Source organism: Acinetobacter sp. V89_4, from assembly GCF_029967875.1.
GTDB classification, from domain to species: Bacteria; Pseudomonadota; Gammaproteobacteria; order Pseudomonadales; family Moraxellaceae; genus Acinetobacter; species Acinetobacter oleivorans.
In genome coordinates this window covers 57,672-115,342 of sequence record NZ_JASCAI010000016.1, presented here as the reverse complement: position 1 = coordinate 115,342, position 57,671 = coordinate 57,672, and the positions used below count along the sequence as shown (strand labels likewise).

Genomic DNA, 57,671 nt, shown 5'->3' with positions numbered 1-57,671 from the left:
TTATATTGTTTGGGTGTCAAAATATGGTGATGAGGCCAAAACTTTAAATATCTTAAAAGATGTTTTAAATGAACAAACTCCATCACCTACACAATTTTCAACGTCTGTTCATAATGCAATTTCTGGGCTTTATTCTATTTTATGTCAGGATGATACTCCCTCTACAAGCTTAAGCTGTTCATGGACTGAAAGTTTGATTGAGGCGTATGCACTTTTAAAGTCAATGACTGATATCAAACGGGTCTTAGTCGTTGCTTATGATGAGCCATTACCTAATATTTATGCTGAGGCAGTCGATTTTCCTGCCTATGCAATGGCTGCTGTCGTTACTTTAGAGCAACCTAATTTACAAATTACTGCGTGGATGCATACAGATGAAGCAGATGCTCCTGCTTTTGCTCATTTTTGGCAGGATGCTGACCAGTTAACATCTGCATTTGGGTGGAACAAATGCTAAATCTTAAGAACCTCAAGCAAAAAAGTAATTATTGCTGGCGTGTGGCTGCTACTGGTTTTAGTTTTGCCAGTTTTGGGCTGGGTGGTATGGCAATTGCCTCAGTGATTGCACCAGTACTAAATGCGACAACCTCTGACTCTGAAAAGCGTCAGCAGCGCGCACAAAATGTGATTAAACATAGTTTTAAAGGCTTTACCGAAATGATGGTCAAACTTGGCATCATGACTTATTCGGTAGAGGGCTTGGAAAAGCTACAAAATAGTCGTCAAGAGTTGGTGATTGCCAATCATCCGACTTTGATTGATGTTGTAGTACTAATTGGTATGATGCAGCAGGCTAATTGTGTTGTGAAGCAGTCTCTTTGGTCGAACCCATTTACCAAAGGACCCGTACAAAGCGCAGGCTATATTTTAAATGCAGGTTCTCAGCAGTTTGTTGAAGACTGTGTAAAGCGTCTAAAAGAAAACAATGCGGCTTCTCTTTTAATTTTTCCGGAAGGAACGCGCACTGAAAAAGGGATGACCCTAAATGAGTTTCAGCGGGGCGCAGCCAATATTGCCATTCGCGCAAATGTACCAATTCGTCCAGTAATTATTACCTGCACACCATCTACATTAACCAAGAATGAAAAATGGTACCACGTACCATCTCAACCATTTCATATCGAGGTCAAGGTTTTAGATGCAGTGCAAGTATCAGATTTGTTAGACGATTTAACAGTAGGACCTAAACAAGTTCGTCAGTTAAGTCGTAGTTTTTATAAAATTTTTGATGAAGAGTTATCTTGAAATGAGCAATCTTGCTGATGAACTAAAGCAAATGATTATTGATGTTTTGGCACTTGAAGATATCACTATTGCGGATATTGATACAGAAGCGCCACTATTTGGAGAAGGTTTAGGATTAGACTCGATTGATGCACTTGAGTTGGGACTAGCTTTGAAAAAGCGTTACAACATTCATTTAAATGCAGAGTCGGATGAAACCAAACAGCATTTTAAATCAATCCAGAGTTTGGTTGCTTTAGTTGAAGCACAACAGAAGTCATAAGGAGCGTGATGATGTTATCTCAAGAGCAAGTATTAACTAAACTCCGTGAATGGATGGAAGATTTGTTTGAAATTGAACCGGAGTCTGTTCAACTCGATTCGAACCTTTATTCAGACCTTGATGTCGACAGTATTGATGCGGTTGACTTAGTTGTAAAAATTAAAGAGTTAACAGGTAAGCAAGTAAAGCCTGAAGACTTTAAAAATGTGAGAACCGTACTGGATGTTGTGACGGTTATTCAGAACATGACTGCTGAATGAAGTTTATTCTTAAAGGGATAATAACAGCACTTTTTGTGCTGTATCCCTTTATTGTGGGTTGGAGTTTGACACACGGTCAATTCATTTGGGTAAGCCTATTACTCATCGGGTTGGGTGTCGTCAGACTTTTTGGTAAAGGTAACTCATTATTATGGCCTTTAACCGGTTTTGCTATTGTTTGTGGCAGTCTGAGCTTATTGTCACATAATCATGCGTGGTTAAAGTTATATCCAGTTGGTATGAGTTTAGGCGCATTAATTATTTTTTCGCTGACACTCATCAAGCCGCCGTCTATGATTGAGCGCTTTGCCCGACTCGTTGAACCTAATTTACCTGATTCTGGGGTGCAGTGGACCAGACAGGTGACTAAAGTTTGGTGTGTTTTCTTTTTTTGTAATGCACTGATTGCGTTAAGCACTGTGCTTTTTACCTCAACTCAGGTTTGGGTCATTTATAATGGCTTTATTTCTTATGTGCTGATGGGCATTTTGTTCTTTGGTGAATTTATTTTGCGTAAGCGACATCAGCGTTTACATTCTTCAAATCATTAATTAAAAACTATGTATTGCCATTTTCAGAAATTCATCGATTCAGCTCAGCCACTTTGTATAGACGATGCTCTGCACTCGACCAGTTTTAATTACTTTTGGCAGGATGTGGCCTTACAAGCTACTGCAATTGCTCAAATGGAAAATCTAACTTGGGCTTTATGGGAAGCAGATAGCTATGAATTTCTGGTTTTATTCTTTGCTGCTTTGCTAGCGAAAAAACAAGTACTTTTACCACCCAATAGAGTGCGTGAATTAGAACAGGATTTTGCAGCACAGCAGGTTTATTTTTTAAAGCGCCAAAATACTGAAAAAGTTGTTCCTTCATCTTTAACCTTAGACGATGCTTTTTTAGAGCAGGCGCAACTCTATTTTTATACATCAGGTTCAACTGGTGAACCTAAAAAAATTCCAAGGACACTCAAACAATTACTCAACGAAGTCCAAGGGTTAAGTCAAAGCTTTAGTTTTGATGAACATGCGATCGGGATTGCAACGGTCAGTCATCAACATATTTATGGATTACTGTTTAAATTACTGCTACCACTTGCTACTGGTCGAAGTTTTTATGTGCCTCAAATGGCATTCCCAGAAGATGTGGTACAAGCTCAAAAACAATTAGAAACGTTGGGATTAAGCAATTATTTGATCTCAAGTCCTGCATTATTAAAACGTTGGACAACCGATGTCATTTTACAACACTGCCAAATGGTCTTTAGTTCTGGTGGCAAGCTAGAAAGTGGTGTTCGCCCTTTCTTAAATCGTCCGATTATTGAAGTTTTGGGAAGTTCGGAAACTGGTGGTATTGCCCATCGTGCTAAAGATGAAGATGCTTGGATTGCATTTAGTAATGTGGCTATTCGGATTGAAGAGCAACAGCTTATGGTCAAGAGTAATCACGCCTTTGAGAATGATTGGATTGCCACAGGTGATGGCGCTGTATGGACAGATGCAACATGTCAGACCTTTAAGTTGATGGGGCGTACAGATCGAATTGTAAAACTTGAAGAAAAGCGCTTGAGTCTAGATGCGATTGAGCAAAGTATTCAGGCTCTAGATGTCGTAAAACACTGTCATGTATTGGTACTTGAACATGAGCAACGTCAAATATTGGGTTGTATTGTTGTTCTGAAAGAACAAGCTCGTGAGCAATTACAACAGCAAGGTAAGTCCGCTTTTGTCAGCCATTTAAAACAACAATTAAAAGACAGCTTGGAAACGATCGCGATTCCTCGTCAATGGCGTTTCCTCAGTCAGCTACCACAAAACACTCAGTCCAAACTCAATAAAAATTATTTGAAAACTCTATTTAAGCCTATGTTACAACCCGTGGTGCTGTCACAGTCTCAAAATTCAGATGACTACATTTGGGAGTTGGAATTTCCACCCGAGTTAGTTTGTTTTAAAGGGCATTTCCCAACACAACCGATTTATCCTGGGGTTGGGCAAATTGGCTTTTTACAACATTTTGCTAAATCAATTTGGTCTGATTTGAGCTGGTGTCAGGGATATGAGCAGTTAAAATTTCAAAACCTGATTCGTCCGTATGCCGTGGTACAACTCAAGCTTGCTCGAAAAGATCACAAGGTGAGTTTTGAACTACGCGATTCAGAACAGATTCTGGCTTCAGGGCGACTATTATTTGCTTTGCAAACGGAAGTAGGGGGTTAAAAATGCAGACCAATTACGGTTTTGTTGTTCCGGTTTATAACCATCCACATTATTTAGCAGATTTGATTTCTTATCTGGACAGTTTTGATCTACCGATTGTGTTGGTCAATGATGGAAGTGATGATGCTTGTAGCCAAATTTTAAAAGGATTGGCAGAGCAATATTCTCAAATTCATCTTATTGAACATGAGGTGAATAAGGGTAAGGGACAAGCCGTAATGACTGGTTTACGTGCAGCCTATGAGCTTGGTTTAAGCCATGCATTACAACTCGATTCAGATGGTCAACACTGCTGGGATGACATTCTAAAATTTATTGAGCAGTCTCGACAACATCCAGATGCAATGGTAATTGGTCAGCCATACTTTGATGCCTCTATTCCTAAAAAGCGCTTATATGGCCGTTACATTACTCATTTTTGGGTCTGGTTAAATAGTTTGTCTTTTGAAATTAAAGACAGCATGTGTGGGTTTCGCGTGTATCCGCTTGAGAGCACAATAAATGTTTTAAATAGTGCTAAATTTCAGCCACGTATGGGTTTTGATAGTGAAATTTTAGTGCGTTTAAAATGGGAAAATACTCCTTTTATTAATGTACCAACACCTGTGGTTTATCCAGAGCAGGGTATTTCTCATTTTCATGCTTGGCGAGATAACTTAGGGTTAAGCAAAGCGCATGCAACTTTGTTTATGGGCATGCTGATTCGCTTACCGAAGCTATTAAAACAAAAGCTGCAAGGTTAATTATGACAGATTCAGCTTCACCAAAATGGAACGACATTAAAGAGCGAGGCGGTATGTTGCCCCTTATGCTCGTGTTGTGGTTTTACCGTTTTGGTGGACGTTGGTTATGCAAGTTGGTGATGTACTTCGTTATTATGTGGTACTGGTTATTTGCTGCCACTGCACGACAGGCTTCCTTACTTTATTTACAAAAACTGCATCATTTTGCTGGATCACAGTCGCCTTTTAGCCACCAACCAAATTGGACAAATAGCTATGCGCATTTCATGCAATTTGGCGAATGTATTTTAGATAAGATTGAGGGTTGGCTAGGCCATATCTCCGAGCAAAATCTAGAAGTTTTTGGACATGAAAACTTCTCGCAGCATTATCAAAAAGGCGCTCTTATTGTTGTCTCTCACTTTGGCAATATTGAATTGCTTCGAGCTATTAAGTCAGAGCATCCGCAGAAAATTAATGTGCTGGTTTATCAAAAGCACGCGACAAAATTTAATGAGTTTTTGAAAAAACTAAATGATAAGGCGGATGTCTGTCTTTTATCAGTTGATGAGTTAGGTATTGAAACCGCGATGTTGCTGCAAGATAAAATGCAGCAAGGTGAGTGGGTCATTGTGGCGGCAGATCGAGTTCCTGTGCATTCAGATCGTGTACAGCATGTTGATTTTTTAGGGGAATCAGCAGCTTTCCCACAAGGTGCATGGATTTTAGCAAATTTACTCAAAGTGCCTGTTATTGCGGTGTTTTGCTATCGAGTGCAACAGCAGTTTCAAGTTCATATTCATTCAATTGCTGAACAGATCAATTTACCCCGTGCTCACCGTATTGAAAGTATGCAAACCATCACTAAAACGTACGTTGCCGTACTAGAACAGCATTGTCTGCGTGCCCCTTATCAATGGTTTAATTTTTATAATTTTTGGACGAAATAACATGCGTGTGTTAACCGTAGGTGAACAACCTCTGAGTATTGAAGATGTCGTTTCCGTAGCCAGAGGCGAATGTCAGGTTGCTTTACCAGAAACGTCTGAGTGGCGTGAACTGATTCAAAAAGGTGCTGATTTTCTCGATCAGCTCCTTGAAGAAGAAGGGGTTATCTACGGTGTGACCACGGGTTATGGTGACTCATGTTTGGTTGAAGTACCATTACATCAGGTTAATGAACTACCGCTGCATCTTTCACGCTTTCATGGTTGTGGTTTAGGCGAAAATTTAGATGTCATCACTGCACGTGCAGTAGTCGTGACACGTTTATGTTCATTGGCTCGCGGTTATTCAGGCGTGTCGATCGCTTTGCTGGAACGCTTAGTTTGGTTGCTGAATGAAAATGTAATTCCAGTCATTCCATCTGAAGGTTCAGTCGGGGCAAGCGGAGACTTAACGCCGTTATCTTACATTGCGGGAACTTTAGTCGGTGAACGTGACGTCTATGTCGATGGGCAAATTGTTCCTATTGCTCAAGTCTATGCTGAAAAAAATATGTTGCCTTTAACGCTTAGACCTAAAGAAGGTTTGGCGCTCATGAACGGCACAGCGGTGATGACGGCGATTGCTTGTTTGAACTATAAAAAAGCAGAGCAAATTGCACTTGCAGGTACTTTAATTACTGCTCTAAATGTATTGGCTTTGGAAGGTAATCCTAGTCATTTTGATGAAGTACTATTTGCACAAAAGCCCCATCCGGGGCAGCAGCAAATTGCCAAGCAATTACGTGACTGGCTGAACAGTGAAGTACAAACAGCACATCAAAGTCCACGCTTGCAAGACCGTTATTCGTTGCGCTGTGCACCACACATCATTGGTGTTTTTGAAGACTCAAAAGTATGGTTACGTCAGTTTATTGAAAATGAACTGAATTCAAGTAACGACAATCCATTGATTGATCCAGTCGGTATGCGTGTGTTGCATGGCGGTCATTTTTACGGTGGACACATTGCACAAGCAATGGATAGCTTAAAAATTATGATTGCCAATATTGCTGACTTGATGGATAGACAGATTGCACAACTAGTCGATCATAAAATGAATCATGGTTTACCACGTAATTTAACGGGTGCAACGGCTGAACGTTTGCCACTGAATCATGGTTTTAAAGCGGTACAAATCGGAGTATCGGCGTGGACGGCTGAAGCCTTAAAAAACACTTTGGCAGCTTCAATTTTTTCACGTTCAACCGAATGTCATAACCAAGACAAAGTTAGCATGGGAACTATTGCTGCGCGTGATGCGAGCCGAGTAATTACCTTAACACAGCAAGTCATTGCAGCGCTGTGCTGTGCAAGTGTGCAGGCGATTCACTTGAAAGGCCTCACCACACAGTTAAGTCCAACATTGCAGGCATTTATGCAATGGACCTTACAAAGCTTTGCATTTGTCGAAGAAGACCGACCATTACAAACCGAATTACAACAGATTGTTGATCGTTTAGACCAACTTGAACTGTTTAATCAACCAGAATTTATGGGATAAGGTGAGCCAATGCATGCAGATGTAATCATTGAAATTCCATTTCATGATGTCGATACCATGAATGTGGTTTGGCATGGACACTATTTAAAATATTTTGAGATTGCGCGCTGTAAATTGCTCGATCAATTTCATTACAACTATATGCAGATGAAAGAATCAGGCTATGCATGGCCTGTGATTGAAAGCCATGTTCGCTATGCATACGGTATTGAGTTTGAACAAAAGATTCGGGTTCGGGCCATTTTAAAAGAATGGGAAAATCGTTTGAAAATTGATTATTTGATTTTTGATGCTGAGTCAGGAAAACGTTTAACCAAGGGTTATACCACACAGGTAGCGGTGAATATTGAAGCTCGTGAAATGTGTTTTCAATCGCCACAGGTTTTGTTTGATCGCTTGAATGCATGGTCTGAGTTTCAACCGAAGAGGAATACGTGATGTCTCAATTCATCAAAACTTTAGGTTTAGGTGCTGCTGTTTGGATGAGCAGTTTAAGTGCGGTCTATGCAGCGCCAACACAGATCACTCAAATTTTTCAGCAATTGTCACAGTCTCCTACGGTTCGTGCTGATTTTGAACAGCAAAAAAAATTGCCATCGTTGAATAAAACTTTTATATCGAACGGCTCTTTGTTGTTCTCAAAATCTTATGGTGTAGCCTGGCAAATCAAACGACCTGTACAAGCAGATTTGATTGTTACCCCAACCAAATTGGTACAGAAAACTCAGCGTACATTTAGCCAAATACAAGTTGATCAATCGCCATATAGTTCGGTCGCGACTTTATTCTTACAGCTTATGTCTGGTAATGAACAGGCCCTAGCAAAGAATTTTAATGTGGTAAGTGCGAATTATAGTCCAGCGGGTTGGAGCATGAGCTTAACTCCAAAAAGTAGCTTGTTTAAAAAGTTATTTGTGCGTGTTGATGCTCAAGGGCAACAGTACGTCAACCAAATCGTAATTACCGAGAAAGCGAATAATTTAACGACTATCCGCTTTAGTCACCAGACTTCTCAACCGACGACTCTAACGGCTGCTGAGCATGCGATTTTCCAACTGGCAAAATAAGTTCACCGCGCTTTGGTTAATTGCTCTGCTACTGATCGCGGTGGGGCTTGGCGTGACGTGGCTGAATAAAGATATTCATATTCAAACTAATATTTTTGCGTTATTACCTAAAGTTCAGCAAGACCCAGAACTTGCACGTACCCAGCAGTACATGAATGAGCAACTCAACAATAAAGTATTTGTGGTGGTAGATGCCAAAGATGAAGCTGAGATACAACAAGCGACTCATTTCTTAACAGCACAGGCCAAGCAAAGTCAGTTGTGGCAACCGTTGAAGCCACAACTTGATTTTGATCAATTTGCAAAACAGTTGTATCAACATCGCGCAGGCTTGTTGAGTTCTCAAGATCAAGCCTTATTGCAAAAAAAGGACTATGCTGCGCTGACTGAACAAAGTTTGATGCAGATGATGAGTCCAGGCATGCCTGTCACTGCTGAGTCACTTAAGCAAGACCCGCTATTATTGTTCCCTCGTTATGCCATGCAGTTGGCAACCCCGTCGCAACAAGATATTGAAATGGAGCAGGGTTTTGCCACAATTCATCATGAGCAAGGTATCTCTCGGCTTTTCGTATTACAGTTGACGCAAAGCCCATACAATATTGATTACCAAGAACAGACCTCTACTTGGATTGAGCAAACTAAGCAAAAGTTAGCTGCAATGGGATTAAAATCTCATTGGACTGGAACTATTTTATTTTCAAATTTTGGGACGCAATCCGCTAAACAGGAAATATCAACTATTGGTGTTGGCTCGACACTGGGCTTAATTTTTCTGGTTTGGTTCGGCTTTCACTCACTACGACCTTTGGCGACCGAGTTTATTGCAGTTTCGACTGGAAGCTTTGTGGCGTTTGCGGTCACACATTGGGTGTTTAGTGAAATTCACCTGATGACATTGGTCTTTGGTGCAAGTCTGATTGGTGTCTGTGTCGACTTTTCATTTTATTTTATGGCGATGCAATCGCAGCATAGAAAGCTTGGTGGTTTTCAAATTTTAAAACCACTATTACCAAGTTTGTTTATGGGCTTAATGACCACATTGGTTGCTTACATCTTTTTGAGTTTTACTCCGTTTCCTGGGTTCAAGCAGATTGCAGTCTTTTCAATTGTAGGATTAACTGCGGCGTGGATCAGTAGTGTTTTACTATTACCAAGATTACCTGCACTCAATGCCCAGCCAGCAATAAAAGCATTATCGTGGATTGGACACGCACGGTTATGGTTTCAGCAACGAACCACAGTCCGTTATAGCTTGATTGCAATCATTTTAGCAGTAGGTACGGCGAGTCTTTTCTATCTTAAAAGTAACGATGATATTCGTAATTTACAAGGTATGGACGCGAGCTTAAAACAGCAAGACCAAGCGGTTCGTGAGCAATTTGGCCAGCAACAAAGTAGTGATTATTTTGTGGTGCGTGCAGCATCGGCAAATGAAATGCAGCAACAAGAGCAGCGACTGATTGGACATTTGCAACAGTTACAGTCACAAGGGGAAATCAGTGCATTTCAAGCTTTGGGACAATGGATTCCACCATTGGCAGAGCAGCAAAATAATCTACAACTATTAAGAAATATTCCTAAAGAGACTTTGCTGCAATATGCACAAAGCATGGGGCTAAATGTTAATGATGTTTTACAATGGCAACAGCAACTGGCGACACAACCGTTATTAGATTTTTCGGTATTTAAAGATCACCCTTTAGCTTTTTTACAACCTCAAGCCAATGAACGATTAGTGATGGTGACAGGGGCAAAACAGCCTGAAGTGTTAAAGCAGCTTCAGAATGAGCATATACATTTCCAACAACCGATTACCGAAATGTCGCAAATGTTTGCTGAACATCGAGTGCAGGCTCAACATCTTCTGATTTATGCCTTAATTGGTCTGGCAGTTGGTTTGGCGCTTATTTATGGATTAAGTTCGATTGTGCCTTTGGTCCTGCCAGTCAGCTTGGCATTACTGAGTACTTTTGCTATTCAGGCATGGTTAGGTGTGGAGATTAACCTGTTTAGTATTATGGCGACTTTCCTGATTATTGGGATTGGTGTCGACTATGCAATTTTCTACCGACATGGACATGATCACCCACAAGTAGTTGGAATGGCATTATTTTTATGTATGATGTCGACCTTACTTGGCTTTGGATTACTTTCATTTAGCCATACTTATGCAATTCATTGTTTTGGTTTAACGGTTTTATTGGGGGTTATTTTCTCATTTATCTATGCGACTTTGTTAACCCCCGCAGATGAAAAACATATTGTAAATTTACAAGACCATTCATAATTTGAATAAATTAAAAAGGAAGTTGTGCTATGAGCACTATAGAAAAAATTGACGTCGTGATTATTGGGGCTGGGCCATCAGGTAGTTCTGCTGCTGCACTTCTTCGAAAAAAGGGCTATACCGTTACGGTCATTGAAAAACAGCATTTCCCTCGTTTTTCGATAGGTGAGTCATTGCTACCACAGTCTATGGCATTTTTAGAAGAGGCTGGCTTATTGGAAACAGTCCGTGAACATGTTGAGCAATACGCTTTTCAATTTAAAAATGGCGCGGCTTTTTTACGCGGCAAACAGCGTAGCTTCTATGACTTTACAGAAAAATTTACCGATGGTCCGGGCACAACTTGGCAAGTTCGCCGTGCAGATTTTGACAACTTACTAGCAAAACAGGCTCAAGCTTATGGGGCGGATATTCGCTTTGGGCATGAGGTTTTAGATGTTGATGTTGCATCTGAACAGCCTGTACTTACAGTAATTGATGAAGAACAACAGCGTTATCAGATTCAAACTAAATTCTTGTTAGATGCGAGTGGCTTTGGACGAATTTTGCCAAAGTTATTAGATCTAGAAAGTCCATCAAATTTTCCGGTACGACGTGCGCTGTTTACCCATATTGAAGATGGAGTTACAGATGATCCAGAGTTTGATCGTAATAAAATTTTAATTACTGTCCATGAAAAAGATCACCGTGCATGGTATTGGCTGATTCCATTTGGAGATGGACGGGCTTCTTTCGGGGTTGTTGCAGAACAAGATTTTTTTGATAAATACACGGTCGAAAATGCTGAAGATAATGAGCCTGAGGCAATGTTTAAGCGTATTTTGGCTGATGAGCCAAGCTTGTCACATGTATTGCGCCATGCAAAGTTTGATACACCAGTGCGGACCTTGGTGGGCTACTCAGCGAATGTAAAACACTTGGCAGACCGCAATTATGCGCTATTAGGTAATGCGGGTGAGTTTCTTGATCCAGTCTTTTCATCAGGTGTGACAATTGCTCTTAAATCTTCAAGTTTGGCGGTTCCTTTGGTTGAACGAGTTTTGCAAGGTCAGCAAGTCGACTGGTTAGAAGAATATGAAAAACCATTACGCCGCGGCATTCAGGTATTTCGTGCCTATGTTGAGTCATGGTACGAAGGCGAGTTCCAAGATGTGGTGTTCTCGAAAAATCAGAATGAAGGTATTCGCCGTATGATTTCTTCATTATTGGCTGGTTATGCGTGGGATGAAAAAAATCCAATCCATAAAAATGCTAAACGTAGGCTCAGCACCTTGGCAGAATATTGTCGTGAAGGCTTGGCGCAAGAACAGGTACTTGAGGGATAACCATGCAACGCAAATGGGCAACGATATTACTCAGTAGTTTGATATTTTTAAATGGTTGTCAGGTCATGCCACATGCCAAAGGGCTGCAAAGTCCTCTATGGCAGGCTCAGACTTATCAAAGACAAGATCAGGTTGAAGTCCAGTGGAAGCAGCAAAGTTTTAGCTTCTTGTTATATCAACAGCAAAAGGGCGCTGTACTGGATATGGTCGCTTTGAGCCTAACAGGCCAGCAATTATTTAAGTTACAGTTTGATGGGCATCGGGTTCATGTTGAACAGCGTATTGATCAAATGCGTTTATTGCCTTTTGAGTTTGTGGTGCGTGACCTTTTGTTTGCAACATACCCTCAGTTTTCGCATTTAGGGCAGCAAGCTGTAGAGATGAAACAACAAGCAGACAAGCAGGTTGTTTATATTGAAAAGCAGCCTGTGTTGCAGGTTAAACAAGGGCAAGGAAGCATTGAATTGATTAATGAACAAGTCCCTTATACCATGACGCTGAGTTCGATTGAGAACACTTTACAGACAGAAGAAAGTCCTACGCCATGAAACATCTACCTTCAGCAAATGCAGCTCCAATGGCAGTAGGCATAAAATTTAGTGTTGGTTTATCTGCATTAGGCTGTGAACTTAATCAAATTAAACAGGTATTACAACAGCCGCAGCAAACCTTGAGTTTGCGAGATGATTTAATCGTTGATCGTGATGTTTGGGTGGGACAATATACGCATCCATTATGTTCGAGCGTACCCGATACTTTACAGTCTGTAGATTCACGTAATCTACGTTTTGCCTTAACCGCATTATCTGAAATCGAAATAGAGTTAAAAGCTTATACAGCATCCTTTGAAAATAAACGTTTGGCCATTGTGGTGGGCACATCGACTTCTGGTATTGCAGATAATGAATTATTGCTTAAGCAATATTTTCAAGGGCAAACCGATCTATCGATATCTCATTATCCCCAAGAAATGAGTTGTTTAGCGAAAGCATTGCAGCAGTACTTAGGATGGGAAGGGCCAGCCTATACGATTTCAACAGCTTGTTCTTCAAGCGCTAAAGCATTAGCCGCAGGGCAGAGATTACTTCACGCAGATTTAGCCGATGTTGTGCTAGTCGGTGGCGTCGATACCTTGTGTAAGTTGACTCTAAATGGGTTTAATAGCCTAGAAAGTTTATCTGAACATATTTGCCAACCCTGCGGTGTAAACCGTGATGGTATTAATATTGGTGAAGCTGCTGCGTTTTTTGTACTGAGTAAAGAACAAGCACCTGTCATGTTAATGGGAGCGGGTGAATCTATGGATGCATGGCACATTTCGGCCCCGCACCCTGAAGGTAGAGGTGCCGCTTTAGCTATGCAACGTGCATTAGATATGGCAAATATTTCCGCTCAAGAGGTGGGCTATATCAACTTGCATGGAACAGCAACTCCACAAAATGACGCAATGGAAATTAAGGCTGTAAGGCAAGTTTTTGGTGATTACCAAGTTGCTTTAAGTAGTACAAAACATAAAACTGGACATTGCCTCGGTGCAGCGGGTGCCATCGAAGCTTTTATTTGTGAGCAAGTTTTAAAAGATCAAAGTTGGCTGCCTTTACATCAAAGTGGTGAGGTTGATCCAGATTTGGCTGACCAAAACTATGTGCAAGAAGCTGAACTAAAACAATCCATTCGCTATGTCATGAGTAATTCTTTCGCTTTTGGGGGAAGTAATATTAGTCTTGTTTTTGGAGTGAAGCCCTAGTGAAACTAGATGCAATTCAATATATTCCTCATGAGCAACCGATGGTATTTATTGACCATTTAACCGAGGTTGCAGAAGGGCGAGCGCAAGCAGAACTCACGATTACGCCAGAGCTAATGTTTTGTGAAGCAGAAGGTTTGCCGACATGGGCAAGCATTGAAATTATGGCACAAACGATTAGTGCTTATTCCGGCTGGCAAGGTCAGCAGTCAAAACAAGCGCCAAAAGTCGGTTTTTTATTGGGAACGCGTAAGTTAAATTTACCGATCCCTTATTTCGCCTTGGGTTCTCGATTGATCATTCAAATAGAACAACAATATTTTCATGAAGGACTTGGGCAATTTTCCTGTGAAATTCAATATGCTGAGCACTGCATTCAGGCAACGTTAAGTGTATTTGAACCAACAGAATCACCATTTGAATAACCACAAAGAATTAGGAATACATTGTGACAAGACGAATTTTAGTAACAGGTTCAAGTCGAGGAATTGGGAAAGCGATTGCATTACAACTAGCAAAGGCTGGTTTTGATGTGACTGTACATGCACGTTCGCGTCAGGCAGAGGCTGAGCAAGTCGTACAAGAGATTCAAGCATTAGGACAAAATAGCCATTATCTAATGTTTGATGTAAATGAACGCCAGACGGTTCAACAAATTTTAGAGCAAGATGTAGAGCAGCATGGCGGATTCTATGGCGTTGTATTGAATGCAGGTCTTACCCATGATGGTGCTTTTCCAGCGCTCACCGATCAAGATTGGGATGAAGTTATTTCGACTTCCCTAGACGGTTTTTATAACGTATTAAAACCATTAGTTATGCCAATGATTCACTTACGTAAAGGTGGCCGTATTGTCACCTTATCTTCGGTTTCTGGGATTATGGGTAACCGTGGTCAGGTTAACTATAGTGCTGCAAAAGCAGGATTGATTGGTGCGACTAAGGCTTTGGCACTCGAATTGGCGAAGCGAAAAATTACTGTGAACTGTGTCGCACCAGGGTTGATCGAAACTGAAATGGTGACAGATGAAGTCAAAGAGCATGCACTTAAAATGATTCCGTTGCAACGCATGGGACAGGTCGATGAAGTGGCGAGCGTGGTGAAATTTTTGTGTTCAGATGAAGCCTCGTATGTAACTCGACAGGTTATTTCTGTAAATGGGGGACTCATTTGATGAAACGTGTGGTCGTGACAGGAATGGCAGGAATTACCTCTTTAGGTGAAACCTCTGATGAGATCTTTGCTCGATTTGATGCTGCCAAAAGTGGTATACGCTACATGCCAGAGTGGGAGCAATATGTTGATCTTCGGACTAAGCTTGCTGGCCCTGTTGAAACATTCCATGTTCCAAAACATTTTAACCGTAAAGTTACCCGTGGGATGGGGCGTGTAGCGCTCATGTCTGTGGTTTGTGCCGAAACTGCTTTACAAAATGCTGGTTTGCTTGGGCATGAAATTTTGTCTAGTGGCGAAGCAGGTGTTGCTTTTGGTTCTTCTGCGGGTAGTGTAGAGGCCGTAGGTGAGTTTGCTAGCATGTTGCTTCATCAGAGCATGAGTAAGATCAATGCAACAACCTATATTCGTATGATGGCCCACACCAGTGCGGTGAACATGACCGTATATTTTGGTCTAAAAGGCTTAACTTTACCGACCTCAAGTGCATGTACCTCTGGTTCTATGGCCATTGGGCAAGCCTATGAAGCAATTAAATATGGCAAACAACAGCTCATGATTGCAGGTGGTGCTGAGGAACTCAGTGCGGCAGGTGCAGCAGTTTTTGATGTATTGTTCGCGACCAGTGGCATGAATGACCAACCCGAAAAAACACCGCGTCCATTTGATGCCAAGCGAGATGGATTGGTGATTGGTGAAGGGGCAGGCTGTTTAATTTTAGAAGAATACGAACATGCCAAAGCTCGAGGTGCTCATATCTATGCAGAGGTGATTGGCTATGGTAGCAATACCGATGGTCAACATGTAACTCGTCCTGATGCAGAAATGATGGGCCGTTGTATGGAGTTGGCACTTAAAGATGCATCTATAGAGGCTAAAGACATCGCTTATGTGAATGCGCACGGTACCTCAACAGATCAGGGGGATGTAGCTGAAAGTCAGGCGACAGCAACAGTTTTAGGACGTAAACCAATCAGCTCTTTAAAAAGCTACTTTGGACATACGCTGGGGGCGTGTGGAGCTATTGAAGCTTGGCTGAGCATTGAAATGATGAATCGTGGCCGTTTCATTCCAACTTTAAACCTAGATGAAATCGACCCATTGTGTGGTGATCTGGATTATATCGTTCAGCAGCCGAGAACTTTGGATGCTGACATTATTATGAGCAATAACTTTGCTTTTGGTGGAATTAATACTTCGCTTATTTTTAAACGTGTTAAACAATAAGGAACACAACAATGTTAAATAAAAAACTTTTATTTGTAGCAATGCTAAGTGCGGGTTTTACTGCCACTGTTCAGGCTGGAGATGAAGTACATCAGTTAAATTTTAAAGAAGCTGTAGACCGTGCAGTTGCAGATGGGACTTTAGATGGTTCAGTAAAGTTTTATTTAAAGGGTACAAAGACTGGCGGTAAAATTATTCAAAAAGATGCGGTAACCAATAAAAAAACCAATGGTTTTGGTAAGTCAGCAGCAACGTCTTGTGACTGGGTTTTACGTTCAGCACTGATTCAAATGCAAAACAATGCTAAAGCACAAGGTGCAAACGCTGTTACCAATATTGTGAGCTATTTTAAAGCCAATGAAACTACAAGTACGACAACTTACGATTGCTATAAAGGTGCCATGATGGCGGGTGTTACCTTAAAAGGCGATGTGGTTAAGTTCTAATTAATTTTAAATAAGGTCGGGATAATGTCTAAACGTAATATTGAAGTCTACACACAGACATTGTCCCAGCTTCTTTTAAAATCTAAACAAGATTTTCCAGACTTTCGTACATTTAATCATTATAAAAAACAGCAAATACATAATATTAGAAACGAGCTGATAGCACAGAAATTACAAATTAAAATAACGGATTTGGAGTTTGCAAAGCATGAGCATGGCAAGCCCTATTTATTGAATCACGATTTAAATTTTAATCACTCTCATAGCCAACAATATTATGCTTTAGCGATGAGTCAGCATGTTAAAGATATCGGTATAGACGTTGAAGAGTTAGACCGTAAAGTACGTTTGGAAGCTCTAGCGCAGCATGCATTTCATCCTGATGAATATGCAACATGGCAAAGTCTAGAACAAGATAGAGAATATTGGTTTAAAGTCTGGACGACAAAAGAGGCTGTTCTAAAAGCTTCAGGCCTTGGTATCCGTTTAGATTTAAATACTTTAAATACTCAAGCACATCCTACAGACCGTGGCGGAATATGTTCTCATCCACTGATCGGGACATTTGCTTATCAAAACTTCGTTGTGGGTAATATGATTTTAACAGTGGCATGGCGCTCAGCATTATCTTGCCGTGGTTTTCAATTTCCTATAATTAAGCTTCATTCACTTGATGTTTAATAAGCGAATAGCAGACATAAAAAAACCGCGAATTACGCGGTTTTTTTAGTTTAGAGCAAGCTATAAAATTAAGCTTGACCTTCAACAGCTTGAGCGCGTTGCATATTCGCTTCGAACTCTGCATCAAAGTTGATTGGTGTAAGAAGTAACTGTGGGAAGCTACCTTTAGTCACTAAATCATTTACCGCTTCACGTAAGAACGGGAACAAAATATTTGGGCAATAAGCGCCTAAAATATACGGTAAGCGATCTTCTTCGATGTTATCAATCAAGAAAATACCTGATTGAGTGATATCTACAATGAACGCTGTTTCGTTGTCGTTATCGGCTTGTACCACAACTTTTAAAGAAACTTCAAAATGAGTTGGATCAATTTTTTCTGCAGCAGAAGAAAGATTGATATTGAGTTCAGGTTGCCATTGTTTAGTAAAAACCTGCGCCCCAGGAACCTCAAAAGAAATATCTTTTGTATAAATACGCTCTAAAGCTAATTGTGGTTGAACTTGTTGTTCTTCGCTCATTGTTTTTTCCTTAATATGGATGCGAGATTAAGCCAATAATTCGTCGAGTTTACCTTCACGCTCTAAAGCATAAAGTTGGTCAAAACCACCAATAAACTGATCGTTAATAAAAATTTGTGGGACAGTACGATGATTAGTGCGTTGCATTAATTCAACACGTACTTCCGGTGCTTCAACAGAAAGATTTACTTCTTTGTAAGCAACACCTTTACGCTCAAGTAACTGTTTAGCACGAACACAATACGGGCATACAGAAGTTGAGTAAACAATGACATTTGCAGCCATAATAATTCTCCTTAAGCTTTTGGTTTGCTTTTTACAAGAGGTAAGCCTTGTGCTTTCCAGTTACTAATGCCACCATCGAGTCGATAGCTGTCATGGTGAGCAACTTTTTGCAAAGCACTACCAGCGACTTGCCCGAGGTTGCAAATAAATACTAATGGACGGTCACTTGCTTTTAATTCATCAGCATGACTTGCAATTTGGCTGAAAGGAATATTGCGGCTACCACTAATATGACCTTCACGGAAGTCTTTACTATCGCGCAAGTCGATGAGTATGGCATTTTTCGCTTTCACTAAAATACCAAGCGACTGTGGTGAAATTTTACGACCGTTACGTTGACCTTCAAAAATGAAGAACAACACGACCAAGACTCCGAGCGTACCAAACAAAATGGGGTGATTCCCCATAAACTCTAACCAGCGTTCCACAAGTCACCTAAAAAAAATTAAAAACAAAATTGACCTAGAGTATAGCGTATATAGATGGTGATCAAAATCACCACTTCAAGGGCAAAGCGGACAGAAAATTAGTTTTTTTGCTGTGCTTCTTGAATCTCATCATTTAAACGCAAAAAGCTATCTAGGCGCCGTGGTAAAATTTCACCAGATTCTACAGCATGTTTTAACCCACAGTTCTTTTCATGAGTATGGGTGCAATTACGGAATTGGCAAGAACCCAAATGTGCTTCAATTTCTGGAAAGCCCATACGAATTTTTTCTAAATCAAGATGCCAAAGCCCAAATTCACGAATTCCCGGTGAGTCGATTAACGCGCCATTTTTACCGAAATTCATTAAGCGTGTAGAGGTTGTTGTGTGCTGACCAAGTGCAGAGTTTTCAGAAATAATATTTGTTTTTTGCTCTGCTTCTGGAATGAGCACATTAATTAAAGAACTTTTTCCTACACCCGATTGGCCAACGAAAGCGACTGTTTCGCCATCTAAACGTTCAGATAAAGCAGAGATATCACCCTTTTTAGACTGACAAATCATCACTTCATAACCCAAAGTTTTATATTCTTCTAATAGTGTGAGAATTGGGTCATTTTCGGTTAACAAATCAGACTTATTGAGGACTAAAAGAGCAGGAATATTAGCATCTGCACAAGCAACTAAATAACGGTCAATTAACGTTGGCGCAGGTTCAGGAAGCGGTGAAAATACAATCACAATCAAACTGATATTTGCTGCCACAGGTTTAACTTTGTGATAACGGTCTGGGCGGGTAAGTAAAGAGGTACGAGGGTGAATGGCTGTAATAATACCTAAACCCGTGTTTGGGTCAGCTTGCCATTTAACTCGGTCACCAGTCACAAGTAATTCTAAGTTTGTTCGAGTATGACAGCGCCATACGCTTTTAAGCTCGATAGGTTTCCAGAAAGGTTCTGGCTCTCCTTCGGCAACTTGAGGTTTTTCTGGGTGATGCTCAGGTACAGAGAGTGCTTGTACTTCAAGTTGGCGGCCATAATGTTGTACAACGAGTCCGTCCAGATCTTGTGAAGTATCGGCCTCTTCTTGGCGAGTTTTGTGCTGTTTTTCAATACGACGTTGCTGTTGTTCAGTTAAACGACGCTTACGAATTAAAGCCATTCATATCCCAAAAAAACCACTGTTTGAAGATGGCAAAAATAGCATGAAGCGGCTATAGAATTACAGCGCAGATGCAAGAAATTTGCTACTATTGATGTTTTTACGGCATTTTAGAACGTACATACATGAGCAGTACTTTAAATACACGATTAATTTGGATTGATCTGGAAATGACCGGATTAGATACCGATAATGACCAAATTATTGAAATCGCAACAATTATTACAGATGATCATTTAAATGTACTTGCCGAAGGTCCGGTTTTAGCCGTTCACCAGCCTGACCGTATTTTAAATGCAATGGATGAGTGGAATACTCGCCAGCATGGGCAATCTGGTCTGATTGAACGAGTTCGTCGCAGCAAATTAACAGCTCGTGATGCTGAGTTACAAACTTTAGAATTCCTAAAAAAATGGGTGAATCCAAAAGTTTCACCGATGTGTGGTAACTCGATCTGTCAGGATCGCCGTTTCTTACACCGTCTTATGCCTGAACTTGAGCAGTATTTTCACTATCGTAATCTTGATGTATCTACGGTAAAAGAACTCTCAAAACGCTGGCGCCCTGAAATCATGAGTGGTCTGAAAAAGAATGCATCGCATTTAGCAATGGATGATATTCGTGACTCGATTTCCGAGTTGAAATATTACCGTGAATACTTCTTTATTATGAACACTGATGGTAAAGATTAATGACTTTGCCCGAGTGATATGAAAGGGAGGCTATAGCCTCCTTTTTTATTATTTAAAGGGGATTGTTACAATAATGCCGATCGCCTGATTTGGCTTTCATATTCATTTTGCTTAAAATGATGTTTTAAATTTTTATTATAAAAAGAGAGCATTTATGCAAAGTAATAACCCGATACTGACCCGTGTTGAAACGGTCAGTGACTATAGTCAACCGATGACTGTGCAAGGTGCGATTCAAAAATCTGTAATGTTGACAGTCATTGCTGCTGCGGTAGGTGTCGCTTTATTTTTCTATGCAGCCTTTACTGCAAATGTTGGTATTGCTTACGCGGCTTCAATTGTGGGTGCAATTGGTGGCTTGGTTTTAGCTTTAATTACAACGTTTAAACCAACGACCGCGCCAACATTGGCAATTCCGTATGCCTTATTTGAAGGGGCTTTTTTAGGTGGTATTTCTTTTACTTTCCAGTTGAAATACCCAGGTGTTCCTCTTCAAGCTTTATTAGCAACTTTCGTCACTACTTTGGTGATGTTTGGTCTATATAAATTCCAAATTATTCGTGCAACTGAAAAGTTCAAGTCAGTTGTAATTTCTGCATCTTTGGCGATCTTTATTGTATTTATCGTGCAGATGGTCATGCGTTTAGCATTTGGTTCAAGCGTTCCTTATATTTTTGAAAGTAACTGGTTAGGTATTGGCTTTGCTGCATTTGTTGCAGTGATTGCTTCACTTAACCTGATTTTAGATTTTGATTTAATTGAAACTAATGCAGCTTATCGTGCACCAAAATTCATGGAATGGTTGTGTGGTATCGCATTACTTGCAACTTTAGTGTGGATGTATATTTCTTTCTTACGCTTACTTGGCTTATTGTCTGACGACTAAGATTGAATTCATCGAGAAGTCGCTCCTTATCAGGAGCGATTTTTTTTCGTGCGATTTTTGAAAAAAGATGCATTATGCAATTTCGAAAACCGTTGAATATTGGCATTATGCTTGAAATTGTTTTGAGTGAGATCGGCATGACACAAGGACTTTTAGCAGGTAAGCGCTTTTTGATTGCAGGCGTTGCTAGTAAATTATCAATTGCTTTTGGTATTGCACAAGCATTACACCGTGAAGGTGCTGAGCTTGCGTTTACTTATCCAAACGAAAAATTAAAAAAACGTGTGGATGAATTTGCTGAGCAATTCGGTTCTAAGCTTGTGTTTCCATGTGATGTTGCTGTTGATGCTGAAATTGATAATGCATTTGCAGAACTTGCAAAACATTGGGACGGTGTAGACGGTGTTGTGCACTCAATCGGCTTTGCACCTGCACACACGCTTGATGGTGACTTCACTGACGTGACTGACCGCGATGGTTTTAAAGTTGCTCATGACATCAGTGCATACAGCTTTATTGCAATGGCTCGTGCTGCAAAACCTTTATTACAAGCTCGCCAAGGTTGTTTATTGACGTTGACTTACCAAGGTTCTGAGCGCGTTATGCCTAACTACAACGTAATGGGTATGGCAAAAGCTTCTTTAGAAGCTGGTGTTCGCTATTTAGCTTCAAGCTTGGGTGTTGATGGCATTCGCGTAAATGCGATTTCTGCGGGTCCAATCCGTACTTTGGCTGCTTCTGGTATTAAGTCTTTCCGTAAAATGTTAGATGCTAATGAAAAAGTTGCGCCGTTAAAACGTAATGTAACGATTGAAGAAGTAGGTAATGCAGCGTTGTTCCTATGCTCACCTTGGGCTTCTGGTATTACTGGTGAAATTTTATATGTAGATGCTGGTTTCAATACTGTAGGTATGAGCCAATCTATGATGGATGATGAATAAGTTTTAAAATTTATTCAGCTATAAAAAAAGCCGTAGTTGAAGGACTACGGCTTTTTTAATTGGTACAAGTTACTGAGGAAGTTCTTTTACAGGTGAACCACCTAAAGCTTGCATGAGGGTGACATACGCGTTGTATTGGCTTTGCTTGGTTTCAACGAGGCTTAACCGTGCAGTACGTGTGGTTTGCTGAGCATCAAGAAGTGTTTTTAATGCGACAGCGCCATAACGGTAACGGACTTCGGTTAAACGTTCAGTTTTTTCTGCAAGTTCAACATTACGCTCCTGTAACGCTACTTGTTTGTCGAGTTCGGTACGACTTGATAAAGCATTTTCTACATCAGCAAAAGCCTGATAAAGCGTTTGACGATATTGAATAATCGCTTTTTCATAATCCAGATTGCTAATTGCGATATCTTTCTTCATATCGTTATATTGCAAAAACGGTAAGCTCAAACTCGCCCCAAGCGTTAAGGCAGGGTTACGTAATAACTCTGTTAACGATGTGCTGCTTGAACCCAAACTACTGGTTAAGCTAATTGATGGATAGTAACTCGCCTTAGTAGCATCTTTAGTGGCTAATGCTTTTCTTAAACGTAACTCACTTGCTTGCAAATCAGGGCGGCGCGATAAAATATCGGCAGGTAAACCAGCACCAATTGCAGGTAGGGCAGTGCGTGGTAAACGCTTTGGCTCTTGAATGTTTAATTGTTGCAATGGCTCATGTAATAGCACCGCAATAGCCGTACGTGTTTCAACCAATTGTTGTTCAATCTGGCTTAAACTCGCTTTCTGGCTTTGTACCGATTGTTCTGCTTGAGTCAGATCTACACCTGAAACAGCGCCAGCTTTATATTGAATCTGTACCAAGTCATAAAGCTTTTGAGAGGTTGCGAGACTTTGCTGGGCAGTTGTATAGCGCTCATTTAAATAACCGAGTTGCCAATAGAGTTTGGCAGTGGTTGCAATTAAACTTTGCCCCGTGGCTTGTAAGTCTTGTTCAGTCGCTAAGGCTTCCCATTTACTTGCTTCAGTTTGGCGTGCAAGCTTGCCAAACAAGTCAAGCTCATAGCTTACACCCGCACTCATTGATAGGCCTTTAGAGCTGTCATCTCCCGAATTTAAATCGAAAGAATGTCCTGTAGAAACACTAGAACTGGTACGCAAGCCTTGTTGGTTTGCAGTTAGATCAGCTTGTAGACGGGCTTGCTTTAAGGCAATACCTGCAACTGCTAAATCGCTGTTACGTTCTAATACATTGCTTACAAGCTGATTCAGCTGAGCATCATTGAAAAGCGTCCACCAACGATCAGAGTATTGATCGGCAGACATGTTTTTTGCTTTTGCTGTGTCATATTGAAAGCTACCCGGAACTTGTACTGCAGGCGTTTCATAAGGTGTTTTTACTACAGCTGCACATCCTACAAGAGAACCTGTGAGAAGAAATGCTGTGCTGAGTTTAGTCATAGAGAAAGACATGCAATTTTCCTTATTCTCGAGATAGTGCGGCAACAGGGTCAAGTTTCGCGGCATTCTTAGCAGGCAAGAAACCGAATACGACACCAATCAGGGTTGAACAGACAAATGCTGCAATAATAGAAGTGCTTGAATAAGCCACGCTAAAGTTACCGCCAGCAAATTTATTAATAAGTTGTCCAAGGCCAAGCGATAGTAAAACGCCAAGCACACCACCAATTAGACACACCAAAATTGCTTCAATTAGGAATTGCTGCAAAATATCACTTTGACGAGCACCTACGGCCATACGTACACCAATTTCCTGAGTACGTTCAGTCACTGAAACCAACATAATGTTCATTACCCCGATACCACCAACCACCAGTGAAATTACGGCAATTGCTGAAACCAGAAGCGTCATTGTGCTGGTTGTTTTCTCAATGGTTTGACGGATACTGTCACTGTTCATGGTGAAAATATCTTGTGCACCATGGCGCTGGGTTAATAGGTTTACAATCGCATTTTCTGCGGCAGCAGTTGAATATTTGTCATTAATACGAACCACGATATTACGTACATTAGACTGACCCAACATACGGCTCATTACGGTTGTATACGGCATATAGACATTTAACGTATCATCTGAACCCATGCCGCTTGTCTGCGGCTCTACAATCCCGATAATACGTGCTGGTACACTACCGAGCAGTACGACTTGGCCAATTGGATTGCTACCATCTCCAAAGAATTGTTTTTGCGTATTGGTATCGATTACAACATCTTGTGAACGATCACGCACACTACGTTGGTCGAAAGTTTGTCCATCTTTAAAGACTAAACCTTTTACATCGAAATAATCGTTACTCACACCATTAATGGTCGCATTTGCTTCATTCTGCTGGTAACGCATGGTTTTTGATGTACTGACGATTGGACTGACTGCGCTGACATAAGGTTGAGTCATTAACGCATCAGCATCGGCAGGAACCAAAGTTTTAAAGTTTGCAGTTTTGGAGTTATCACCAAAACCACGGCCCTGAAACACCGTAATCGTATTTGTTCCCAGACTACTAATATTACTTAAAATTTGTTGTTGAGAACCTTTACCTAGCGCGACCACTGTAACAACAGATGCAATACCAATAATAATTCCCAGCATGGTTAAAAAAGTACGCATGCGGTGGGCATTCATAGACAGTAAAGCCATTTGAAAAGCTTCTGACAAACGATCTAAAGTAGAACGCCATGCAGAAATACTTTTGCCTTTCTTTTGTTTACCTTGCAAAGCAGGAGCGGCATCAGGATCAGAATTGCCTGGTTCGGCTGCTTGATCAGGAACATTAGGACGGTCACTAATAATTTCTCCGTCACTAATTTCGATAATACGCGTCGCATTTTTTGCAACTTGCATATCGTGGGTGACTAAAATAATAGTGTGACCTGCGGCATTGAGTTCACGCAAAATACGCATCACCTCAACACCACTATGAGAGTCGAGTGCCCCCGTCGGTTCATCTGCCAGAATAACGTCACCGCCATTCATGAGCGCACGGGCAATAGAAACACGTTGCTGCTGACCACCAGAGAGCTGGCTTGGTCTATTAAGTGTTTTAGTACCTAAACCTAATTCGGTCAGTAGAGCCGTTGCGCGTTGTTTACGCTCAGAAGGCGTAACACCTGCATAGACAGCCGGAACTTCAACGTTACCCTCAGCAGATAAATCACCCAGTAAATGGTAGCGCTGGAAAATAAAACCAAAATATTCACGACGTAGTCGAGCGAGTTGATCTGGTTCGAGTTTACCGGTCTCTTGTCCACTGACCTTGTAACTACCACTCGTAGGCCGGTCTAAACAGCCCAAAATATTCATGAGTGTTGACTTACCAGAACCAGACTGACCGACAATGGCAACCAGTTCACCTTCGTAAATGGTAAGGTCAATACCTTTTAAAATTTGTATTGTGCTTTCGCCAGCAGGGAATTCCCGGACTAGATTGCTGACTTCAAGCAAAGCTTGTTTTGTCATGCTTACATTCCCATTGGGCCACTACGGCGACGGTTATTACTACTATTAGCTGATGCAGCAGAAGTATCTGCGCTATCGGCAATGACAACTTGATCACCTTGTTTTAAGCCCGCAAGAACTTGTGCATTTACACGGTTATTAATGCCAACCAAAATTTGAGTTGGTTTAGTTGTACCATCAGCTTGTAATACACGTACAACACTTAACGTTAATTTGCCTTGTTCAATTAACTGTTTTTGCTCAGCAGTCAGGTTAAGACGCTCTAAACGAGCTCCATTTCCTTGTGATTTTTTAGCAGCTTCAGGTGTAGAGCTTGCTTTATCAGATGATTGGCCTGATTTTCTTTGACCTGAAAATTGTTTAGAGCTAAGTGCTGATGATGGAACGAGCAAGGCATTTTTAGCTGAGTTTAATACGATATAAACTTGTGCAGTCATATCAATACGCAATTTACCATCGGTATTTGGCACATCGAATAAGGCATTATAGTAAACAGCTGAACTCGTTGTTGAGCTTGTCGTACTTGTTGATTCGCTAGAAATAGAATCTGGAGCAGGTTCAATCTGACGTAAAGTTGCATAACGCTTAGTGTCTTCACCTAATGTAGTGAAATAAACCTGTTGTCCTTTCTCAACTTTCATAATGTCAGCTTCACTGACTTGAGCCTTGATCGTCATATTTTGTAGTTTTGCAATTTTGACAATTGTTGGCGCACTTTGATTGGCGTTTACTGTTTGACCTTCTTCGGTCACAATCGCAACAACCGTACCATCTGTTGGAGCAACAATACGCGTATAACCAATATTGGTTTGCGCCGTAGATTTTGTGACTTTTGCCGATTCGATTTGTGCATCTAACGCTTTGATTTGTGCCTGAGCTGTTTTATAGCTTGCCTCAGCCGATTCTAAATCTGCACGCGGTGTTGCATCTTGCGCATACATTTGTTGCTGACGGCGGTATTCAAGTTGTTTTTCATTCAAAGAAGCAACTTGCTGAAGGCGCTGTGCTTCTAAATTTTTAATATTTGCATCAGAGGTTTTTAAACTATTTTCTTGGGTCGTTGAATCAATCTGTGCAATAAGTTGACCTTGCTTAACCTGATCGCCAAGTTGCACATACATCTTTTTGACCTGACCAGATACCTGAGCACCGACACTAATCAGTTTGGTTGCATCAAGTGTACCCGTTGCAAGTACATTATTTTCAATATCCCCGCGTGTTACCTCGGCAGTAATATATTGTGGCTGTTGCTGTTTTGGCTTGAAAAACTTCCAGGCTAAAAGAGCAATAATGACTATACAGACGATGATAATAACAAGTTTGATTGGCTTTATTTTTGGCATGGCGAGAGGTCGAAAAGTTTAAAATTTAATTTAGTATAAAAGCGAAATGAGGATAAAACGTGAATTTTTATGATATTTCAGGAATGAAGAAAAATGATTCAGCCGAATTACTGTATAAATAATGTTTTTCCACATAATTCAGCAATCGCTTGCTGCATTAAATGTTCTGCATTTTCGTTCGACATTCCTTTAATTGCTGCATCGATTTGCAATAGAAGGGTAGACCAGCCTAGAAACTGTTGTGGATTTAGTCTTCTTAATGCTTGTTGATATAAGCTGACTTTTGTTTTCCAGATACCAAGCTGTAAGGCATTATGGGGTTGTTCAAACAATTGCATCAACAAACGCATTTCTTTACTTAAAGTCCATAAAATCAGACTATCGGGTTCGCCTGCTGCAATTAAATATTGAAAAATCTTAATAGATTGGCCAAGGTTGCCTTCTAATAATGCATCACTTAAATCATAGGTGGTATAGCGTGATTGATCTTGTAGGCACGCATATAGTTGTTCAATTTGAATGAGTTGTTGGTCTGGAAATGTGTCTCTTACACGCATCAAGCTATTTTTAGCTGCAAGCAAATTGTGCTCATGATGTTGCATTAACCACTGCCAAGCATCATTGTCGAGTTGAATTTCAAGTTTATCTGCTTCAGCAGATAAAATTCTTTGGCGATCTTGTGGGTAATTTGCCGTGAGGGCAACTACAACCCCATTTGCTTCAACAACTTGGAAAAAAGCAGATTTTAAGCTACTACTATCTTGTTTAGGTAAAACAATTAATAGCAGGTTATGTTCATTATGTTGTATATAGCTTTTGAGTTGTTTTAAGCCATTCGCATCAGGTTTTATATTGCCGTGTACTTCAATAGCAAGCTGCTGAGAAAATAAAGATAAGCTATTAAGTGCGTTAAAGACATTTTTCCAGTCGCTTACGCTACTAATATCATAGCGCTGTCTTTCAACTTCTTGTTGTTGCCAGCTTTTTCGAAAGGCATCTAATAAATTTTGTTCTAATAAAGGCTCTTGCCCATGTAAAATCCACGCACCCCGAGCTTCCGGAGTACGTTTTAAGGCTTGTAAATAATCAATTTTCATTGCTGGTAAAAATACAGATTAAGGCTGAGCTTTTGGTAAGCGATTTGCTGAAATCTGACGAGTAATTTGCTGTGCAATATCATCAATTACAATACGTTGTAAGTAACTTTCTTGCTGATTTTCAGTGTTGACCGTTGCCAAGTCATATTGATAACTACGAGATGCAGTTAATGAGCGTGGCTCAGTAATTTTATTACCCTGACGGTCTTCAATCTGGAAGGTTACGGTCAAACGTAATAATACTTCAGTTAGTTTTCCATTTAAAAGCTGACGACGTGGTGTGTACTCTAAAACACGAAGTACGTAGGCATCATTATCATTGCTGAGTTGAACACCATTTGCAGCTAAATACACTTTTAACTGTGTTTCCAAATCATCAGTTTTAGCTGGTAACTCAAGGCTTAACTTTTTATAAACAAGCGGAGTCGCAGTCGGGTTGGTTCCTTTTAAATGAAATCCACACCCGACTAAGCCTGCACTAAGGCCTAAGGTTAAAACAACAGCGGCTAAACGTTTGGCTAAGTGCATGCTTGATCCTCTCATTAATAACTTTAATTAAACCACGAGGTTAACTAATTTATTTGGAACCACAATTTCTTTTTTTGTTGGTCCGGTTAAGAATTGTTGAACTTCTGGTAGAGCTTTAGCTTGAGCTAATAGATCTTCCTTAGAAATATCAACAGAAACTTCAAGTTTACCGCGAAGTTTACCATTAACCTGTACAACAATCGTTTGTGTATTGCGTGTTAACGCAGAAGCATCAACTTCAGGGAATGTTGCTGCCGTAACATCTGTACCAAATTGAGCCAATAAAGTTTGGCTTAAATGCGGTGCAAACGGTTCAAGTAAAGTTAATAGTGTTGTGATTGCTTCACGTTCTACAGCAATGTCATTGTCATCTTTTGCTTCAAACTTGTTGCTCGCGTTTAACAACTCCATTAAAGCAGCAATCGCAGTATTGAATGCATGACGACGTTCAATATCATCACTTACTTTTTGAATAGTTTCGTGTGTTTTACGACGTAAGTCTTGAGCATCTTTAGATAAATTAGCTGTATCGATTGTAGACGCTGAGTTACCTTTTTCAAGGAAGCCAGCTACAAGGCGCCATACACGTTTCAAGAAACGGTTTGCACCTTCAACACCTGCATCAGACCATTCTAAAGATTGATCTGGTGGAGCAGCAAACATCATGAATACACGAGCTGTATCTGCGCCGTATTGATCAATAATCGCTTGTGGGTCAATACCGTTATTTTTCGACTTAGACATTTTTTCTTGTCCGCCGATTACAACTTCTTGGCCGTCACCTGAATATTTTGCAGAAAGAATACGACCTTTCTCATCACGTTCTAATTCAATATCAGCTGGGTTGAACCAAGTTTTCTTGCCATTTTCTGCTTCACGATAGAACGTATCTGCAAGTACCATGCCTTGAGTTAGCAAGTTCGTAAATGGCTCATTACCTTGTACAACGCCTTCATCACGCATTAATTTGTGGAAGAAACGTGCATAAAGTAAGTGAAGAATCGCGTGTTCAACACCACCAATGTATTGGTTTACAGGAAGCCAGTTTTGAGCTGCTTCAGGTTTAACCATACCACCAGTAAAGTCTGGAGACGCATAGCGTGCATAGTACCAAGATGACTCTACGAAAGTATCTAAAGTATCTGTTTCGCGACGAGCATCGCCACCACAACACGGACATTTAGTTTCATAGAATTCAGGCATTTTGTTCAGCGGATTACCTGAACCATCTGGAACAACGTCTGTTGGTAATACAACTGGAAGCTGGTCTTCTGGAACTGTGACTTGACCACAAGTATCACAGTTAATCATTGGAATTGGACAACCCCAGTAACGTTGACGAGAAACACCCCAGTCACGTAAACGGAATTGAACTTTAGAGTTTGCTAAACCTTGTGGTTCTAATTTCACAAGGAATGCGTCAAACGCAGCTTGGAATGCTAAACCGTCAAACTCACCAGAGTTAACAAGTTTACCTTCTTTAGAACCGTACCATTCTTGCCATTCAGTTGCAGAGTAATCTGCATCGTCAGCACCTTTGGCATCGATCACTTGCTTAATTGACAAGTTGAACTTGTTAGCAAATTCAAAATCACGTTCGTCATGCGCTGGTACAGCCATTACTGCGCCAGAACCATAAGACATTAATACGTAGTTTGCGATCCAGACAGGAAGCTCTTCACCAGTTACAGGGTGTTTTACAAACAAACCTGTTGCCATGCCTTTTTTCTCGGCTGTTGCCAAGTCTGCTTCTGCAACTGAACCCATGCGGCACTCTTCAATAAATGCAGCCAATTCAGGGTTGTTTTCAGCAGCTTTAAGCGCGAGAGGGTGTTCTGCTGCAACAGCAACATATGTCACACCCATTAGCGTGTCGGCACGTGTTGTATAAACAGTTAAACCATCAGCATAGATTTCAGTATTGGCAGATGGGAAAGTAATTTCCATGCCTGTAGAGCGACCAATCCAGTTACGTTGCATGGTCAACACTTGTTGAGGCCAGCCGTCTTGTAAAGTGTCAAGATCGTCTAATAATTCTTGTGCATAGTCCGTAATACGGAAGTAGTACATTGGAATATCACGTTTTTCAACCAATGCACCTGAGCGCCAGCCACGACCATTTTCAACTTGCTCGTTTGCTAAAACTGTTTGGTCAACCGGATCCCAGTTTACTGTTGAAAGTTTACGGTAGATCAGGCCTTTTTTATAAAGCTGAACAAATAACCATTGTTCCCAGTGATAATACTCTGGTGTACAAGTCGCGAATTCGCGATCCCAGTCTACAGATAGACCTAATTTTTTTAATTGGTCACGCATGTAAGCGATGTTTTCAAATGTCCATTTTGCCGGAGCAACTTTATGGGCAATTGCTGCATTTTCAGCAGGTAAACCGAATGCATCCCAACCCATAGGTTGTAATACAGTTTCACCTTTTAAACGGTAAAAACGGCTAATTACATCGCCAATTGTATAGTTACGCACATGCCCCATATGCAGCTTGCCGCTTGGGTAAGGAAACATTGACAGGATGTAGCGATGTTTACCTTCGACAGTGTCGGCAACTTTAAAGACTTTACGATTTTCCCAATCTTGTTGAACTGATGGTTCAATCGTGTTTGCTTGATATTCGGGGTCAATGTGAGAAATAGTCATAGACGTAAGCTATACAACGAAAATTGAAATGAAAGATTGCTGCACAGCATAGCGCAAAATAACAGGAAATGTCAGTTTTTAGATCAGGATTTTATCTTTTAATATGAACAATAAACATTTCTCAATCTATTCTTCTTTATTTTAAATAATAGAGGAGTGATGAAAATATTCACCACTCTCATTTTACTTATCGCGGTGTTGGAGCAGATGGGGTAGATGCTACAGGTGGAACAGCTACTGCTGGTGCATTTTTTTCCTCTGCGACATTCGTTGCCTCTTGCACTACTTTATCTGTTTTATCTTGAGATTGTTGTTCTGGGGAAGGCGTCGAATTTTTTACGGATGATTGGCTACCGTAAGTAGAAACTTTGTTCAAATGTTTTGCACTCTTAGGTGGTGGAGTCGTGGTGTAATGGGTGGAGCCATTTTTATCCATCCATTTGTAATATTGCTGTGCCTGACTTTGGCTTGAGCAAACTAAAATCACTGTTGCAACTGCCGTATATAAGCTTGTTTTTAAATAAGATAAATTCATATTAGATATTCCCCAAAGAAAGCTGGCTATATTTAAATAAAGTTCAGAAATAAGCAATTTACAATGCATGGTTTTATATAAAAAAGAAGAATTATTTTTAATAAATAGAGGGTAGAACTACCAAATTTACGATTCAATTTTAGATTAAAAAAGAAGCAGCTAAAATTTTTTATGGAAAAACCTTTTCTTTAATCTTGACTTTAGTGAATTAAACAACAAAAATGCTTCCTTTAGTTTTATATGCGATTATTTGATCACCCTTCGAATAACCGTCATGTTTTGTAATAGACACTCTCTCTAGCCGAGAGATTGATTTTACTTAAAGTATGTATATCCAGACATGCTTTATTAATGTTAAAAAAGCTTATACGGCTGAAAAACAGAAATTTTTCTATTGCAACGAAAACTAGACAATATGTGTGCTATAACAGTGCAGACAATTCAATGAATGAAACACTATTTGTGCCTTCCATAAATAGTGATAAAGATTTTAGGGTGAATCACGTTGGAACTTTTATCTGGTGGTGAAATGCTCGTTCGTGCTCTTGCGGACGAAGGCGTTGAACATGTTTTTGGTTATCCAGGCGGCGCTGTATTACATATTTATGATGCGCTATTTCAACAAGACAAAATTAATCATTACCTCGTACGTCATGAACAAGCTGCTGGTCATATGGCAGATGCTTACTCGCGTGCTACAGGTAAGACTGGCGTAGTACTGGTCACTTCTGGACCTGGCGCAACTAATACTGTGACTCCAATTGCAACAGCTTATATGGACTCAATCCCAATGGTGATTTTGTCTGGCCAGGTTGCATCACATCTTATTGGTGAAGACGCTTTCCAAGAAACTGATATGGTGGGTATTTCACGTCCGATCGTGAAACACAGCTTCCAAGTTCGTCATGCAAGTGAAATTCCTGCAATTATCAAAAAAGCATTTTATATCGCATCAAGTGGTCGCCCTGGCCCTGTTGTAGTCGATATTCCTAAAGATGCGACAAATCCTGCAGAAAAATTTGCGTACGAATATCCTGAAAAAGTGAAGATGCGTTCTTATCAGCCACCTTCACGCGGTCATTCTGGTCAAATTCGTAAAGCGATTGATGAGCTTTTAAGTGCAAAACGCCCTGTTATTTATACGGGTGGTGGTGTTGTTCAAGGTAATGCATCAGCATTATTGACTGAATTGGCTCATTTGTTGGGCTATCCAGTGACAAATACACTTATGGGCCTTGGTGGCTTCCCAGGTAATGATCCACAGTTCGTGGGCATGTTGGGAATGCACGGTACTTATGAAGCAAATATGGCGATGCATAATGCTGATGTCATTCTTGCAATTGGTGCGCGCTTTGATGACCGAGTAACCAATAATCCTGCAAAATTCTGTGTGAATGCAAAAGTTATTCATGTTGATATTGATCCGGCAAGCATTTCAAAAACGATTATGGCGCACATTCCGATTGTAGGGGCGGTTGAGCCTGTACTTCAGGAAATGTTGACGCAGTTGAAGCAATTGAATGTGTCTAAGCCAAACCCAGAAGCAATTGCTGCATGGTGGGATCAAATTAATGAATGGCGTAAAGTTCATGGTTTGAAGTATGAAACACCTGCTGATGGCACGATGAAGCCACAGCAAGTTGTTGAAGCTTTATATAAAGCGACTAATGGTGATGCCATTATTACTTCGGATGTGGGCCAACACCAAATGTTTGGCGCGTTGTATTACAAGTACAAACGTCCACGTCAATGGATTAACTCAGGCGGATTAGGCACCATGGGCGTAGGTTTACCTTATGCAATGGCAGCTAAGTTAGCTTTCCCAGATCAACAGGTAGTTTGTATTACCGGTGAAGCTTCAATTCAGATGTGTATTCAAGAGCTTTCAACTTGTAAGCAATACGGTATGAATGTGAAGATCTTGTGCTTGAATAACCGTGCTTTAGGTATGGTTAAACAATGGCAAGATATGAACTATGAAGGTCGTCATTCAAGCTCATACGTTGAATCATTACCTGATTTTGGCAAATTGATGGAAGCTTATGGTCATGTGGGTATCCAGATTGATCATGCTGACGAACTAGAGTCGAAGCTTGCTGAAGCAATGGCGATTAATGATAAATGTGTATTCATTAATGTCATGGTTGATCGTACAGAACATGTTTATCCAATGCTGATCGCAGGTCAGTCGATGAAGGATATGTGGTTAGGGAAAGGGGAGCGTACATAATGAGACATATTATTTCTGTACTCGTTGAAAACGAAGCTGGTGCGCTTTCTCGTTTGGTAGGTTTATTCAGTCAACGTAACTATAACATTGAGACGTTGAATGTAGCCCCGACCGAAGACCCAACTTTATCGCGTTTGACGTTAACCACTTATGGTGATGACCATAAGATTGAACAGATTACAAAGCAGCTCAACAAGCTTGTTGAAGTTGTAAAAGTAGTAGATTTATCAGAAGGTTCACACATTGAGCGTGAACTGATGTTGATTAAAGTAAAAGCGTTAGGTGCTTCACGTGCTGAAATTAAGCGAACAGCGGATATTTTTCGTGCGCAAATTGTCGACGTGACACCAACTACCTATACCATTCAAATAGCAGGGACAACTGAAAAATTAGATGGTTTTATCGATGCGCTTGCAGAAAACACTATTCTAGAAGTCGTTCGTTCAGGTGTATCTGGTATCGCCCGTGGCGAAAAAGTATTAGCCATTTAATTTTTTAAAAAGTATTTTAGCGGAGAACACAAATGCAAATTTTTTACGATAAAGACTGTGACTTATCAATCATCCAAGGCAAGAAAGTAGCGATTGTTGGTTACGGTTCTCAAGGTCATGCTCATGCACTTAACCTTAAAGACTCAGGCGTAGACGTAACTGTAGGTTTACGTGCTGGTTCAGCTTCTTGGAAGAAAGCTGAAAATGCTGGTCTTAAAGTTGCAGAAGTACCTGCTGCTGTTAAGCAAGCTGACCTCGTAATGATTTTGACTCCAGATGAATTCCAATCACAACTTTACCGTGACGTGATTGAGCCGAACATCAAAGAAGGTGCAACTCTTGCATTTGCTCATGGTTTCTCAATTCTTTATAACCAAGTTGTTCCACGTAAAGACTTAGATGTAATCATGGTTGCTCCTAAAGCGCCTGGTCACACAGTTCGTTCTGAATACCAACGTGGTTCAGGTGTTCCTGACCTTATCGCAATTCACCAAGATGCTTCTGGTAATGCACGTAACGTTGCTCTTTCTTATGCTTCAGGCGTAGGTGGCGGCCGTACTGGTATCATCGAAACTTCATTCCGTGAAGAAACTGAAACTGACTTATTCGGTGAGCAAGCAGTTCTTTGTGGTGGTGCAGTTGAACTCGTGAAAATGGGCTTCGAAACTTTAGTTGAAGCTGGTTATGCTCCAGAAATGGCTTACTTCGAATGTTTACACGAACTTAAATTGATCGTTGACTTGATGTTCGAAGGTGGTATCGCTGACATGAACTACTCAGTATCTAACAATGCTGAGTACGGTGAATATGTAACTGGTACTGAAGTAATTAACGAACAGTCTCGTGAAGCAATGCGTAATGCGTTGAAACGTATTCAATCTGGCGAATATGCGAAAATGTTCATTCAAGAGGGTGCATTAAACTACCCATCTATGACTGCTCGCCGTCGTCAAAATGCTGCACATGGTATTGAAGTAACTGGTAATAAGTTACGTGCGATGATGCCTTGGATTCAAGCGAACAAAATCGTAGACAAAGAAAAGAACTAATTTTCTTTTTCTAAAGCTTCAAAAGAACCCTGCTACTAAGCAGGGTTCTTTTTTATACTGTTTTTATTTGAATGTGAAAAAGAGCAATTAGGTCAACTTGACCAGATTAAAGAAATTCTATATTTTTCATATAATTGGATGCTTAATTTTTAGTTACTCTATTGATTTATAAAGTAAAAAATACTTGACCAAAATATAGATAATGTTATTGTTTATAACTGACTAAAAACGTCAAATTTACTAAAATTTTTTTAACATGTTTAATTTTTAATTGTATTTTGGGCAATGAGTTGAACAAAATAAAAAAAAGTATTGAATAATCATGGAAGTCCACTATGGGTCATGTTGATTACGATAGCACATTGATCGTCGGCTCTTTTTTTGCAGCTGGCTTCATTTGCTATCTTGTGATTTCCATGGAGCAATTAATATTCAAGCAAGTCTATAAAAAATTTGAGTCCTTAATTTTATTTATCAATGGCTTATTGCTCGCATCAGCAATTAGTATTGTTCATATTATTGGTATACAAGCTTATCATCTGTCTGAAACAGTTAACTCGAATATTCCTTTGATTACTGTTTCATTTGCCATTAGTGCTTTGCTATCGTGCATTGCCATGTGGTTGACTTCGCGTTTTACGCTCCCTTTATTCCGGCTCATTTTAAGCTCTATTATTATGGGAATTGGGATTTCAGCTTCATATTACATTAGTATGTTGGGCTGGAATATTAATATCTATAAAAAAGATTACACCTCTTTCTTGCTATTATTTTCTATATTAATTGCGATGAGTGGCTCAGGGCTGGCGTTTTTATTAGCCTATAAATTGAAAGACAATGAGCGTTACCGCCTAACTTTAAAAATCGCATTTTCGGTTATGATGACCTTAAGTATTATGGGAATGCACTATACAGCACTCATTGCGACGAATATCACTGATAAATTTATTAGCCAATATCAGGCAGAACATGACTTATTATTATTTACAATTATTTTGGTCACCTGTCTGGTACTCGTAGCAAGTTTTATTGTCGCGATGTTAGAGCAACGGCTCACTCAACAAAATTTAGAGTTACGTAAGGCAAATAAAGAATTGGCTAACTTATCTATACTGGATAATTTAACCAAACTACCCAACCGCCTTTACTTGGTTGATTATGCAGAGGTATTGCTCTCAGATCATCGATATAAAGATCAGAAAATTGCTTTTTTATATATCGATTTAGACCGATTTAAATCAGTGAATGATGCGTTTGGGCATCACGTGGGTGATCAATTACTTATTCAAATGGCAAACCGTTTACATTGGCAACTTAATGAAAAATGTAAATTGCTTAGAATCGGTGGCGATGAGTTTTTACTTATTGCAGAAAATACTAATGCAGATGAAGCGGTGGTTTTGGCTGAGAAAGTTTTACAACTGATTCAGGAAAGCTATCAAATTTCGGGTAAGGAAATTAATATTTCTGCAAGTTTGGGGGTGGCACTCTTTCCCGAGCATGGACAAAATGTTCAGGACTTACTCATGAATGCTGATGCCGCCATGCTCATGTCTAAAGAACAAGGTCGGAATACATATACAGTCTTTAGTTACTCAACCCATCAGCAAGAAACAAGAAGTCAGTCAAAACTGATCAATGATCTTTATAAAGCCGTAGAAGAAAAACAGTTCATCTTATATTACCAACCAAAATTTAATACGAATCTTGAAGTCTGTGGAGTTGAAGCCTTAATCCGTTGGAATCACCCAGCCTTAGGAATACTTACTCCGCATATGTTCATTGAGGGTGCGGAAAAAACGGGGTTAATCATTCCAATGGGATATTGGGCACTGGAGCAAGCTTGCCTACAAATTCAAGCGTGGGAACGCAGTAATACACCGTTTTATCCAGTTGCAGTGAACCTGTCGGCATTACAGTTTGAAAATAAAAAGTTATTTAGTACGCTTGAAGCATTATTAAAAAAATATCAAATTCAACCTCATCACTTAATTGTTGAAATTACAGAATCTACGGCAATGCGTCATATCGACTTGAGTATCCGAGCGTGTGAGCGGTTGCGTGATATGGGAATTCGTGTTGCTATTGATGATTTTGGAACAGGGCATTCGAGCTTCTTATATTTAAAAGATTTGCCTGTAGACGAATTGAAAATTGACCGTGGCTTTATTGTTGATTTAAAACCTGGTTCAAAAGAAGAAGTTATCCTAGAAAGTATTATTCATTTAGCTAAAAAGCTAGGTTTAACGGTAACGGCAGAAGGGGTGGAAACTCAGCAGCAGGTTGAGATTTTGACCCGTTTAGGATGTCAGCAATTTCAGGGTTATCTATTGGGAATGCCTGTTCAGGTTGATCAACTCATTGAGTCTCAAGGGGCTAATTTCGTTTAACGTTTTATATATTAATTTTCTTTAATTTATTTTGTTAATTTTCAAACTTTCCTACTAAAAAGCGGCTGATCAACCTAGGTCTAATCATTAAAACTGATACGCTTAAAGAGAATACGTGCCTATTCATTTGCAAAGAAAAGGTTAAGCATAAATATATAGTTTAAGAGAGAGTGTCTTGTTACATACTCATTTAGATGGGATTGCATAGTTAATAATTTTTTAAATTGAAAAAGCTTTAGCCCAAAGTGCAGTAAGTTATAGTGTGCTATTGGAAGTGTTTGTTGGTGAAATTTATATAATAATTTTAATAACTTATATAAATTATTTGAAATGGATGTGTTAACTTTTCATTTATAATAAAGAATAAAATACTTTAGATATAATAATTTATTATTATATTTAAATAAAATATATATCATTATTGAAAAATTACTTTAATGAATAATTAACTCGAGCTAGAAAAAAGATTATAAAATTTTCTTATTGATTTTGTTGAGTTTATAAAATAATTAGGCTTAAAATAGAGGATGTTGATTAAGGTTGAAGTGAAGTGCTTGTTTTAAAAATAAGGTCATTAAATTTATAGGATTGTAGAAAATGAGTGAATTGGTTTTAACTTGGTGGAGTCGGAGTTTATGCTCCACCAAAATTAAGATTATTGTTTATTTTTGTTAAATTATAAAAAGTTAATGAATTTATATATTAAATAGTTGCACACTCTCGAACCTTCTCAAAATTAATGATTTTATTTATATAAGACCATGTTTTTTCTGAGTTGATTTTTGATTTATTTATAGTGCCATCAATAATGATACCATCGACAATATTAAGAAAGAGTCCTGTAAGGATTTGTTTATTCTCAACTTCTAGTTCTGAAAAGGTTGAAAAAACTAATTTATAAATCCAATCTCGATATTTATTAATTTGATATTTAATAGATGGATACAATTGCATGACTTCAATCGTCGCTTTCTTAAATAAGCAGCCATTAAAATCATCTGTATTGATCCAGTCGACATACCAGTTGAAAATACTTTTAAGTTTAATTAATGGATCATCAATATCATTAACTTGATCAAATAAAGAAGTTTGGACTTCTAAATTTCTTCGATGAAGACATTCTTCAATTAAGGCTTCTTTAGAGGAAAAATATTTATAAAAAGTCATTTTTGCCACGTTTGCTTCAGCAATAATACGGTCAACCCCAATAGAGGTATAGCTTTTTTGGTTAAAGAGGGTAGTGGCTGTTGTTATAATTGTTTCTCTTTTTGACATCGGTTTTCTCGTCATAAAATATTTTTGATTAACTTTGCTATTGTAAAGTATGAAAGCTTAAATAAATCTTATTTTATGATATTTAAAAAATTATATTTATTCAATAGGTTGATTTGTTATTGAAAATAATAAAAATTACTTCTAATTGGCAGTAATTTACTTTTTTTAAATATTATTAATTAATTCGTTGATTTGTTGAGTTAATAAACATAATATAAAATTGTTAAGTTTTTGGTTTGTGGAATTTATTTTAGCAATTGAATGCAAAATTGGAATAAAAATAAGGCCCTATAACTTAACTATAAGAAAAACTTTTTACTGAGAATGATTATGTCAAAAAAATTTGAAGACTTTAATAATCCAAGACAAAAAGCATTGCAAGGGATGAGAAATAGCATTCCTGCAAAACAGTGGGAAGAGAATTTACAATTTCTTAAAGAGTTAAGAGGTAAAATTGCAAAATTACCAGTTTCTAGACATCCTGCAATTGAAGTATTAAATAATGGATATCTCGATAAGAAGAGTTTGACCCATATTCATTTAGAATATCGTCATGCAATTGTACAAATTTTTACAGATGCTTTATTAAAGGCTCAGTTTCTGACAAAACAACTGGAACCTAAACTCCATTCAGGAGCTAAAATGTTTCCAAGAGTATTATTAAGTTTAAATATACTTGATGAGTTTGGTTTTCGTCCTGGTTTAGGTAAAGATAATTATTATTTGGGGAATCCTGAATATGCTCATTATCCATTATATGAAGATTTACTTAATGATTATGGTTTAACAGAGCTTGATCGTCGTAACTTTAAACCATCAAAAATTTCAGATCAGGTTAGATCATTTTTAGAATCTTCTTATGATAGTTATATCAATGTAGTCGCGTTACTAGCTGTTGCAGAGGAAGAGGTTATTCTTTTTAGTCCACCATTACGTCAAGCGACCAAATTTGTGAATATTGATGTTGAAGGTGGTGGGTATTACCATGTGCATGGTGTATCTACTGATGAGACATCTGAAGCCGCTGATGATGACCATCAAGATGATCTTTGGTTCACTTTAGCGCAAGCAATTACCAAAGATGATTATGAAGGCTTAACGAAGCTATGTATTGAATATTGTGCGTTATGGAATGAGTTCTGGGATGCACAAATTGCCGATGTTCAGTTTATTGAAGAAAAGAAACTGGCATAAGATATTCTGCTAAACTCGAAGAAAGCCCATCTAAGATTGTATGGGCTTTTTTTAATTATAAAATTTCTAAGATGCTAAGCTACATTCTCAAAAAATATCTAAAAAGCTTATGAGTAGCTCATGGCTTATCAACAATCATTAAACACTTCTATAAATCTGCTACAATTACGCCAATTTTTATTTTGATCGACTTTAGGTCTTTGGCACTGCAATCTCCGCAGTAGGTGTATTTCATGAGTTTTAAAGATGAGTTAGCGGCACAGGTCGCTCAACGGCGCACATTTGCTATTATTTCCCACCCCGATGCCGGTAAAACCACCATGACAGAAAAACTGTTGTTATGGGGTAAAGCGATTCAGGTTGCAGGGATGGTAAAAAGCCGTAAATCTGACCGCGCAGCTACATCTGACTGGATGGAAATGGAAAAAGAGCGTGGTATTTCGATTACCACGTCTGTTATGCAGTTCCCTTATAAAGGTCATACGATTAACTTACTCGATACACCAGGGCATGAAGACTTCTCGGAAGATACTTATCGTACCCTAACCGCAGTTGACTCTGCGTTAATGGTAATTGATGGTGCAAAAGGTGTCGAAGAACGTACTATCAAATTGATGGAAGTTTGTCGTATGCGCGACACTCCTATTATTTCATTTGTAAACAAGATGGACCGTGAGATTCGGGAGCCGCTTGAGTTACTTGATGAAATTGAAAATGTCCTCAATATTCGCTGCGTACCGATTACATGGCCATTAGGGATGGGACGTGATTTTGCTGGTGTATACAACATTATTGAAAATAAATTGTATGTGTACAAAGCGGGCTTTGGCTCAACCATTACAGATATTGAAGTCCGTGATGGATATGATCATGCCGACATTCGTGAAAAAGTAGGTGAGTTGGCTTGGGCATCTTTTGAAGAGTCGCTTGAACTTGTGCAAATGGCGAATGAGCCATTAGACCGCGAATTATTTTTACAAGGTAAACAAACTCCGGTTCTATTTGGTACGGCATTAGGTAACTTTGGTGTTGACCACGTTCTAGATGCATTTATGAACTGGGCACCTGAACCTAAAGCGCATCCTACACAAGAGCGTGTGGTTGAGGCGAAAGAAGAAGGTTTCTCTGGTTTTGTATTTAAAATTCAAGCCAACATGGATCCGAAACACCGTGACCGTATTGCCTTTATGCGTATTTGCTCTGGTAAATATGAAAAAGGTTTAAAGATGAACCACGTGCGTCTTGGTAAAGATGTCCGTATTAGTGATGCTTTGACATTCCTTGCTGGTGAGCGTGAACATTTAGAAGAAGCATGGCCAGGCGATATTATTGGTTTACATAACCATGGCACAATTCAAATTGGTGATACTTTTACCAGTGGTGAAAATTTACATTTCACAGGTATTCCTCATTTTGCGCCAGAGATGTTCCGTCGTGTGCGTTTAAAAGATCCATTGAAGTCAAAACAGTTGCAAAAAGGTTTGAAAGAGTTGTCTGAAGAAGGGGCGACTCAGGTATTTATGCCACAAATTAGCAATGACCTGATTGTAGGTGCGGTAGGTGTACTTCAGTTCGATGTGGTTGCTTATCGTTTGAAAGAAGAATATAAGGTTGACTGTGTTTATGAGCCTGTAAGCGTTAACACAGTTCGCTGGATTCACTGTGATGATGAAAAAACTCTGAATGAGTTTAAGAAGAAAGCACACGATCAACTTTCTATCGATGGCGGCGGACACTTAACCTATCTTGCGCCAAGCCGAGTGAACTTGCAGATTATGCAAGAGCGTTGGCCTGATATTCAGTTCCGTAACACACGTGAACACTGATCATTTTAATGTGACAAACAGCTTCGAATAGAAGCTGTTTTGTTTTGAAAAATAAGAAAGGATGATGAAATGAATTTGAATAAAAAGACAGTTATTGCGCTTTTAGTTGCAGTAATCATATTAATTTTGGCGATTTGTCTTTTTGTCTGGAAAAGAACTCAGCCTTCATCATCTTCTCAAACAAAATTAGCATCTACCCAAACTCAACATATAGAAAAGGCTGAAGTACTGCCATTCCTTAACTTACAACAAGTAAAAGCTGATTATGCTTTGCCATTTTGTGAAAAGAAAAACTGTATTGATGTCGATATTCAAACGATAAAGACCCAAGATGCATGGCTAAATGAATGGATTGCCAAAAGTCAGGCTAAAGTGATCCAAGACCAAATTGATTTGAAAAAAGACTTAAGCTTGCAGCAAGCCATTAATGCCTATGTTAAAAAGTCTGATGAATGGCAAGATAAATATTCAAAGAATCGGGCTTACGAATTACATCTTCATACGCGTATTGCATCACAGCGCAACCAATATGTTCTATTGCAATTAGGGCTTGATACTAAGCAAGAAGAGCTCACGATTAAAGATCGTTATTACTTTTTCGTGGCTGACCGAAAACTGCATAAAAGCTTAGCTTTATTAGATGTTTTACAAAAAGATCAACAAACGACTGTGCATCAAATGGTGCAGGTGGCGTATCAAGATTGGTTAAAAAAGCAGACTGCTGACATAAAGAAAGAAGCACCAAAAACTTTATATTGGGGACAAGCAGATTGGTTCTTTGATGGTGAAGGTGTTGGCTTACATTATCAGGCAAACCAGATTACTAAAGAAGCTCCACAGCTCGATATTTATTTATCTAAAGAACAAACTAAAAAAATATTACAACCCGAGGTTTATGAACAAATGTTTTAAGATGGTAGCAGAATTTGCAACCTCTATTTATATGCGCTAATTTCTTAGAAAAGGCACTGTGTAATCTCCTTAGAATAAAAGGCAAAATATGATGTTATCTTCTAAAGCTTCACTGCGATTAACTTTGCTTGCTTCTGCTATATTTTTGGTGGCATGCCAACCTAAAGCTGATCCTAAGGATTCTCAAGAACAGCAGAAACCAGCAGTCGAGGAACAAAAACCAGTAGAGCTGACTTTGAAGGGTGAAACAGTTCCTACTAAGGTGGTTTTACCTGATTGTGATGGTAAAACTTGTCCCGAATTCACAGTTGAACGTTTGCAGAGTAATTTTCCATTTATTGACAAAATTCTAGATCAGCAAATCTTAAAGACTCTAGGTCAAATTTTAGAGATTGCTGAACCAGATGCTAAAGTGAAGCAAGCCGATCAAAAAACAGAAGCTTCAGCAGTTGCGGGTGTAGAGCAAAAAAATAGTTTTGATGCACAGGTTCAACGTTATGCCAATTCATTTATTGGTTTGGACAATGAGTTAAAAGCTTTAAGTAGTAATCATCAAATTAATCTTTTGGTGAAACCTAAAATCTTGCAGGCTCAAGGTAAAGTTGTAACTGTGGTACTGAATAGTAGTAGCTATTTAGGTGGAGCACATGGTTCTGCTGCACAGCATTATTATAATTTTGATTTAAAAGAACAAAAGCAGATCAAGCTTGAAGATTTGTTACGCCCACAGCAAAAAACTGCATTAGAAAAGTTAGCCCATGAAGCCTTTAAGACTTGGGTTACGGACTCTAAACTGGCTGATAATGTAGGTGAATATGAGCAAGCTTGGCCATTTAAGTTATCTGATAACTTCTTATTGGGTGAGCAAGGTTTAATTCTTCAATATGGTGAATATGAAATTGGACCATATGTGGTGGGATTACCTCGATTAGTCATTCCATATGACCAATTACAGGAAGTGTTGAAACAAGAGTATTTGCCACAGCCTAAAGCTAAACCAGCTTCGGCACCAGTTGCAAAAAGTGCTGGCTAATGCACTTGTTTGATACCCATACCCATTTTGATGTTGCCGATTTTGATGAAGATCGGCAACAGTTAGCGCTTAATGCCAAAAAAGTGGGCATAGATGCATTAGTCTTAATTGGTTTTGTGCAGTCACGCTTTGACGAATTGGTGCAAACTCATCATCAGTTAAATAGCTGGGAAAATGTACCGACTTCATATCTAGCACCCGGTTTACACCCATTTTATATTGAGCAACATCAGCCAGAACATCTTTCTTATCTTGAGCAAATTTTGCAGAAAGAAGAATGCGTGGCAGTCGGTGAAATTGGTTTAGATACTTTCTTAAAAGAGCATAAGCACCCTGATATCTATGCGAAGCAAAAACAATATTTTGCCGATCAGTTAGAGCTGGCAACCCAATATCAAAAACCAGTACTTCTCCATATTAGAAAAGCACATGGCGATGTACTCGCAATATTAAAAGCTCAGAAATTTAAACTGGGTGGAATTGCTCATGCTTTTAGTGGTGGCATAGAGGAAGCAAAAGGTCTCATTAAACTGGGATTTAAAATTGGTGTGACTGGGCAAATTACTAATCCGAATGCAAAAAAACTTCATACTGTTGTGCAGGCCATAGGTGCCGAGCACTTGGTGATTGAAACAGATTGCCCAGATATGACACCGCTTTGCTGCCAAACCTCAACTGAACAACGTACTCGTAATACTCCTGTTAATTTGCCTTATGTATTACAAAGTTTGGCTGAAAATTTAAATATGCCAGAGTCAGATTTGGCTGAGGTGCTGTGGAAAAACTCGCTCACTGCATTGAAATTATCGTAATAAAAATCAAAGATTAGAAATAGTAACTAAAACAAAACACAGCGATTAGAAAAGAAGCTTAAAGTAAGAAAACAACATGTAAAAACGTGAAAAATAACATTGCCAGACATGGGAGGATAACCCAATGGCTAAGTATAGCAATATCAATAGTTTTAATGCTTTACAGACGCTAACAGTAGGTTCCAGCAATTATCAGATTTTTAGCTTAGCCCAAGCAGAGAAAACGCTAGGGGATATTGCCAAACTGCCGAAATCTTTAAAGGTATTATTGGAAAACTTATTACGGTTTGAAGATCAGCATAGCGTTAAAACGGAACACATTCATGCTTTAGCAGAGTGGTTAAAAACCCGTAGTTCAGATCAAGAAATTCAGTACCGACCTGCACGGGTTTTAATGCAGGATTTTACTGGTGTTCCAGCTGTGGTTGACTTGGCTGCCATGCGTGCAGCAATGGCACAAGCGGGTGGTGACCCTGAAAAAATTAATCCTTTATCCCCTGTAGACTTGGTTATTGACCACTCTGTGATGGTTGACCATTTTGCTGATGATCAGGCCTTTGAAGAAAACGTACAAATCGAGATGCAACGTAATGGTGAGCGATATCAATTTCTACGTTGGGGACAGTCTGCATTTAATAATTTTAGTGTAGTGCCGCCAGGTACGGGGATTTGCCATCAGGTCAATTTAGAGTATTTGGCTCAAGCGGTGTGGCTAGGTGAAGATAACGGTCAGACTTTTGCTTTTCCCGATACTTTAGTGGGTACAGATTCACATACCACCATGATTAATGGTTTGGGTGTTTTAGGGTGGGGTGTAGGGGGAATTGAGGCCGAAGCGGCTATGCTGGGCCAACCGATTTCGATGCTGATTCCTGAGGTCATTGGTTTTAAATTAACAGGAAAACTACCAGAAGGGATTACTGCAACTGATTTGGTGCTGACCATTACTCAAATGCTTCGTCAAAAAGGGGTAGTGGGTAAATTTGTAGAGTTTTATGGAGACGGCTTAGCCGATTTACCTCTTGCTGATCGTGCAACCATTGCCAACATGGCACCAGAATATGGGGCGACTTGTGGTTTCTTCCCAATTGATGAGGTGACACTAGGATATTTGAGATTAACTGGTCGTCAAAATGATCGTATTGAACTGGTTGAAGCGTATAGCAAAGCACAAGGTTTATGGCGAAATGCTGGTGATGAACCTGTTTTTACAGATACTTTAAGCCTTGATATGAGTACGGTTCAGGCAAGTCTAGCAGGACCAAAACGCCCGCAAGACCGAGTGCTGTTATCAGAAGTACCTAAAGCGTTTAATGCACTCATGGAGTTAACGCTAAAACCAGCAAAAGAAGCAAAAGAACGTCTAGAAAATGAAGGTGGTGGTACTGCTGTAGAGGCAAAAAAAGCAAATATTCAACATGAAAGTCCATCTTGCGTGATTGAAGGGCAGGAATACCCGTTAAATCATGGTGATGTTGTTATTTCTGCGATTACCTCTTGTACCAATACCTCTAACCCAAGCGTGATGTTAGCGGCGGGGTTACTTGCTAAAAAAGCCATTGAAAAAGGCTTGCAACGAAAACCATGGGTGAAAAGCTCTCTTGCACCTGGTTCTAAGGTCGTGACTGATTATTTGTTGGCTGCTGGGCTTACGCCGTATTTAGATGAGTTGGGTTATAACTTGGTGGGATATGGTTGTACAACCTGTATTGGTAACTCAGGCCCATTACCCGAGCCAGTCGAAGATGCAATTCAATGCCATGATTTGAATGTTGCATCTGTACTTTCTGGTAACCGTAACTTTGAAGGACGAGTACATCCATTAGTTAAAACCAATTGGTTAGCTTCACCGCCTCTTGTAGTGGCTTATGGTTTGGTTGGGAATATTCGTACCGACCTGACAACAGAGCCTCTTGGTGAGGGTAAAGATGGACAACCTGTCTATTTAAAAGATATCTGGCCAAGTCAGGCAGAAATTGATGTTGTCTTGCAGAAAGTAAATACAGACATGTTTCATAAAGAATATGCTGCGGTGTTTGATGGTGATGAAAGCTGGCAATCAATTCAGATTCCAAAAAGTAAAACTTATGAATGGGCTGATGATTCGACTTATATCCGTCATCCGCCATTCTTTGAAGGCATTGGTGAACCACCAAAACCAATTAAAAATATTGAACAAGCAAATATCTTGGCAGTGCTTGGTGACTCAGTAACGACTGACCACATTTCACCAGCAGGTAATATCAAAAAAGACAGTCCGGCAGGTCGATATTTACAAGAGCAAGGTGTTGAGCCAAAAGACTTTAACTCCTATGGTTCTCGACGCGGTAATCATGAGGTCATGATGCGCGGGACCTTTGCCAATATTCGTATTAAAAACGAGATGCTTGGTGGTGAAGAAGGTGGTAATACCATTCATGTGCCAAGTGGTGAAAAGCTCGCTATTTATGATGCTGCAATGCGCTATCAACAAGAACACACCCCACTTGTGATTATTGCTGGTAAAGAGTATGGCACAGGTTCTTCACGTGACTGGGCTGCCAAAGGAACGAACTTGTTAGGCGTGAAGGCAGTAATTGCGGAGAGCTTTGAGCGTATTCATCGTTCAAACTTGGTGGGTATGGGCGTGTTGCCACTACAGTTTGTTGATGGACAAACTCGACAGTCGCTCAACTTAACTGGTCATGAGGTGATATCAATTCGAGGTTTGTCTGATGGCGTTCAGCCTCATCAAATTCTTGAGGTTGATGTAAAAGGGCTAAATGGAGTAGCCAGCCACTTTAATGTGTTATGCCGAATTGATACGTTAAATGAGGTCGAGTACTTTAAAGCGGGTGGTATTTTGCATTATGTACTGCGGAATTTGATTGCTGGTTAATGTTGTCTTGAGATTAATACCAATCAATATTTGTATTGGTTGGTATTGGAAGAATTATCACGGCAGAGCCTTGTCGTAAAAAATTCTAATGGTAGTAGCTCATAACCCTACTTTTGTTTCGGCAAAAGTAGGCAAAACCATTGCCATTCACAGAACCTGTTCAATACTGATTAATATCTTACGTTTTGCAAAAACAGTATCTTGTCGATGCTCGACAGGCTGTGAATGGCTTTGGCACCAATCAGATAGCTGACTAGTGCCAAGTAGCAATTTGGTTTTGAAAAGCAGTAAAATACCTCCCGTGTTTTATATCCCCTCAAAGAGTAGCAATGACCGATCTTCAACAAGATGAATATGACCGCCGTTTTGCAGGTGTAGCCAAAGTTTATGGTGATTCATCGTTCCAGCACTATGAAAAAAGTCATGTGATGGTGATTGGTATTGGTGGTGTCGGCAGTTGGGCGGTAGAAGCTTTAGCACGTACAGGTGTTGGTGAGATTACACTGGTAGATATGGATGTGATTGCAGCATCAAATGTGAACCGTCAGTTACCTGCAATGACATCAACTCTAGGTTGTGAAAAAGTTGAGATTATGGCGGAACGTTGTCGCCAAATTAACCCACGTATTAAAGTAAATATTATTGATGACTTCTTAACACCAGAGAATGTCACAGCGCTGTTAACCCCTGTACCCGATATTATTTTGGACTGCATTGATGACGTTAAAGCAAAGTTGGCTTTAATGCTCCATTGCCGTTTTAATAAAATTCCGTTGATTGTGTCGGGTGGAGCAGGTGGTAAGCTCGATCCGCTTAAAATTCGTGTGGCTGATTTATCAAAAACAGAACAAGACCCAATGTTAGCGAAGCTACGTAGTCAACTTCGTGCTCGGGGCATCTGTAAAAAGCCAAAAGAGAAATTTGGTATTACTTGTGTTTACTCAATCGATAATCCATTTTCAAGTGCAGATGTTTGTCCTTCGGCTGGGCTACGCTGTGGTGGCTATGGTTCCGCAGTAGTGGTGACTTCAAGCTTTGCCATGATTGCTGTGGCTGAAGTTTTGAAGAAACTCGATTTGAAGAAAGCCTAATTTAAATATAAAAATAGCATGCTCTTATGTTGGAGGGCATGCTTTTTGTTTTTGAGAAAAACGATTTAATCATATAACTCTATATTGTCGTGTTTGGGCTGTGTTGGAAGCTGCTGATCATAAAATTTAAAGCACCATAAAATTAGAACAACAACAGTGAAGATGGTGAAACTTTTAAAATACTTCATGAATAATTCAATCAAGTGTGTGGTCTTGATAAAATTCTAGCGAAGGCAATCTATCTAATCTAATATAGAAAATAGACCTAATAATCTAATTTTGAGATGGTGATGCTCACATTAAAACAATTCCAATATTTCATAAAAATTGTAGAAGAAGGGAGTTTTACTGCTGCTTCAGAAAAGCTCTTTATTGCTCAGTCTGCTTTAAGTCGACAAATTAAATTGCTAGAAGAAGAAATTGATTTTCAGTTATTTGATCGCACTGATAAGAAAATAAAACTTACAACGGCAGGAGAGGTCTTCTATAAAAAAATAAAAGATAATATGCATTATTTAAATGAAATTATTGGAGTTTCTAAGGATATTGCCGAGGGAAAAAATCGCCAGATTAAAATTGCCCACTCAAGCAGTATTATTATGGATGATAAAAAGGTTCAGATATTAAAAGAAATTAGCTTAGCCAAACATATAAATTTTGAGATAAATACTTTGTCATCTGAGCATCAAATTTTAGCTTTAATGAGTGGAGAAATTGATATTGGTTTGATTAGACCACCAGTTCGGCATACTTTAGATGAGATCAATGTTGTTAAGCTATATGAGGAACCTTTAATGGTGGCTGTACATGTTGATCATACTAAGTTTGCAAATAAACAAGAGATTCAAGTTAAAGACTTAAAAGATGAATATTTCGTTTCTACACCCCATTCTAAACGGGGAGGTTTAAGCTATTTGGTTTCAAACTTATGCGTAGGGGCCGGCTTCTGGCCTAAAGCAGCAGCAATCCAATCACGTAAGCTAAGCCAATTACAGTTAGTCGCTGCAAATTTGGGTATTAGTATTGTTCCCCAAGAGTTTAAGCAAATATTACCCAAAAATGTAAAATTGATTCCTCTAGAAAATAATAATCTTTTATCTGAAGTAGTTTTAGCTTACAGAGCAAACCAGAGTGATCTGATTCAACCTTATGTTGAGCAGATCTACAATCTGCTGCAAGTGTGAGAGGCAATATGTTTAACTTATGCTGAAATAATTATTGTGGTCCAGTGTGCTCACTAATAGTAAATGTATATTCGGTATCACCTTCTAATTGACGTTCCTGAGATAGGATGTCCATTTTGGGGCGTTTATGCTGGTAAAATTCCAAATTGATACAACCACTATTGTTAACCTCATAGCGAATATAGTAACGATCGGGTTCTAGAAAAAATGTTGCTTCTTCAAATGAGTGCAAAGATAGAATTTTCTTCTTGTCGTGATAAATCACGGAAGGACAATCTAGTAGTCCATTTGAATATTGTTTTCGTATCACATGGATCCGAGCTTTAGGAGTGGTTTCTTTTAATAAATATTGGGGCTGATAAATCCGTTTTTCAGGTACTTTTTTTAAAACCTCTTCAACTTTTGTATCTGGGGCAGCATACGTCATACTAAACGACGTCAGTAAGTAAAAGCTCAGCAATATTCTTTTCATAAAGTTCTATCATTATTTTTGACGAGTACAGTATGAAAATAAAGCAAAAAAGAAGCCAAGCTGGATTTTAAGCGTTTGTTTGATAAGATGCTTGAAATGATTCAAGTGATTGAACATCTAGTTCTTAAGTAGCTTGCCCTAATCGGTAATAAGTATAGGTTACGCTATCATCTTTATAGACATCATAACTATTTTGTTTGAAGTCAGAGACCCATTCACTTCCTGTATATCCAGCAATATGTCCATAAACATGGTTACGGGTTCTGTGAATGATATAGATGTCGCCTTCTTGTGGTTCATCAAAGGCTGGATTAATTTCTTTATAGCCAATCTTTTTTAAGGTATCTCCCCAATCTGAAGCTGCGATTGGGTGGTTTTCGACATTGGCACCAGCAGATTCTAGTGCAAGGCGGATACTGCGTGCGCAACGAGCTTTACTGCGTCTAGAGGTAACACTTTCTAATTTTTCTACAAATTTATCAATATCTATAGCGGGAGTACTGGAAGTTTCTGTTTGATGATTATTGGGTTTCATGGTGAAAGGATAAGGAAGGCTTGGGGTGCTGTGGGATACAACAATGGCTGCCTGATTTGAATCCTGATACATGTAATTATCAGCTACTTGTCCGTCATAAATAATCATCGTGAAATCTCTACCGTGCTACTCATATCCATATTAAAAAAATCACCACCTACCTGTGGCGTTCAGAGATACTAATCGGCGTACCTTAAAAGTTTTGTTTATGTTATGTAATAACGTATCTTTTTTCCAGAGGTACCTGCTTCGGAGTAAAAAGATGCTCATCAAAAGAGTGATTAAAAATAGTGAAATTTAAATTATTGATATCATTATAAATAAATAATTAACCAGAGCTTAAATTTGAATATTTTGCTTCAACATTTGCGAATATACTCAAAATCTAAGTCTCTGATTTAAAATGCCACATTTTCTTACAATTTAAGAAGCGCTCACAGACTTAAGCTTGCTGCTCTTTTAAATATTCCTCGGTACGAATTAGAGCTGCTTGCATGTTGCTAATAGCCTGTTCTACATCACCTAAAGTTTTTGCATTTCCGCCACTTAGCGCCTGACGCCACTTGCGAGCACCCGGCAAGTTTTGGAATAGACCTAAGATATGACGAGTAATGATTGAAAGCGGAGCACCCTCAGCCATACGTTGTTCAATATAAGGCAGCATTTGTTCCATAATATCGAATCGATCTGGTGCTTCTAAATTCCAAAGCTGACCCATTTCCGCGAGTAAGTACGGATTGTGGTAGGCTTCACGGCCAATCATGACACCATCAACGTGCTGTAAATGAGCTTGAGTTTCGGCAAACGTTTTAATTCCGCCGTTAATTTCAATGGTGAGATGTGGACGTTCCTGTTTTAAGCGATAAACATCTTCATAGCGTAAAGGTGGAACTTCACGGTTTTCTTTCGGAGATAGACCTTTCAAAATAGCGATACGAGCATGTACAACGAAGTAAGTACAACCAGTTGCAGCAACAGTATCTACAAAATGAAGCATCTCTTCGTAAGATTGCATGTCATCGATACCAATACGGTGTTTGACTGTTACAGGAATCTTTACTGCTTTTTGCATGGTATGAATGCATTCAGCAACTAACTCTGGTTCTGCCATTAAGCAAGCACCGATTTTATTGTTTTGTACACGGTCACTTGGGCAGCCTACATTGAGGTTGACTTCATCGTAACCCCAGTCTTCGGCCATTTTTGTGCAGGTCGCAAGCTCTTGCGGATTTGAGCCACCAAGTTGCAATACGATAGGGTGTTCTTGTGCGCTGTAGTCCAAATGACGTTTTGCATCGCCAAAAAGAATCGCACCTGTAGTTACCATTTCTGTGTAGAGCACAACATTTGGGTTAAACAAGCGTGCAAAGAATCGATAATCCTTCGTTGTCCAGTCCATCATGGGGGCGACAGAAATACGAGGTTGTAACGATTGACGTGATTGCATAACCAATAGCCCAAAAGTCGCTAAATTAATGAAAGGGCAGCATTATACGAGGTTTATGCTTGAATCGACAGGGGCATTTGACCGAGTAATTTATAACCACCCTTGTGTTGGATATAGAAAGATGATTTATAACAAGTTACCTTATTGGGAAACCATTTTCTTTTTTTGTAAGATCGTATCGAACGTGCTAAATAAAATACAAAGAACAACTAGTCCAATTCCTGCAAGGCAAGTCATGGTCCAACCACCACGGTTCCATGCAAAAATTCCTAATGCCGAACCGCCTGCACCGCCAATAAAGTAAGTCGTCATATAAATGGCATTAATACGAGACTTTGCATCTGGTCGTAAACGGAAAATAATACTTTGGTTACTGGTGTGTACGAGCGCGAGTGCTAATTGAATTAAAGCAAAACCAATAACATAAGTAGAAAGTAGAGTTTGTCCGAAGTAGAAACAAACCCAACTTACTAAGAACAGCCCGCAGCCCATCCATGTCAGTAAGCCAGTATGTCCTTGATCCGCATATTTACCAATGTAACGTGTTGATAAAGCACCGAAGATACCCACTAAAGGCACTAGTCCGATAAATAGATCAGGTAAATGATGTGCTGAGGTAAGGAGTAATGCGATAGTAGAATACAAGATACTTACTGCTGCAAAGGCGAAAGCACCTGTAAGTGCTCTTAATAATAATCGCTTTTCCTGCTGTAAAAGTTGAGCCATGGAAACAAAGATTTGCCCATAGTTCATTTTCATACGTAAGACATAAGGCAAGCGGCTTTTTAAGGTAAATGCTAGCAGCAGCATTAATATGCCACTTACAACATAAACCACTTTCCAGTGGAAAAGGTTCGAAAATAAGCCTGCCAGACTGGTAGAGAGTAAAATCCCGACTAATAAACCACTCATTAAAAAACCAATGATTTCGCCAGTTTTTTCGGGTTTTACAGTCATTGTGGCAAGAGGAATAAGCACTTGAGCTGCAACAGAAAACAAGCCCGCTAAAATTGTACCAATCCATAGCATAGGCAAGTTCACAGCAAAAGCAGAAGTAAATAGACCAATTGCACAAAGCACCATTAAAAACGGAATAGCTTTGGCTTTATTGGCGATGTCACCCATTGGAACAATAAAGAGTAAACCGAGGGCATAAGACACCTGAGCAAATGTCACTGTTAAAGCAGCTTGTGCTTGAGTTACAGCAAACTCTTGTTGAATCGAGTGAATCAGCGGCTGACAATAGTAATTCACACCTGCACATAAGCCACATGCTGCTGCCATCAACCAAAGCAAAGGTTTATTCTGACTGATATCTTCAGGGGTAGACATGATGTTCTCTCGATTTTATTAGGTGTATGCGGTTGCTTCGACTTCAATGAGCATATGCTCTAGTGCAAGACGTGGTACAGGAATGAGTGTACAGGCTGGAAAAGGATGATTTTTCCATAAATTTTGCATAATTTTAATCAAAATTTGATGTTTTTCATCTGAGTGGTCAACAACTAAAACTCTTAACACTGCAATGTTACTAAGCTCTGCATTGGCGGCTTTTAAAGCATGTTGAATGTTATTAATGGCTTGGATAACTTGTTCTTCAAAACTTGGGCTTAATTCACCTTTTGAGTTTTCGCCACCTTGACCTGCAATATGAATAATCTTTTTAAAATTTTCTACTACAGCCACATGACTATAAGCATTCGGGGTAGGGTCATATAAAGTTGATGGATTTATGATTTTAAAAGTTTCTTTATTCATGGAACTCAACCGTTCATTAAAATTTAGATGAGTATCCAACCTCAACTTAAGTTGAGGTCAAGAGAATTTAATGTTTTAGCCTTTTCTTTCTGAGTGTAATCATCATCACACCAATAATATTGAGAAGGCAACCGACCCATTGCCACATATTTAAACGTTCATTTAAAAAAGCAACGGCAAGTAAAATCGTTAAAACTGGTCCAATTGAAGCAATCATTGCAGATTGAGAGGCGCCTAATCGTTCAATGCTTTGCATGAGCATAACGGTGGGTAACACAGTAACTAAAAAGCCTAAGCCAATGCCGTACCAAATCACACTAGAGGGTAGCTGTAATAGAAGTTGAATCGGGTGAGGTGTGCTGAGTGCATAGTGCGTTAATGTACCGATACAAGCCACAGTTAAGGCTAAGCCTGTGAAATTCCAAGAACCAAATTTCTTAATGAGTGGTGGGGTTAGTAATAAATAGCCCGCAAAAGCTATCGCACCTGCAAATACTAAACTTGTACCTAGCCAGAAGTTGCCCTGAATTGGTGCGTTGCTGTGCTCTTGAAGCATGACCAGCACGGTTCCACCATAACTAAGAAAAATGGCAAATAAACTTTTTGCATCTAATTTTTGTTTGTAGAGTAAGCTTGAGACGATGACTGTAAGCGTGGGATATAAAAATAGAATAATTCGTTCTAGAGAAGCACTAATAAACATGAGCCCCATAAAATCGAGCCAACTGGCAAAGTAGTAGCCTAATAGACCGGCAAAAATTAAAATTAGCCAATCCTTCTTTTTTATGCCCTGATTATGATGCCTGTTAAACCAACAAATAAGTAGAAAGAACGGTAAAGCGCTTAACATGCGTAAAGCCATCAGGACTGTAGCATCTACTAATGGAGAAAGGGCATAAGTCTGTTTAATAAAGATTGCTTTTGTACTGAATAGAAAAGCAGAGCAAAGAGCAAAAAAAGACCCGATTTGAAACGAAGAAAACGAAATTTTCATATACAAGACTGTATAAGAGAGACTATTGTCTACAAAAAAAGAAAAATCTTCCTATATTACACCTCAAATCAAATATCGTGAATCATCAGTTCAAAATATGGGTATTTATTAAATAAATATTGGGTGGTATTTTAAAAAAGTTCAATTAGAATCCAAATTCTGTACAAAGAATACACATGGGGGAAACATTGCAGCTTGCAATGTTTTTGACAATGAGAAATTAGCTTGAGGAACGCTCATGCAGATCGGAATCCCAACCGAAACTGTCGTCGGTGAAAATCGTGTAGCTGCTACGCCAGAGACAGTAAAGAAGTTGATTAGCGCTGGTCATAGCGTTGTGATTGAACGTGGTGCTGGTGTAAAGGCCGCGTACATTGACAGTGCTTATGAACAGGTCGGTGCAACCATTACGGATGATGCCTATACGGGTAGTCAAATTATTTTGAAAGTTCGCGCACCACAAGGCGGGGAAATTCAAAAACTTGCAGCAAATACTGCTGTTGTAGCAATGTTTGATCCTTATCGTAATACCGAGCTAGATCAGTTTGCGAATCAGCAAGTTTCTGCTTTTGCTCTGGAATTGCTTCCTCGTACGCTTTCTCGTGCGCAGAACATGGACGTATTGTCTTCTCAGGCAAACCTTTCTGGTTATAAATCAGTTTTGCTTGCTGCTGCTGAATATCAGCGCATGTTCCCAATGCTTATGACTGCTGCTGGTACTGTAAAACCTGCTCGTGTTGTGATTATGGGTGTGGGCGTTGCAGGTCTTCAGGCAATTGCAACCGCAAAGCGTTTAGGTGCAATTGTTGAGGCGACCGATTTACGTCCTACAGCAAAAGATCAGGTTGAATCTTTGGGTGGTAAGTGGTTAGACGTACCAATGTCTGAAGAAGAGCAACAACGTGCAGCGGATGCCGCTAAAAATGGTTATGGATGGATGCCGGGTGAGCAATACATCAAAGACCAAGCTGCGATTGTTGATAAGGCTGTTTCTAATGCTGACATCGTGATTACTACTGCGCTCTTGCCGGGTCGTGATGCACCACGTCTGATTAAGGCTGAAACTGTTGCCAAGATGAAACCGGGTTCTGTCATTTTAGATATGGCTGTTGAAACTGGCGGTAACGTTGAAGGCTCTAAAGTGGGCGAGACTGTTTTTACAGAAAATGGCGTGAAAATTTTGGGTATTCCAAATATTCCGGCAACTGTAGCAACAGAAGCTTCAGCGCTATATGCACGTAACGTTTTTAATTTCGTAGAGACTTTATTCGACAAAGAGAAAAACTTTGCGATTAATCAAGAAGACGAAATCCAAAAAGCCCTATTGGTCACTCATGGCGGTCAAGTACTGCTTAAGCGTGGTTAAGGAGATTTCTCATGGTTGAAACTATTACAATTTTCGTCCTTGCCATCTTCGTAGGTTATTACGTAGTTTGGGGTGTTACACCAGCTTTACATACGCCGCTTATGGCTGTAACCAATGCATTGTCATCTATTATTGTAGTGGGTGCGATGTTGCAAACTGTGGGTCTACCTATTTTGGGTGTAGATGCTAACGTTGCATTTCAAAGTGTAAATGTGGTGAGCGTACTTGGTGCGATTGCAGTATTTTTGGCAAGCATTAATATTTTCGGTGGCTTTGCAGTAACTGCACGCATGCTGGAAATGTTCAAGCCTAAGCAAAAGAAATAAGAGGGCTTTGACATGGAATTTATTCAAGCAAATGCGAACTGGTTGTACCTTGTAGGTGCAATTCTCTTTATCTTGACGCTTCGTGGCTTGTCTGGCCCTAAAACAGCAATTCAAGGTAACCGTTACGGTATGATCGCGATGGCGATTGCAGTTGTAACGACTTTCTTTGTTGCGAATAACCCAGTGATCTGGATGATTGTTGGTGCAATGGTGCTTGGTGCAATCGTAGGTATTGCACGTGCTCGTACTGTACCAATGACGCAAATGCCGGAAACTGTTGCACTTATGCACTCTTTGGTTGGTTTGGCAGCTGTTTTAATTGCAATTGCTGCAATTTTACATAACAACCAATTAACTGAATTGTTTGCACAAAATGAAGCAGCTTTAACGGCAGCTGGTGTGCAACATGTGCACATGAGCAAAGTTCACTTATTTGAATTGTTTGTTGGTTGTTTCGTTGGTGCGATTACCTTTACTGCATCTGTGTTTGCGTACGGTAAATTGGCTGCGAAAAAATGGGCTAAAACAATTTCTGGTGCATGGGTTAAACCTGTTCAAGCGCTTATCTTTATTGCGATGTTGGCTTGTGGATTTTACTTCTTCACGACTGGCAACATGACTGCTTTCTGGGCAATGACAGCTCTTGCGCTTGCATTTGGCTGGGTATGGATTGCACCGGTCGGTGGTGGTGATATGCCTGTAGTAGTA

The 57,671-nt window shown here is 39.5% G+C and carries 57 protein-coding genes (2 of these 57 cut by a window edge); 38 read left to right on the top strand and 19 right to left on the bottom strand.

The window, feature by feature from the left end:
- The 20 genes in view from QLG01_RS04870 to QLG01_RS04775 are tightly spaced (at most 29 nt apart) and all read left to right on the top strand, a layout consistent with a single transcriptional unit that may run on beyond the window.
- On the top strand, window positions 1-457 hold the 3' portion of the coding sequence (locus QLG01_RS04870; RefSeq protein WP_151988840.1) for a beta-ketoacyl synthase chain length factor. 158 nt of this gene lie to the left of the window's left edge; 457 of the gene's 615 nt are visible here — the last part of the coding sequence; its start codon lies off the left edge, out of view; the stop codon is at window positions 455-457.
- Window positions 442-1,245: a lysophospholipid acyltransferase family protein gene (locus QLG01_RS04865; RefSeq protein ID WP_267531151.1), complete on the top strand. Its 804-nt coding sequence runs from the start codon at window positions 442-444 to the stop codon at window positions 1,243-1,245. Before QLG01_RS04870 ends, QLG01_RS04865 begins: the two co-directional genes overlap by 16 nt.
- Window position 1,246: 1 nt before the next feature.
- On the top strand, window positions 1,247-1,507 hold the full coding sequence (locus QLG01_RS04860; protein ID WP_000067033.1) for a phosphopantetheine-binding protein: 261 nt from the start codon (window positions 1,247-1,249) through the stop codon (window positions 1,505-1,507).
- A 5-nt stretch (window positions 1,508-1,512) separates the two neighbouring features.
- Window positions 1,513-1,767 carry an acyl carrier protein gene (locus tag QLG01_RS04855; protein ID WP_080649511.1) on the top strand — a complete coding sequence of 85 codons (255 nt, stop codon included), beginning with the start codon at window positions 1,513-1,515 and terminating at the stop codon, window positions 1,765-1,767.
- Complete coding sequence (locus tag QLG01_RS04850) at window positions 1,764-2,318, top strand: septation protein IspZ (RefSeq protein WP_282495950.1); 555 nt, start codon at window positions 1,764-1,766, stop codon at window positions 2,316-2,318. Before QLG01_RS04855 ends, QLG01_RS04850 begins: the two co-directional genes overlap by 4 nt.
- Before the next feature lie 9 nt (window positions 2,319-2,327).
- Window positions 2,328-3,986, top strand: a complete 1,659-nt coding sequence (locus QLG01_RS04845) for an AMP-binding protein (protein ID WP_282495949.1) — start codon at window positions 2,328-2,330, stop codon at window positions 3,984-3,986.
- A gap of 2 nt (window positions 3,987-3,988) precedes the next feature.
- On the top strand, window positions 3,989-4,729 hold the full coding sequence (locus QLG01_RS04840; RefSeq protein WP_282495948.1) for a glycosyltransferase family 2 protein: 741 nt from the start codon (window positions 3,989-3,991) through the stop codon (window positions 4,727-4,729).
- A gap of 2 nt (window positions 4,730-4,731) precedes the next feature.
- On the top strand, window positions 4,732-5,658 hold the full coding sequence (locus QLG01_RS04835) for an acyltransferase (RefSeq protein WP_282495947.1): 927 nt from the start codon (window positions 4,732-4,734) through the stop codon (window positions 5,656-5,658).
- 1 nt (window position 5,659) lies between these two features.
- Window positions 5,660-7,195 (top strand): aromatic amino acid ammonia-lyase, encoded by a 1,536-nt coding sequence (locus QLG01_RS04830; protein ID WP_282495946.1) that lies wholly within the window; start codon window positions 5,660-5,662, stop codon window positions 7,193-7,195.
- Window positions 7,196-7,204: 9 nt separating this feature from the next.
- On the top strand, window positions 7,205-7,633 hold the full coding sequence (locus QLG01_RS04825; protein ID WP_003654902.1) for an acyl-CoA thioesterase: 429 nt from the start codon (window positions 7,205-7,207) through the stop codon (window positions 7,631-7,633).
- Window positions 7,633-8,262, top strand: a complete 630-nt coding sequence (locus QLG01_RS04820; RefSeq protein WP_005302277.1) for an outer membrane lipoprotein carrier protein LolA — start codon at window positions 7,633-7,635, stop codon at window positions 8,260-8,262. Before QLG01_RS04825 ends, QLG01_RS04820 begins: the two co-directional genes overlap by 1 nt.
- Window positions 8,237-10,552, top strand: coding sequence for a hypothetical protein (locus QLG01_RS04815; RefSeq protein WP_282495945.1), 2,316 nt, complete (start codon window positions 8,237-8,239; stop codon window positions 10,550-10,552). Before QLG01_RS04820 ends, QLG01_RS04815 begins: the two co-directional genes overlap by 26 nt.
- 29 nt (window positions 10,553-10,581) lie before the next feature.
- Entirely contained in the window at window positions 10,582-11,877 is a 1,296-nt protein-coding gene (locus QLG01_RS04810) for an NAD(P)/FAD-dependent oxidoreductase (protein ID WP_282495944.1), read from the top strand.
- A gap of 2 nt (window positions 11,878-11,879) precedes the next feature.
- Window positions 11,880-12,425: a DUF3261 domain-containing protein gene (locus tag QLG01_RS04805; RefSeq protein ID WP_151767334.1), complete on the top strand. Its 546-nt coding sequence runs from the start codon at window positions 11,880-11,882 to the stop codon at window positions 12,423-12,425.
- Window positions 12,422-13,624: a beta-ketoacyl-[acyl-carrier-protein] synthase family protein gene (locus tag QLG01_RS04800; RefSeq protein ID WP_282495943.1), complete on the top strand. Its 1,203-nt coding sequence runs from the start codon at window positions 12,422-12,424 to the stop codon at window positions 13,622-13,624. Before QLG01_RS04805 ends, QLG01_RS04800 begins: the two co-directional genes overlap by 4 nt.
- Entirely contained in the window at window positions 13,624-14,049 is a 426-nt protein-coding gene (locus QLG01_RS04795) for a 3-hydroxylacyl-ACP dehydratase (RefSeq protein ID WP_000762337.1), read from the top strand. The genes QLG01_RS04800 and QLG01_RS04795 overlap by 1 nt, the downstream gene beginning before the upstream one ends.
- A 23-nt stretch (window positions 14,050-14,072) precedes the next feature.
- Window positions 14,073-14,798 (top strand): 3-ketoacyl-ACP reductase FabG2, encoded by a 726-nt coding sequence (locus QLG01_RS04790; protein WP_004794677.1) that lies wholly within the window; start codon window positions 14,073-14,075, stop codon window positions 14,796-14,798.
- The gene (locus QLG01_RS04785; RefSeq protein WP_282495942.1) at window positions 14,798-16,024 is read left to right on the top strand and encodes a beta-ketoacyl-ACP synthase; all 1,227 of its coding nucleotides are present in this window, start codon (window positions 14,798-14,800) and stop codon (window positions 16,022-16,024) included. The genes QLG01_RS04790 and QLG01_RS04785 overlap by 1 nt, the downstream gene beginning before the upstream one ends.
- 11 nt (window positions 16,025-16,035) lie before the next feature.
- Window positions 16,036-16,470: a hypothetical protein gene (locus QLG01_RS04780; RefSeq protein ID WP_013198963.1), complete on the top strand. Its 435-nt coding sequence runs from the start codon at window positions 16,036-16,038 to the stop codon at window positions 16,468-16,470.
- A 24-nt stretch (window positions 16,471-16,494) separates the two neighbouring features.
- Window positions 16,495-17,151, top strand: coding sequence for a 4'-phosphopantetheinyl transferase superfamily protein (locus tag QLG01_RS04775; RefSeq protein WP_013198962.1), 657 nt, complete (start codon window positions 16,495-16,497; stop codon window positions 17,149-17,151).
- Window positions 17,152-17,219: 68 nt separating this feature from the next.
- Here the strand turns inward: QLG01_RS04775 and secB are convergent, their stop codons facing one another.
- From secB to rsgA, 4 genes are all read right to left on the bottom strand, one after another.
- Window positions 17,220-17,672 carry a protein-export chaperone SecB gene (secB, locus tag QLG01_RS04770; protein ID WP_003654925.1) on the bottom strand — a complete coding sequence of 151 codons (453 nt, stop codon included), beginning with the start codon at window positions 17,670-17,672 and terminating at the stop codon, window positions 17,220-17,222.
- Window positions 17,673-17,699: 27 nt separating this feature from the next.
- The gene (gene grxC, locus QLG01_RS04765; protein WP_002114715.1) at window positions 17,700-17,957 is read right to left on the bottom strand and encodes a glutaredoxin 3; all 258 of its coding nucleotides are present in this window, start codon (window positions 17,955-17,957) and stop codon (window positions 17,700-17,702) included.
- An 11-nt stretch (window positions 17,958-17,968) separates the two neighbouring features.
- A complete protein-coding gene (locus tag QLG01_RS04760) occupies window positions 17,969-18,385 on the bottom strand; it encodes a rhodanese-like domain-containing protein (protein ID WP_004794673.1) in 417 nt (138 codons plus the stop codon).
- Between the two features lie 98 nt (window positions 18,386-18,483).
- Window positions 18,484-19,545, bottom strand: coding sequence for a small ribosomal subunit biogenesis GTPase RsgA (gene rsgA, locus QLG01_RS04755; protein WP_005302303.1), 1,062 nt, complete (start codon window positions 19,543-19,545; stop codon window positions 18,484-18,486).
- A 125-nt stretch (window positions 19,546-19,670) separates the two neighbouring features.
- On the opposite strand from rsgA, the gene orn reads away from it, so the two are divergent.
- The 3 genes from orn (at window position 19,671) to QLG01_RS04740 (ending at window position 22,064) form a co-directional block, all read left to right on the top strand.
- Window positions 19,671-20,237, top strand: coding sequence for an oligoribonuclease (gene orn, locus QLG01_RS04750; RefSeq protein WP_005302306.1), 567 nt, complete (start codon window positions 19,671-19,673; stop codon window positions 20,235-20,237).
- A gap of 154 nt (window positions 20,238-20,391) precedes the next feature.
- Window positions 20,392-21,123 (top strand): Bax inhibitor-1/YccA family protein, encoded by a 732-nt coding sequence (locus QLG01_RS04745; RefSeq protein WP_004794670.1) that lies wholly within the window; start codon window positions 20,392-20,394, stop codon window positions 21,121-21,123.
- Window positions 21,124-21,260: 137 nt separating this feature from the next.
- The gene (locus QLG01_RS04740) at window positions 21,261-22,064 is read left to right on the top strand and encodes an enoyl-ACP reductase (protein WP_023274323.1); all 804 of its coding nucleotides are present in this window, start codon (window positions 21,261-21,263) and stop codon (window positions 22,062-22,064) included.
- A 69-nt stretch (window positions 22,065-22,133) separates the two neighbouring features.
- On the opposite strand, the gene QLG01_RS04735 is transcribed toward QLG01_RS04740, so the two are convergent.
- The 7 genes from QLG01_RS04735 to QLG01_RS04705 all read right to left on the bottom strand — a co-directional run bounded on the left by QLG01_RS04735 (window position 22,134) and on the right by QLG01_RS04705 (window position 31,700).
- Entirely contained in the window at window positions 22,134-23,528 is a 1,395-nt protein-coding gene (locus QLG01_RS04735; protein WP_282495984.1) for an efflux transporter outer membrane subunit, read from the bottom strand.
- A 22-nt stretch (window positions 23,529-23,550) separates the two neighbouring features.
- Complete coding sequence (locus tag QLG01_RS04730; protein WP_005302315.1) at window positions 23,551-25,545, bottom strand: MacB family efflux pump subunit; 1,995 nt, start codon at window positions 25,543-25,545, stop codon at window positions 23,551-23,553.
- A 2-nt stretch (window positions 25,546-25,547) separates the two neighbouring features.
- Window positions 25,548-26,888, bottom strand: a complete 1,341-nt coding sequence (locus QLG01_RS04725) for a MacA family efflux pump subunit (protein WP_004794665.1) — start codon at window positions 26,886-26,888, stop codon at window positions 25,548-25,550.
- A 107-nt stretch (window positions 26,889-26,995) separates the two neighbouring features.
- Window positions 26,996-27,985 (bottom strand): DNA polymerase III subunit delta, encoded by a 990-nt coding sequence (holA, locus tag QLG01_RS04720; RefSeq protein ID WP_013198958.1) that lies wholly within the window; start codon window positions 27,983-27,985, stop codon window positions 26,996-26,998.
- 18 nt (window positions 27,986-28,003) lie between these two features.
- Complete coding sequence (gene lptE / locus QLG01_RS04715; RefSeq protein ID WP_004794663.1) at window positions 28,004-28,513, bottom strand: LPS assembly lipoprotein LptE; 510 nt, start codon at window positions 28,511-28,513, stop codon at window positions 28,004-28,006.
- 27 nt (window positions 28,514-28,540) lie between these two features.
- Complete coding sequence (leuS, locus tag QLG01_RS04710; protein ID WP_282495941.1) at window positions 28,541-31,165, bottom strand: leucine--tRNA ligase; 2,625 nt, start codon at window positions 31,163-31,165, stop codon at window positions 28,541-28,543.
- A 187-nt stretch (window positions 31,166-31,352) separates the two neighbouring features.
- The gene (locus tag QLG01_RS04705) at window positions 31,353-31,700 is read right to left on the bottom strand and encodes a DUF4124 domain-containing protein (protein WP_282495940.1); all 348 of its coding nucleotides are present in this window, start codon (window positions 31,698-31,700) and stop codon (window positions 31,353-31,355) included.
- A gap of 505 nt (window positions 31,701-32,205) precedes the next feature.
- Here QLG01_RS04705 and QLG01_RS04700 point away from each other — a divergent pair.
- From QLG01_RS04700 to QLG01_RS04685, 4 genes are all read left to right on the top strand, one after another.
- Window positions 32,206-33,930 (top strand): acetolactate synthase 3 large subunit, encoded by a 1,725-nt coding sequence (locus QLG01_RS04700; RefSeq protein ID WP_004794658.1) that lies wholly within the window; start codon window positions 32,206-32,208, stop codon window positions 33,928-33,930.
- Window positions 33,930-34,421 (top strand): acetolactate synthase small subunit, encoded by a 492-nt coding sequence (gene ilvN, locus QLG01_RS04695; protein WP_001215920.1) that lies wholly within the window; start codon window positions 33,930-33,932, stop codon window positions 34,419-34,421. Before QLG01_RS04700 ends, ilvN begins: the two co-directional genes overlap by 1 nt.
- Window positions 34,422-34,453: 32 nt before the next feature.
- Window positions 34,454-35,470, top strand: coding sequence for a ketol-acid reductoisomerase (gene ilvC, locus QLG01_RS04690; protein WP_004794656.1), 1,017 nt, complete (start codon window positions 34,454-34,456; stop codon window positions 35,468-35,470).
- 335 nt (window positions 35,471-35,805) lie between these two features.
- Entirely contained in the window at window positions 35,806-37,860 is a 2,055-nt protein-coding gene (locus QLG01_RS04685) for a GGDEF domain-containing phosphodiesterase (protein ID WP_282495939.1), read from the top strand.
- Window positions 37,861-38,562: 702 nt separating this feature from the next.
- Here the strand turns inward: QLG01_RS04685 and QLG01_RS04680 are convergent.
- Window positions 38,563-39,135 (bottom strand): TetR/AcrR family transcriptional regulator, encoded by a 573-nt coding sequence (locus QLG01_RS04680; RefSeq protein ID WP_005302328.1) that lies wholly within the window; start codon window positions 39,133-39,135, stop codon window positions 38,563-38,565.
- A gap of 330 nt (window positions 39,136-39,465) precedes the next feature.
- Here QLG01_RS04680 and QLG01_RS04675 point away from each other — a divergent pair, with 330 nt between their 5' ends.
- From QLG01_RS04675 to QLG01_RS04645, 7 genes are all read left to right on the top strand, one after another.
- The gene (locus tag QLG01_RS04675) at window positions 39,466-40,329 is read left to right on the top strand and encodes a hypothetical protein (RefSeq protein ID WP_282495938.1); all 864 of its coding nucleotides are present in this window, start codon (window positions 39,466-39,468) and stop codon (window positions 40,327-40,329) included.
- 233 nt (window positions 40,330-40,562) lie between these two features.
- Window positions 40,563-42,155 carry a peptide chain release factor 3 gene (locus tag QLG01_RS04670; protein ID WP_199943647.1) on the top strand — a complete coding sequence of 531 codons (1,593 nt, stop codon included), beginning with the start codon at window positions 40,563-40,565 and terminating at the stop codon, window positions 42,153-42,155.
- Between the two features lie 69 nt (window positions 42,156-42,224).
- The gene (locus QLG01_RS04665; RefSeq protein WP_282495937.1) at window positions 42,225-43,067 is read left to right on the top strand and encodes a hypothetical protein; all 843 of its coding nucleotides are present in this window, start codon (window positions 42,225-42,227) and stop codon (window positions 43,065-43,067) included.
- A 91-nt stretch (window positions 43,068-43,158) separates the two neighbouring features.
- Window positions 43,159-44,100 carry an RsiV family protein gene (locus QLG01_RS04660; protein ID WP_282495983.1) on the top strand — a complete coding sequence of 314 codons (942 nt, stop codon included), beginning with the start codon at window positions 43,159-43,161 and terminating at the stop codon, window positions 44,098-44,100.
- Window positions 44,100-44,912: a TatD family hydrolase gene (locus tag QLG01_RS04655; RefSeq protein ID WP_282495936.1), complete on the top strand. Its 813-nt coding sequence runs from the start codon at window positions 44,100-44,102 to the stop codon at window positions 44,910-44,912. The genes QLG01_RS04660 and QLG01_RS04655 overlap by 1 nt, the downstream gene beginning before the upstream one ends.
- A 124-nt stretch (window positions 44,913-45,036) precedes the next feature.
- Complete coding sequence (gene acnA, locus QLG01_RS04650) at window positions 45,037-47,790, top strand: aconitate hydratase AcnA (protein WP_282495935.1); 2,754 nt, start codon at window positions 45,037-45,039, stop codon at window positions 47,788-47,790.
- Between the two features lie 329 nt (window positions 47,791-48,119).
- Complete coding sequence (locus tag QLG01_RS04645; protein WP_282495934.1) at window positions 48,120-48,881, top strand: tRNA threonylcarbamoyladenosine dehydratase; 762 nt, start codon at window positions 48,120-48,122, stop codon at window positions 48,879-48,881.
- 65 nt (window positions 48,882-48,946) lie between these two features.
- Here QLG01_RS04645 and QLG01_RS04640 read toward each other — a convergent pair whose 3' ends face one another.
- Window positions 48,947-49,069 carry a hypothetical protein gene (locus tag QLG01_RS04640; protein WP_282495933.1) on the bottom strand — a complete coding sequence of 41 codons (123 nt, stop codon included), beginning with the start codon at window positions 49,067-49,069 and terminating at the stop codon, window positions 48,947-48,949.
- Window positions 49,070-49,165: 96 nt separating this feature from the next.
- On the opposite strand from QLG01_RS04640, the gene QLG01_RS04635 reads away from it, so the two are divergent.
- Window positions 49,166-50,065: a LysR family transcriptional regulator gene (locus QLG01_RS04635; RefSeq protein WP_282495932.1), complete on the top strand. Its 900-nt coding sequence runs from the start codon at window positions 49,166-49,168 to the stop codon at window positions 50,063-50,065.
- A 31-nt stretch (window positions 50,066-50,096) separates the two neighbouring features.
- Here the strand turns inward: QLG01_RS04635 and QLG01_RS04630 are convergent, their stop codons facing one another.
- From QLG01_RS04630 to QLG01_RS04605, 6 genes are all read right to left on the bottom strand, one after another.
- On the bottom strand, window positions 50,097-50,492 hold the full coding sequence (locus tag QLG01_RS04630) for a hypothetical protein (RefSeq protein WP_081402096.1): 396 nt from the start codon (window positions 50,490-50,492) through the stop codon (window positions 50,097-50,099).
- Window positions 50,493-50,661: 169 nt separating this feature from the next.
- Entirely contained in the window at window positions 50,662-51,180 is a 519-nt protein-coding gene (locus QLG01_RS04625; protein WP_005302354.1) for a hypothetical protein, read from the bottom strand.
- Between the two features lie 334 nt (window positions 51,181-51,514).
- Window positions 51,515-52,519 carry a tRNA dihydrouridine(20/20a) synthase DusA gene (gene dusA, locus QLG01_RS04620; protein ID WP_282495931.1) on the bottom strand — a complete coding sequence of 335 codons (1,005 nt, stop codon included), beginning with the start codon at window positions 52,517-52,519 and terminating at the stop codon, window positions 51,515-51,517.
- 141 nt (window positions 52,520-52,660) lie between these two features.
- Window positions 52,661-53,851 (bottom strand): MFS transporter, encoded by a 1,191-nt coding sequence (locus QLG01_RS04615; RefSeq protein ID WP_282495930.1) that lies wholly within the window; start codon window positions 53,849-53,851, stop codon window positions 52,661-52,663.
- Window positions 53,852-53,869: 18 nt separating this feature from the next.
- A complete protein-coding gene (locus tag QLG01_RS04610) occupies window positions 53,870-54,277 on the bottom strand; it encodes a Rid family hydrolase (protein WP_151989381.1) in 408 nt (135 codons plus the stop codon).
- Between the two features lie 67 nt (window positions 54,278-54,344).
- Entirely contained in the window at window positions 54,345-55,271 is a 927-nt protein-coding gene (locus tag QLG01_RS04605; RefSeq protein ID WP_199945013.1) for a DMT family transporter, read from the bottom strand.
- Between the two features lie 238 nt (window positions 55,272-55,509).
- Here QLG01_RS04605 and QLG01_RS04600 point away from each other — a divergent pair, with 238 nt between their 5' ends.
- The 3 genes in view from QLG01_RS04600 to QLG01_RS04590 are tightly spaced (at most 12 nt apart) and all read left to right on the top strand, a layout consistent with a single transcriptional unit that may run on beyond the window.
- Window positions 55,510-56,637, top strand: a complete 1,128-nt coding sequence (locus QLG01_RS04600) for a Re/Si-specific NAD(P)(+) transhydrogenase subunit alpha (protein WP_004794594.1) — start codon at window positions 55,510-55,512, stop codon at window positions 56,635-56,637.
- 11 nt (window positions 56,638-56,648) lie between these two features.
- The gene (locus tag QLG01_RS04595) at window positions 56,649-56,963 is read left to right on the top strand and encodes a proton-translocating transhydrogenase family protein (protein WP_003654992.1); all 315 of its coding nucleotides are present in this window, start codon (window positions 56,649-56,651) and stop codon (window positions 56,961-56,963) included.
- Window positions 56,964-56,975: 12 nt separating this feature from the next.
- Window positions 56,976-57,671, top strand: the start of a protein-coding gene (locus tag QLG01_RS04590; protein WP_004794591.1) for an NAD(P)(+) transhydrogenase (Re/Si-specific) subunit beta. It continues 759 nt past the right edge of the window; only the first 696 of its 1,455 coding nucleotides appear in the window; it begins with the start codon at window positions 56,976-56,978; its stop codon lies beyond the right edge, outside the window.

Bases quoted from the DNA above. Each gene is read 5' to 3' on its own strand.
- leuS (WP_282495941.1), bottom strand. From the start codon at position 31,165: ATGACTATTTCTCACATTGACCCCGAATATCAAGCAAACACGATTGAA.
- QLG01_RS04640 (WP_282495933.1), bottom strand. From the start codon at position 49,069: ATGAAGTATTTTAAAAGTTTCACCATCTTCACTGTTGTTGTTCTAATT.
- QLG01_RS04775 (WP_013198962.1), top strand. From the start codon at position 16,495: ATGTCTAAACGTAATATTGAAGTCTACACACAGACATTGTCCCAGCTT.
- lptE (WP_004794663.1), bottom strand. From the start codon at position 28,513: ATGCACTTAGCCAAACGTTTAGCCGCTGTTGTTTTAACCTTAGGCCTT.
- QLG01_RS04780 (WP_013198963.1), top strand. From the start codon at position 16,036: ATGTTAAATAAAAAACTTTTATTTGTAGCAATGCTAAGTGCGGGTTTT.
- QLG01_RS04610 (WP_151989381.1), bottom strand. From the start codon at position 54,277: ATGAATAAAGAAACTTTTAAAATCATAAATCCATCAACTTTATATGAC.
- QLG01_RS04660 (WP_282495983.1), top strand. From the start codon at position 43,159: ATGTTATCTTCTAAAGCTTCACTGCGATTAACTTTGCTTGCTTCTGCT.
- QLG01_RS04655 (WP_282495936.1), top strand. From the start codon at position 44,100: ATGCACTTGTTTGATACCCATACCCATTTTGATGTTGCCGATTTTGAT.
- QLG01_RS04745 (WP_004794670.1), top strand. From the start codon at position 20,392: ATGCAAAGTAATAACCCGATACTGACCCGTGTTGAAACGGTCAGTGAC.
- grxC (WP_002114715.1), bottom strand. From the start codon at position 17,957: ATGGCTGCAAATGTCATTGTTTACTCAACTTCTGTATGCCCGTATTGT.
- QLG01_RS04605 (WP_199945013.1), bottom strand. From the start codon at position 55,271: ATGAAAATTTCGTTTTCTTCGTTTCAAATCGGGTCTTTTTTTGCTCTT.
- QLG01_RS04730 (WP_005302315.1), bottom strand. From the start codon at position 25,545: ATGACAAAACAAGCTTTGCTTGAAGTCAGCAATCTAGTCCGGGAATTC.
- QLG01_RS04630 (WP_081402096.1), bottom strand. From the start codon at position 50,492: ATGACGTATGCTGCCCCAGATACAAAAGTTGAAGAGGTTTTAAAAAAA.
- QLG01_RS04810 (WP_282495944.1), top strand. From the start codon at position 10,582: ATGAGCACTATAGAAAAAATTGACGTCGTGATTATTGGGGCTGGGCCA.
- QLG01_RS04825 (WP_003654902.1), top strand. From the start codon at position 7,205: ATGCATGCAGATGTAATCATTGAAATTCCATTTCATGATGTCGATACC.
- secB (WP_003654925.1), bottom strand. From the start codon at position 17,672: ATGAGCGAAGAACAACAAGTTCAACCACAATTAGCTTTAGAGCGTATT.
- QLG01_RS04740 (WP_023274323.1), top strand. From the start codon at position 21,261: ATGACACAAGGACTTTTAGCAGGTAAGCGCTTTTTGATTGCAGGCGTT.
- acnA (WP_282495935.1), top strand. From the start codon at position 45,037: ATGGCTAAGTATAGCAATATCAATAGTTTTAATGCTTTACAGACGCTA.
- dusA (WP_282495931.1), bottom strand. From the start codon at position 52,519: ATGCAATCACGTCAATCGTTACAACCTCGTATTTCTGTCGCCCCCATG.
- QLG01_RS04805 (WP_151767334.1), top strand. From the start codon at position 11,880: ATGCAACGCAAATGGGCAACGATATTACTCAGTAGTTTGATATTTTTA.
- QLG01_RS04735 (WP_282495984.1), bottom strand. From the start codon at position 23,528: ATGACTAAACTCAGCACAGCATTTCTTCTCACAGGTTCTCTTGTAGGA.
- QLG01_RS04615 (WP_282495930.1), bottom strand. From the start codon at position 53,851: ATGTCTACCCCTGAAGATATCAGTCAGAATAAACCTTTGCTTTGGTTG.
- QLG01_RS04820 (WP_005302277.1), top strand. From the start codon at position 7,633: ATGTCTCAATTCATCAAAACTTTAGGTTTAGGTGCTGCTGTTTGGATG.
- QLG01_RS04725 (WP_004794665.1), bottom strand. From the start codon at position 26,888: ATGCCAAAAATAAAGCCAATCAAACTTGTTATTATCATCGTCTGTATA.
- QLG01_RS04625 (WP_005302354.1), bottom strand. From the start codon at position 51,180: ATGATTATTTATGACGGACAAGTAGCTGATAATTACATGTATCAGGAT.
- QLG01_RS04785 (WP_282495942.1), top strand. From the start codon at position 14,798: ATGAAACGTGTGGTCGTGACAGGAATGGCAGGAATTACCTCTTTAGGT.
- QLG01_RS04815 (WP_282495945.1), top strand. From the start codon at position 8,237: ATGCGATTTTCCAACTGGCAAAATAAGTTCACCGCGCTTTGGTTAATT.
- orn (WP_005302306.1), top strand. From the start codon at position 19,671: ATGAGCAGTACTTTAAATACACGATTAATTTGGATTGATCTGGAAATG.
- QLG01_RS04665 (WP_282495937.1), top strand. From the start codon at position 42,225: ATGAATTTGAATAAAAAGACAGTTATTGCGCTTTTAGTTGCAGTAATC.
- QLG01_RS04635 (WP_282495932.1), top strand. From the start codon at position 49,166: ATGGTGATGCTCACATTAAAACAATTCCAATATTTCATAAAAATTGTA.
- QLG01_RS04680 (WP_005302328.1), bottom strand. From the start codon at position 39,135: ATGTCAAAAAGAGAAACAATTATAACAACAGCCACTACCCTCTTTAAC.
- QLG01_RS04800 (WP_282495943.1), top strand. From the start codon at position 12,422: ATGAAACATCTACCTTCAGCAAATGCAGCTCCAATGGCAGTAGGCATA.
- QLG01_RS04670 (WP_199943647.1), top strand. From the start codon at position 40,563: ATGAGTTTTAAAGATGAGTTAGCGGCACAGGTCGCTCAACGGCGCACA.
- QLG01_RS04600 (WP_004794594.1), top strand. From the start codon at position 55,510: ATGCAGATCGGAATCCCAACCGAAACTGTCGTCGGTGAAAATCGTGTA.
- QLG01_RS04830 (WP_282495946.1), top strand. From the start codon at position 5,660: ATGCGTGTGTTAACCGTAGGTGAACAACCTCTGAGTATTGAAGATGTC.
- QLG01_RS04860 (WP_000067033.1), top strand. From the start codon at position 1,247: ATGAGCAATCTTGCTGATGAACTAAAGCAAATGATTATTGATGTTTTG.
- QLG01_RS04685 (WP_282495939.1), top strand. From the start codon at position 35,806: ATGGGTCATGTTGATTACGATAGCACATTGATCGTCGGCTCTTTTTTT.
- QLG01_RS04595 (WP_003654992.1), top strand. From the start codon at position 56,649: ATGGTTGAAACTATTACAATTTTCGTCCTTGCCATCTTCGTAGGTTAT.
- holA (WP_013198958.1), bottom strand. From the start codon at position 27,985: ATGAAAATTGATTATTTACAAGCCTTAAAACGTACTCCGGAAGCTCGG.
- QLG01_RS04705 (WP_282495940.1), bottom strand. From the start codon at position 31,700: ATGAATTTATCTTATTTAAAAACAAGCTTATATACGGCAGTTGCAACA.
- ilvC (WP_004794656.1), top strand. From the start codon at position 34,454: ATGCAAATTTTTTACGATAAAGACTGTGACTTATCAATCATCCAAGGC.
- QLG01_RS04835 (WP_282495947.1), top strand. From the start codon at position 4,732: ATGACAGATTCAGCTTCACCAAAATGGAACGACATTAAAGAGCGAGGC.
- rsgA (WP_005302303.1), bottom strand. From the start codon at position 19,545: ATGGCTTTAATTCGTAAGCGTCGTTTAACTGAACAACAGCAACGTCGT.
- ilvN (WP_001215920.1), top strand. From the start codon at position 33,930: ATGAGACATATTATTTCTGTACTCGTTGAAAACGAAGCTGGTGCGCTT.
- QLG01_RS04675 (WP_282495938.1), top strand. From the start codon at position 39,466: ATGTCAAAAAAATTTGAAGACTTTAATAATCCAAGACAAAAAGCATTG.
- QLG01_RS04840 (WP_282495948.1), top strand. From the start codon at position 3,989: ATGCAGACCAATTACGGTTTTGTTGTTCCGGTTTATAACCATCCACAT.
- QLG01_RS04845 (WP_282495949.1), top strand. From the start codon at position 2,328: ATGTATTGCCATTTTCAGAAATTCATCGATTCAGCTCAGCCACTTTGT.
- QLG01_RS04645 (WP_282495934.1), top strand. From the start codon at position 48,120: ATGACCGATCTTCAACAAGATGAATATGACCGCCGTTTTGCAGGTGTA.
- QLG01_RS04850 (WP_282495950.1), top strand. From the start codon at position 1,764: ATGAAGTTTATTCTTAAAGGGATAATAACAGCACTTTTTGTGCTGTAT.